General features: G+C 36.7%; 62 protein-coding genes (1 of these 62 running past the window's edge). 25 read left to right on the forward strand and 37 right to left on the reverse strand.

Annotated features, from left to right (window positions below):
- The 7 genes from LS66_RS07740 to LS66_RS07765 form a co-directional block, all read right to left on the reverse strand.
- A partial coding sequence (locus LS66_RS07740) for a hypothetical protein (protein WP_236097003.1) occupies positions 1-475 on the reverse strand: 475 nt, incomplete at its 3' end.
- A gap of 9 nt (positions 476-484) precedes the next feature.
- Positions 485-1,126, reverse strand: coding sequence for a hypothetical protein (locus tag LS66_RS07745; protein WP_052057537.1), 642 nt, complete (start codon positions 1,124-1,126; stop codon positions 485-487).
- Between the two features lie 12 nt (positions 1,127-1,138).
- Positions 1,139-1,708, reverse strand: a complete 570-nt coding sequence (locus tag LS66_RS07750; protein WP_138092013.1) for a hypothetical protein — start codon at positions 1,706-1,708, stop codon at positions 1,139-1,141.
- Positions 1,709-1,763: 55 nt separating this feature from the next.
- A complete protein-coding gene (locus LS66_RS10405; RefSeq protein ID WP_268903663.1) occupies positions 1,764-1,895 on the reverse strand; it encodes a hypothetical protein in 132 nt (43 codons plus the stop codon).
- A 94-nt stretch (positions 1,896-1,989) separates the two neighbouring features.
- The gene (locus LS66_RS07755; RefSeq protein WP_236097004.1) at positions 1,990-2,709 is read right to left on the reverse strand and encodes a lysozyme inhibitor LprI family protein; all 720 of its coding nucleotides are present in this window, start codon (positions 2,707-2,709) and stop codon (positions 1,990-1,992) included.
- Positions 2,710-2,759: 50 nt separating this feature from the next.
- On the reverse strand, positions 2,760-3,341 hold the full coding sequence (locus LS66_RS07760; protein WP_034367933.1) for an aminodeoxychorismate/anthranilate synthase component II: 582 nt from the start codon (positions 3,339-3,341) through the stop codon (positions 2,760-2,762).
- The gene (locus LS66_RS07765) at positions 3,338-5,188 is read right to left on the reverse strand and encodes a bifunctional chorismate-binding protein/class IV aminotransferase (protein ID WP_034367931.1); all 1,851 of its coding nucleotides are present in this window, start codon (positions 5,186-5,188) and stop codon (positions 3,338-3,340) included. The genes LS66_RS07760 and LS66_RS07765 overlap by 4 nt, the downstream gene beginning before the upstream one ends.
- A 130-nt stretch (positions 5,189-5,318) precedes the next feature.
- Between LS66_RS07765 and LS66_RS07770 the strand changes: the two genes are divergently transcribed.
- On the forward strand, positions 5,319-7,583 hold the full coding sequence (locus tag LS66_RS07770; protein WP_052057501.1) for a BspA family leucine-rich repeat surface protein: 2,265 nt from the start codon (positions 5,319-5,321) through the stop codon (positions 7,581-7,583).
- Positions 7,584-7,598: 15 nt separating this feature from the next.
- On the opposite strand, the gene LS66_RS07775 is transcribed toward LS66_RS07770, so the two are convergent.
- Genes LS66_RS07775 through rplI form a run of 6 tightly spaced genes read right to left on the reverse strand, consistent with a single transcriptional unit; the run spans position 7,599 to position 15,464 of the window.
- Positions 7,599-11,090, reverse strand: coding sequence for an acyl-[ACP]--phospholipid O-acyltransferase (locus LS66_RS07775; protein ID WP_034367929.1), 3,492 nt, complete (start codon positions 11,088-11,090; stop codon positions 7,599-7,601).
- A 56-nt stretch (positions 11,091-11,146) separates the two neighbouring features.
- Positions 11,147-12,157, reverse strand: coding sequence for a L,D-transpeptidase family protein (locus LS66_RS07780; RefSeq protein WP_236097005.1), 1,011 nt, complete (start codon positions 12,155-12,157; stop codon positions 11,147-11,149).
- Between the two features lie 20 nt (positions 12,158-12,177).
- Positions 12,178-13,098: a GTPase Era gene (era, locus tag LS66_RS07785; RefSeq protein WP_011115151.1), complete on the reverse strand. Its 921-nt coding sequence runs from the start codon at positions 13,096-13,098 to the stop codon at positions 12,178-12,180.
- Between the two features lie 17 nt (positions 13,099-13,115).
- Positions 13,116-14,438 (reverse strand): HslU--HslV peptidase ATPase subunit, encoded by a 1,323-nt coding sequence (hslU, locus tag LS66_RS07790; RefSeq protein WP_371414337.1) that lies wholly within the window; start codon positions 14,436-14,438, stop codon positions 13,116-13,118.
- A gap of 25 nt (positions 14,439-14,463) precedes the next feature.
- A complete protein-coding gene (gene hslV, locus LS66_RS07795; RefSeq protein WP_011115153.1) occupies positions 14,464-15,006 on the reverse strand; it encodes an ATP-dependent protease subunit HslV in 543 nt (180 codons plus the stop codon).
- 14 nt (positions 15,007-15,020) lie between these two features.
- Positions 15,021-15,464, reverse strand: coding sequence for a 50S ribosomal protein L9 (gene rplI, locus LS66_RS07800; protein ID WP_034367076.1), 444 nt, complete (start codon positions 15,462-15,464; stop codon positions 15,021-15,023).
- 57 nt (positions 15,465-15,521) lie between these two features.
- Here rplI and LS66_RS07805 point away from each other — a divergent pair, with 57 nt between their 5' ends.
- Positions 15,522-16,214: a SprT family zinc-dependent metalloprotease gene (locus tag LS66_RS07805; RefSeq protein ID WP_034367073.1), complete on the forward strand. Its 693-nt coding sequence runs from the start codon at positions 15,522-15,524 to the stop codon at positions 16,212-16,214.
- Positions 16,215-16,221: 7 nt separating this feature from the next.
- Here LS66_RS07805 and LS66_RS07810 read toward each other — a convergent pair whose 3' ends face one another.
- From LS66_RS07810 to lolA, 4 genes are read right to left on the reverse strand one after another with little or no spacing between them, the layout of a single operon-like run.
- Positions 16,222-17,175, reverse strand: a complete 954-nt coding sequence (locus tag LS66_RS07810) for a hypothetical protein (RefSeq protein WP_011115156.1) — start codon at positions 17,173-17,175, stop codon at positions 16,222-16,224.
- Between the two features lie 9 nt (positions 17,176-17,184).
- Entirely contained in the window at positions 17,185-18,789 is a 1,605-nt protein-coding gene (locus tag LS66_RS07815; protein ID WP_034367070.1) for a bifunctional anthranilate synthase component II/anthranilate phosphoribosyltransferase, read from the reverse strand.
- Between the two features lie 3 nt (positions 18,790-18,792).
- Positions 18,793-20,292: an anthranilate synthase component I family protein gene (locus LS66_RS07820; RefSeq protein WP_236097006.1), complete on the reverse strand. Its 1,500-nt coding sequence runs from the start codon at positions 20,290-20,292 to the stop codon at positions 18,793-18,795.
- 27 nt (positions 20,293-20,319) lie between these two features.
- Positions 20,320-20,859, reverse strand: coding sequence for a LolA-like outer membrane lipoprotein chaperone (gene lolA / locus LS66_RS07825; protein ID WP_034367064.1), 540 nt, complete (start codon positions 20,857-20,859; stop codon positions 20,320-20,322).
- Between the two features lie 117 nt (positions 20,860-20,976).
- Here lolA and secA point away from each other — a divergent pair, with 117 nt between their 5' ends.
- The 3 genes from secA (at position 20,977) to LS66_RS07840 (ending at position 25,134) form a co-directional block, all read left to right on the forward strand.
- Positions 20,977-23,532: a preprotein translocase subunit SecA gene (secA, locus tag LS66_RS07830; RefSeq protein WP_034367061.1), complete on the forward strand. Its 2,556-nt coding sequence runs from the start codon at positions 20,977-20,979 to the stop codon at positions 23,530-23,532.
- Positions 23,533-24,786: an ABC transporter permease gene (locus LS66_RS07835; protein WP_011115161.1), complete on the forward strand. Its 1,254-nt coding sequence runs from the start codon at positions 23,533-23,535 to the stop codon at positions 24,784-24,786.
- 96 nt (positions 24,787-24,882) lie between these two features.
- The gene (locus LS66_RS07840; RefSeq protein ID WP_011115162.1) at positions 24,883-25,134 is read left to right on the forward strand and encodes an RNA-binding protein; all 252 of its coding nucleotides are present in this window, start codon (positions 24,883-24,885) and stop codon (positions 25,132-25,134) included.
- A 3-nt stretch (positions 25,135-25,137) separates the two neighbouring features.
- On the opposite strand, the gene hypE is transcribed toward LS66_RS07840, so the two are convergent.
- From hypE to hypF, 7 genes are read right to left on the reverse strand one after another with little or no spacing between them, the layout of a single operon-like run.
- Complete coding sequence (gene hypE / locus LS66_RS07845) at positions 25,138-26,145, reverse strand: hydrogenase expression/formation protein HypE (protein WP_034367058.1); 1,008 nt, start codon at positions 26,143-26,145, stop codon at positions 25,138-25,140.
- An 18-nt stretch (positions 26,146-26,163) separates the two neighbouring features.
- Positions 26,164-27,846, reverse strand: a complete 1,683-nt coding sequence (locus LS66_RS07850; RefSeq protein ID WP_034367055.1) for an AAA domain-containing protein — start codon at positions 27,844-27,846, stop codon at positions 26,164-26,166.
- A gap of 3 nt (positions 27,847-27,849) precedes the next feature.
- Positions 27,850-28,965 (reverse strand): hydrogenase formation protein HypD, encoded by a 1,116-nt coding sequence (gene hypD / locus LS66_RS07855; protein ID WP_034367087.1) that lies wholly within the window; start codon positions 28,963-28,965, stop codon positions 27,850-27,852.
- A gap of 2 nt (positions 28,966-28,967) precedes the next feature.
- A complete protein-coding gene (locus LS66_RS07860; RefSeq protein ID WP_081947957.1) occupies positions 28,968-29,756 on the reverse strand; it encodes a glycosyltransferase family 25 protein in 789 nt (262 codons plus the stop codon).
- On the reverse strand, positions 29,753-30,013 hold the full coding sequence (locus LS66_RS07865; RefSeq protein WP_034367053.1) for a HypC/HybG/HupF family hydrogenase formation chaperone: 261 nt from the start codon (positions 30,011-30,013) through the stop codon (positions 29,753-29,755). The genes LS66_RS07860 and LS66_RS07865 overlap by 4 nt, the downstream gene beginning before the upstream one ends.
- 9 nt (positions 30,014-30,022) lie before the next feature.
- The gene (hypB, locus tag LS66_RS07870) at positions 30,023-30,751 is read right to left on the reverse strand and encodes a hydrogenase nickel incorporation protein HypB (protein WP_034367050.1); all 729 of its coding nucleotides are present in this window, start codon (positions 30,749-30,751) and stop codon (positions 30,023-30,025) included.
- Positions 30,732-33,155 (reverse strand): carbamoyltransferase HypF, encoded by a 2,424-nt coding sequence (gene hypF / locus LS66_RS07875; protein WP_236097007.1) that lies wholly within the window; start codon positions 33,153-33,155, stop codon positions 30,732-30,734. The genes hypB and hypF overlap by 20 nt, the downstream gene beginning before the upstream one ends.
- A gap of 120 nt (positions 33,156-33,275) precedes the next feature.
- On the opposite strand from hypF, the gene LS66_RS07880 reads away from it, so the two are divergent.
- From LS66_RS07880 to LS66_RS07940, 14 genes are all read left to right on the forward strand, one after another.
- On the forward strand, positions 33,276-34,484 hold the full coding sequence (locus LS66_RS07880; RefSeq protein ID WP_011115170.1) for a phosphoglycerate kinase: 1,209 nt from the start codon (positions 33,276-33,278) through the stop codon (positions 34,482-34,484).
- Positions 34,484-35,287, forward strand: coding sequence for a ferritin-like domain-containing protein (locus tag LS66_RS07885; protein ID WP_011115171.1), 804 nt, complete (start codon positions 34,484-34,486; stop codon positions 35,285-35,287). Before LS66_RS07880 ends, LS66_RS07885 begins: the two co-directional genes overlap by 1 nt.
- A gap of 63 nt (positions 35,288-35,350) precedes the next feature.
- Complete coding sequence (locus LS66_RS07890; RefSeq protein ID WP_138092016.1) at positions 35,351-35,668, forward strand: hypothetical protein; 318 nt, start codon at positions 35,351-35,353, stop codon at positions 35,666-35,668.
- Positions 35,619-36,197: a putative sugar O-methyltransferase gene (locus LS66_RS07895; RefSeq protein WP_236097008.1), complete on the forward strand. Its 579-nt coding sequence runs from the start codon at positions 35,619-35,621 to the stop codon at positions 36,195-36,197. Before LS66_RS07890 ends, LS66_RS07895 begins: the two co-directional genes overlap by 50 nt.
- A 115-nt stretch (positions 36,198-36,312) precedes the next feature.
- Entirely contained in the window at positions 36,313-36,675 is a 363-nt protein-coding gene (gene panD / locus LS66_RS07900; RefSeq protein ID WP_034368323.1) for an aspartate 1-decarboxylase, read from the forward strand.
- A 2-nt stretch (positions 36,676-36,677) separates the two neighbouring features.
- Positions 36,678-37,004: a YbaB/EbfC family nucleoid-associated protein gene (locus LS66_RS07905; RefSeq protein WP_034368320.1), complete on the forward strand. Its 327-nt coding sequence runs from the start codon at positions 36,678-36,680 to the stop codon at positions 37,002-37,004.
- Positions 36,997-38,064 carry a PDZ domain-containing protein gene (locus tag LS66_RS07910; protein WP_011115176.1) on the forward strand — a complete coding sequence of 356 codons (1,068 nt, stop codon included), beginning with the start codon at positions 36,997-36,999 and terminating at the stop codon, positions 38,062-38,064. The genes LS66_RS07905 and LS66_RS07910 overlap by 8 nt, the downstream gene beginning before the upstream one ends.
- Before the next feature lie 8 nt (positions 38,065-38,072).
- A complete protein-coding gene (locus LS66_RS07915; RefSeq protein WP_034368319.1) occupies positions 38,073-38,939 on the forward strand; it encodes a polyprenyl synthetase family protein in 867 nt (288 codons plus the stop codon).
- Positions 38,936-39,730 (forward strand): 5'/3'-nucleotidase SurE, encoded by a 795-nt coding sequence (gene surE / locus LS66_RS07920; RefSeq protein ID WP_034368316.1) that lies wholly within the window; start codon positions 38,936-38,938, stop codon positions 39,728-39,730. The genes LS66_RS07915 and surE overlap by 4 nt, the downstream gene beginning before the upstream one ends.
- Positions 39,727-40,410 (forward strand): ThiF family adenylyltransferase, encoded by a 684-nt coding sequence (locus LS66_RS07925; protein ID WP_138092019.1) that lies wholly within the window; start codon positions 39,727-39,729, stop codon positions 40,408-40,410. The genes surE and LS66_RS07925 overlap by 4 nt, the downstream gene beginning before the upstream one ends.
- Positions 40,411-40,545 carry a hypothetical protein gene (locus LS66_RS10410; RefSeq protein WP_011115180.1) on the forward strand — a complete coding sequence of 45 codons (135 nt, stop codon included), beginning with the start codon at positions 40,411-40,413 and terminating at the stop codon, positions 40,543-40,545.
- Positions 40,546-40,554: 9 nt separating this feature from the next.
- Entirely contained in the window at positions 40,555-41,445 is an 891-nt protein-coding gene (locus LS66_RS07930; RefSeq protein ID WP_011115181.1) for a carbon-nitrogen hydrolase, read from the forward strand.
- Positions 41,446-41,552: 107 nt separating this feature from the next.
- Entirely contained in the window at positions 41,553-41,990 is a 438-nt protein-coding gene (locus LS66_RS07935; protein ID WP_011115182.1) for a DUF3015 family protein, read from the forward strand.
- A gap of 246 nt (positions 41,991-42,236) precedes the next feature.
- A complete protein-coding gene (locus LS66_RS07940; protein ID WP_034366611.1) occupies positions 42,237-44,054 on the forward strand; it encodes a DUF4105 domain-containing protein in 1,818 nt (605 codons plus the stop codon).
- Between the two features lie 3 nt (positions 44,055-44,057).
- Here LS66_RS07940 and LS66_RS07945 read toward each other — a convergent pair whose 3' ends face one another.
- Positions 44,058-44,624 carry a DNA-deoxyinosine glycosylase gene (locus LS66_RS07945; protein ID WP_052057368.1) on the reverse strand — a complete coding sequence of 189 codons (567 nt, stop codon included), beginning with the start codon at positions 44,622-44,624 and terminating at the stop codon, positions 44,058-44,060.
- Positions 44,608-45,147: a hypothetical protein gene (locus LS66_RS07950; RefSeq protein WP_138092022.1), complete on the reverse strand. Its 540-nt coding sequence runs from the start codon at positions 45,145-45,147 to the stop codon at positions 44,608-44,610. Before LS66_RS07950 ends, LS66_RS07945 begins: the two co-directional genes overlap by 17 nt.
- A 138-nt stretch (positions 45,148-45,285) precedes the next feature.
- Here LS66_RS07950 and LS66_RS07955 point away from each other — a divergent pair, with 138 nt between their 5' ends.
- Genes LS66_RS07955 through LS66_RS07965 form a run of 3 tightly spaced genes read left to right on the forward strand, consistent with a single transcriptional unit; the run spans position 45,286 to position 47,350 of the window.
- Complete coding sequence (locus tag LS66_RS07955) at positions 45,286-45,945, forward strand: amino acid ABC transporter permease (protein ID WP_034366615.1); 660 nt, start codon at positions 45,286-45,288, stop codon at positions 45,943-45,945.
- Positions 45,945-46,601, forward strand: coding sequence for an amino acid ABC transporter permease (locus tag LS66_RS07960; protein WP_034366617.1), 657 nt, complete (start codon positions 45,945-45,947; stop codon positions 46,599-46,601). Before LS66_RS07955 ends, LS66_RS07960 begins: the two co-directional genes overlap by 1 nt.
- Positions 46,598-47,350 carry an amino acid ABC transporter ATP-binding protein gene (locus LS66_RS07965; protein WP_034366618.1) on the forward strand — a complete coding sequence of 251 codons (753 nt, stop codon included), beginning with the start codon at positions 46,598-46,600 and terminating at the stop codon, positions 47,348-47,350. Before LS66_RS07960 ends, LS66_RS07965 begins: the two co-directional genes overlap by 4 nt.
- Here LS66_RS07965 and LS66_RS07970 read toward each other — a convergent pair.
- The 5 genes from LS66_RS07970 to nikR form a co-directional block, all read right to left on the reverse strand.
- Positions 47,347-47,868, reverse strand: a complete 522-nt coding sequence (locus tag LS66_RS07970; protein ID WP_034366619.1) for a DinB family protein — start codon at positions 47,866-47,868, stop codon at positions 47,347-47,349. The genes LS66_RS07965 and LS66_RS07970 overlap by 4 nt on opposite strands.
- A 113-nt stretch (positions 47,869-47,981) precedes the next feature.
- Entirely contained in the window at positions 47,982-48,962 is a 981-nt protein-coding gene (locus tag LS66_RS07975; RefSeq protein WP_034366621.1) for a hypothetical protein, read from the reverse strand.
- A gap of 2 nt (positions 48,963-48,964) precedes the next feature.
- Positions 48,965-49,306, reverse strand: a complete 342-nt coding sequence (gene rsfS, locus LS66_RS07980; protein ID WP_236097009.1) for a ribosome silencing factor — start codon at positions 49,304-49,306, stop codon at positions 48,965-48,967.
- Positions 49,307-49,335: 29 nt separating this feature from the next.
- A complete protein-coding gene (locus LS66_RS07985) occupies positions 49,336-49,980 on the reverse strand; it encodes a nicotinate-nicotinamide nucleotide adenylyltransferase (RefSeq protein ID WP_052057370.1) in 645 nt (214 codons plus the stop codon).
- The gene (gene nikR / locus LS66_RS07990) at positions 49,973-50,404 is read right to left on the reverse strand and encodes a nickel-responsive transcriptional regulator NikR (RefSeq protein WP_011115195.1); all 432 of its coding nucleotides are present in this window, start codon (positions 50,402-50,404) and stop codon (positions 49,973-49,975) included. Before nikR ends, LS66_RS07985 begins: the two co-directional genes overlap by 8 nt.
- A gap of 151 nt (positions 50,405-50,555) precedes the next feature.
- Here nikR and exbB point away from each other — a divergent pair, with 151 nt between their 5' ends.
- From exbB to LS66_RS08005, 3 genes are read left to right on the forward strand one after another with little or no spacing between them, the layout of a single operon-like run.
- Positions 50,556-50,993: a TonB-system energizer ExbB gene (gene exbB, locus LS66_RS07995; protein ID WP_011115196.1), complete on the forward strand. Its 438-nt coding sequence runs from the start codon at positions 50,556-50,558 to the stop codon at positions 50,991-50,993.
- A gap of 2 nt (positions 50,994-50,995) precedes the next feature.
- The gene (gene exbD, locus LS66_RS08000) at positions 50,996-51,376 is read left to right on the forward strand and encodes a TonB system transport protein ExbD (RefSeq protein WP_034366626.1); all 381 of its coding nucleotides are present in this window, start codon (positions 50,996-50,998) and stop codon (positions 51,374-51,376) included.
- Complete coding sequence (locus LS66_RS08005; RefSeq protein WP_236097010.1) at positions 51,342-52,070, forward strand: energy transducer TonB; 729 nt, start codon at positions 51,342-51,344, stop codon at positions 52,068-52,070. The genes exbD and LS66_RS08005 overlap by 35 nt, the downstream gene beginning before the upstream one ends.
- 21 nt (positions 52,071-52,091) lie before the next feature.
- Here LS66_RS08005 and LS66_RS08010 read toward each other — a convergent pair whose 3' ends face one another.
- The 6 genes from LS66_RS08010 to LS66_RS08035 all read right to left on the reverse strand — a co-directional run.
- The gene (locus tag LS66_RS08010; protein ID WP_081947948.1) at positions 52,092-52,502 is read right to left on the reverse strand and encodes a c-type cytochrome; all 411 of its coding nucleotides are present in this window, start codon (positions 52,500-52,502) and stop codon (positions 52,092-52,094) included.
- Between the two features lie 55 nt (positions 52,503-52,557).
- Positions 52,558-52,845: a hypothetical protein gene (locus LS66_RS08015; protein WP_034366627.1), complete on the reverse strand. Its 288-nt coding sequence runs from the start codon at positions 52,843-52,845 to the stop codon at positions 52,558-52,560.
- Between the two features lie 3 nt (positions 52,846-52,848).
- Positions 52,849-54,927, reverse strand: a complete 2,079-nt coding sequence (gene fusA / locus LS66_RS08020; RefSeq protein ID WP_034366629.1) for an elongation factor G — start codon at positions 54,925-54,927, stop codon at positions 52,849-52,851.
- A gap of 15 nt (positions 54,928-54,942) precedes the next feature.
- Entirely contained in the window at positions 54,943-55,410 is a 468-nt protein-coding gene (gene rpsG / locus LS66_RS08025) for a 30S ribosomal protein S7 (protein ID WP_011115202.1), read from the reverse strand.
- A gap of 15 nt (positions 55,411-55,425) precedes the next feature.
- Entirely contained in the window at positions 55,426-55,815 is a 390-nt protein-coding gene (gene rpsL, locus LS66_RS08030) for a 30S ribosomal protein S12 (protein WP_011115203.1), read from the reverse strand.
- 91 nt (positions 55,816-55,906) lie between these two features.
- Positions 55,907-57,671: the 3' portion of a DNA-directed RNA polymerase subunit beta/beta' gene (locus LS66_RS08035; RefSeq protein ID WP_034366632.1), read on the reverse strand. The gene runs 6,920 nt beyond the window's last position; the window shows 1,765 of its 8,685 coding nt (coding positions 6,921-8,685); the start codon falls outside the window, past its right edge; it ends in the stop codon at positions 55,907-55,909.

Below are 57,671 nucleotides of genomic sequence, written 5' to 3' on the forward strand. Positions count from 1 at the left end.
CAAACACTCCACTTAATCCACTCATTAAAGTATCTGCTGTGTTACCTTGATATTCTAGCAAATTTGTATTAGATTCTATGACTAAAGTTGAAGTATTATCCTTATTGATAATTTCTTTAGCTGTAATGTTGGAATCTTCATAGGTAAAGGGTTGGATACTATTGCTTTGTGAAGTAGTAATGCTTATTGGAGATTTTGTATTTTCTTGAGTAGTAATATTAAAATCATCTTGCTTCATTGGTATTGAAGTATTCTTTAAAAACTCTTGACAATCAATATTACACATTATAACTTCTGCGAAAGGAATACGATTATATGTATCTTTAGAATCATAAAGTTTAATATTATTATTTGGATTATAGGGAGCATTGGGGTTAGAATCTATCATACCAAAATCTACATTTGTTCCTTGTTGATTCCCAAATTTTAGAGTGAAACCTAATTTGCCATTTTCATTATTATTATCTTGATTCACTTTTTGTCCTTACGACATATGAAATTGTTTTTCTAAATCATAGGGCAAAGAATTTGTATCTATACCTTGAGATTCTAAAGCTTCTTTGGTCTTTTTGATAAGAAAATCGTGCAAATAACATTGTTCGGTTATTTCGTTGTAGAGTTTGGGTGATACATAACCGTTCCAAAATGTTAAAAAAATATGACAATATGACTTTAATTGCCAAAAAGGCGCATATTTACTTTTAATGTTTCCTAAAGGAAATATTGTAATCATACTAGGAGGACTCACAGGACATAATCCCGTAGATAGCAAAACAAGCCTAAATCCCACTTCCCCAAACTTAAAGAATCCCTTTTGCATTCTAAACCAATTCCTTCTCTCAAAGCCTATGCCTTGATTGGTAATGTAGATTCTGTTTTTGCGTGCGTAAAGAAGTTGAAAAAGACTTAAAAATACGAAGGGAATACCAAAAAGCATTAATGTTATAAAAAACACAATATCTATTCTCTCTAATACAAAATCCTCAATACCTGCATATACTATTATAATTCCAAACAAAAACATTGTTCCAAATACCAAAGAATCCCACCAACTTAAATTATGCCTTATCTCATACAGAATCTCCTCTCCAAACTCATCATATCTTATATCTTGTTTTTCATTCATATTCTTGCTCCATTAACACTTCGTGCTTGAAATAATAGCTAAGATTCTGCCTTTAGTTGATTCTTTGAGTGATTTATCTACCCCATATTTCTCTGCTAATTCTGCCATTGAAGCAAACACTCCACTTAATCCACTCATTAAAGTATCTGCTGTGTTACCTTGATATTCTAGCAAATTTGTATTAGATTCTATGACTAAAGTTGAAGTATTATCCTTATTGATAATTTCTTTAGCTGTAATGTTGGAATCTTCATAGGTAAAGGGTTGGTTTGTAGATTCTGTATCTCTTTGAGATTCTATGTTTGTGTTAGATTCTGTAATGTTTATAGAATCCTTTGTGGTTTCTGCAGTTTGTTTGCTAAAATTAAGTATATTATTTTCATTTTGCTGTTCTTTATTTGCCATATCAAAAGGACAATCTACAATACAAGCAATAGTCACTCTTTTTGTATTATCTTTAGAATCATAAAGTTTAATATTATTATTTGGAGCAAATAGAGTCCTATAATCTACCCCTCCCTTCTTATATGGCAATCCTTGCAGAAGCAATGGGTCAAAGTTGCTCTTAGCATCTTCCCTCACTCCGCCTTTACCTCCCCACCTTTAACGACTAATCCTTTAGAATCTATCACTACTTCTACTCCACCAGCTTTAATAATAACACAATCTCCCCTTGATATATTTTTGTAGAATATTTATTAAATTCTTCTAAAAGTTCATTGGCATTTATAAGCGACAAACAAAACAAACACACAATTATTTTTTTCATATTATTCCTTTATTATTTAAAGTAGTCTATCACTTTATTACCTCTATAAAGATAAAGTTCTTTTCCATTAAAATAACATTAATGTCATACAACATTATTGCACCTCCTTTTTATACACATCTCCCCACTCAAATATCGTTTGGTTACCACACATTGTGCTACAAAAAGAATCAGGTGAATCAAAGGCTTTCTCATCTCTTGTAAATACGATGCCTTGCGGATTTTTCTTGATATAAATTTTACAATTTACAAAATCCTCGTCATCATAATAAGCTATGGCTTCTTGTCGTGATTTTATCTGCAACTTCAAACTTATATCACATTGGTGCATATCATTAAACTCGCTTTTATGTAACAAAGCAAAATATAAGGCTTCACAAGTATTATTTTTACATTTTTGTATCTCAAAGCTCCCCATATAAAGATTTTTTTGTAACTCATAAGTCCCAAGCCACGCATTGCTTATATACATTGTGTAGGTTTGTAGCTCTTTGATTCTACTTTGCAAAAGCTCTTTTAGGCATTCTTTAGATTCGCACCTCTCTCGTGTTTTAAGCCAAGATTTTTGAGAATCTAAGAATGCTTTTTTGCCATTCTTATCAAGCTTTGCCTTTGTCTCTTGATAACTTTTAAAGATTTGTCTATCCAAATTCTGCAAATTCCCACTCTCATCATTACATATCATCTTTTCTACTTTTGTGGTAGCCTTAGCACAATCAAAGCTAGGTTTTGCTATTTCGCTTGATTGGGCATTAACTAAACTTATCAATGCTGTGATAAAAAAGAGGATTTTAAATATATTTTTATATAGCATAATGGATTCCTTTCATTTCCCAATCACTCCGCCTTTACCTCCCCACCAAACTATAATGCAAGAAAATTTTGCATTATGCGTTTGCCATGCTCTTGCAAAATAGACTCTGGGTGAAATTGCACTCCATAGCTTTGGTAACCCTTTGCTTTAAGAGCCATAAGCACCCCATTTTCACTATATCCTAATGCCTCACATTGCCCTAATTGACTTACATAGAGTGAATGATATAGAGCAATTTTTATTCCTTGCTTTACCCCCTTAAATAAAGAGTTTGGCGTGAAATTAAAATGCGCTGTCTTGCCGTGTGTAGGATTTGCAAGAGAAACAACCTCGCCTCCAAATGCTTGAGCGATACACTGATGTCCCAAACAGATTCCTAGAATCTTCTTATATGGGGCAAAATGCCTAATTGCCTCCAAACACACACCAGATTCTAAAGGGTGGCTTGGACCGGGAGAGATGATAAGATGAGTGATAGAATGCTTTTTGCAAAGCTGTTTTAGCTCCAATAAAGATGTATCATTTGGCACAACAAATGACTTTGTGCCACATTCTTTAAGCAAATAAAGCACATTATATGTAAAAGAATCATAATTATCAATGAGGAGCACTTTTGATACTTTTTGCTTCATTTTACCCCTCTTTCAAGCTGCACTTCTACCACTCCGCGCACAGAGTTTATGCAGTAGATTCTCTGTGCTTTTGCAAGATGTTTGCGTTTTAAAGTTTTTTCCTTTATCGCACCACTTTGGAGCAATGCTTGAGCCAAAGTGCCACCAAGCAATCCGCTTTTGCGCTTTGGTGTATAGAATCTCCCCTCTATCTCAAGCACAATATTACTTCGCGAACCCTCGCATAGCTCACCTTTTTGGTTAAAATACAGCACATCAAACACCGCGCTACATTCTATGAGTTTTATAGAATCTGCAAAATGGTTGCGTTGCGTGGATTTATGGTATAAAAATATATTATGTGAATTAAGCGTGTGTTTAGACAATATAACACGAGTGCAAGCACAAGGCACAAAAGGCTTTATCTCAAGAGCATACGCGCCATTTGGCATAAGACTTAAGCGCAATATTGTTCGCTCTTTTGGCATTTGTTGTTTGCAAAGTTGAAAAAATGCCTGTGTTTGCTTGATACAATCTCGCTTGTGTAATGCTTGAATGTGTGGGAATTCAATCTTTGGATATAAATGCGAGTGTGCAAAGGAAGCAGTAAATGCACTAAATTTGCTGCAAAGGAAGCCAAATTTACGCGCAGAGTGCAAAAGTCGCTCTAAATGCTCTTGGAGTAAAAAAATGCGTCCATTTTCAAAAAGCATTGTTTCAAAGAGCGCAAAAGATTCTAAAGGGGTGGGTTGCAAAAAACTTGCTTTAAGCTTTAATTCGGCAAACTCACTCTCACATACAGAATCCCACACTACCCCACTTCCCACACCATAGCGATAAAAGTCCTCATCTGCACCTTTAAAAAGTGTGCGAATAGGCACACAAAAGGAAGTATATTGATTAGAAATCACACCTAATGCGCCACAATATACGCCTCTTTGGCGAGATTCTAAACTATGGATAATTTCCATTGTTTTAAGCTTTGGCGCACCTGTGATAGACCCACAAGGAAAAAGAGCGCGCACAATCTCATGCAATGAAGTCTGTTTAGATAATCTCCCCTGCAAAGTAGAGACCATTTGATGAAGTGTGGGATAAGTCTTTATGGTGCAAAGATTCTTTATATGCAAGGAGCTAGGCTTGATAATTTTGCTCAAATCATTACGCAATAAATCTACAATCATCATATTTTCGCTACGATTTTTGCTATCTTGCTGCAATGTGCGCTTTTGTATAACATCTAGCTTATGTGTTTTGGCTCTTTTTATTGTGCCTTTCATTGGTTGAGTGGTAATTGTGCGATTTTTTACCTCAAAGAAAAGCTCGGGTGAAAAACATAGAATCTCACCAAATGCGTTTTTAATGTAGGCTTTGTATGCGGTGTTTTGATAAGAAAGAATCTGCTTAAAAAGCTGCTTGGGCTGCACTTGAGAACAAAGCTTTAGCTCGTGAGTATAGTTGATTTGATAACTCTCACCTTTTAAAATATGCGTTTTTATGCGTGTAAATCCGCTCTTGTAACCCTCATAGTCAAGCCCTTGCAAAAGAAATAGCGGTAATTGAGTGTGATGTGTCTTGTTAAAAAGATTTTTAAGCTTACGTCTTTTGGCAAAAAATACAAAATAAAGCAAGGGTTGCCTATGTAAAGACATTGTAGCGCATATACGCTCATAGAGATGATGATATGCTTTTGCTTGATGAGCTTGGAGAGCCACGCCTGCTTCATAAGTCATATACCCGACAAAATAGCCTTTTTGCTTTGATTTAAGAGTAGATTCTATGCACTCTAGCGCATTCAAAACGCCTTGCACATCAAAAGCAGTGAGTTTTCTTAAAGGATTGCTATAATAAAAGTTACCATAAATCATTGCATAATGCTATCTTAAAGCATTAAATATTTAAACCTATTCATACTCTTTCCCACGCTCTCTAAATATTCTTTTAGCTGTGGTTATTTTTTTATATAATTCTACTTTTTCAAATCATAAAGGAGACAAAATGCAAAAAGAGGGAAAACCAAATAAAGCAGCAAAAGCGCAAACTCTTCTATCTCTCATACTAGAAAATGATAATATGAGTGAGGAAGCCATAATTGCATATCTTAAAGCCAATGTCAAAAATGCCAAAAAAGAAATCAAAGCTGCACTCAAGCATATAGAAGATTGTGCTTATGAAATGACAATAAATAATGATTACGAAGAGTATGAGCTAGAATATGAAGATGAGACAGGCATTCCCGCATCTGAATGCGATAGCAATGACTTTCAAAGGTGGTTTGAAGATAAATTGCTTGACGAAGATTTAGCCAAAATCCGCACACTTTTAGAAGAGCTAATGAATGAAAAAGATTTGCAGCTAAGGCTAGATTCTCAAGTCAATGCAAATAGCGCACAAAGCCCAAAAGAGCTTATAGAGGCAATACAAAACTATGAAGTGCTAAAGGCTTTAAATATCTTGCAAAGTGGGCAGATAGAGAGAAAACACATTAGCAAAGATCTTTTAAAAGTGTGTGATAAAGCCATAGACTCTCTTATTGATGTTGTCGTAGAAGATTCAAAAGGTGGCGAAGAAATTGGGAAAGACATTAAAGGCGCATTTTCAGAATTTATTGAGGTAGATTACAATAGACAAGGATTTAAAGATTATAGCGGCGAAGCACGAAAGCAACTCAAAAAAGGAAGTGTCTATAAGCTAAGGGAAATTTTAGAATCTATCACAAAAGGTAAGAGTATAGAATCTGCCCTCCACAACTCTGTCTTTTATGACAAAAAAGGCAACTTTAAGCCAAAGCATAAGGAGTTATCATTTATCCCACTTAACACTTTTGAGCTAAAAGTTCTTGTAGAGATTGAGGAAGTAAATCTTGGGCAAATTGATTTAAGCTATATCAAAAGCCTTGCTGCGCTCTTTGCTGATTATGCTTGGTGGCGCACAAATAGAAAAGATTTTAGCGGTATAGAGCAATGGGATACGAGTAAAATCAATGATATGTGCAAGCTTTTTACAGGGTTGAAAGACTTTAGGGCAGATTTAAGCAAATGGAATGTCTCAAGTGTGAAAAACTTTGAGAGTATGTTTGAAGATTGTGAATCTTTTGAGAGTGATTTAAGCAAATGGAAGCCCAAAAAAGCAGAGGATATTGCCTTTATGTTTAGCGAGGCAAAGTCTTTCACAAGTAATTTAGATGCTTGGAATCTAAGTAAGGAATTGGTAGAAAAAGCAAAATATCTTTTTAAAAACTGCCCGTTATCACAAAATCCGCCATCGTGGTATAAAGCCGTCTTTGATATGGATAATCCAAGTGTGGCATTGCTCTATAAACTCGTAAAGATAAGAGACTACGCCCGCGCAAAAGAATGCTTTTCAAAGCTACAAACTCTAAGCAAAGAGGAATACACAGAATGTGCAAGGCTTTGCTTTTATACAGAGCCGGGAGTAATAAGCACAGCACTCCCTGATAAAGATTTTTTCACTGCCCTTGTCAATCAAGCAAAATCACAAAATATACACATTCCTATCAGCAATGAGGTAATGCAAAAATGTCTGCGATTTGGGAAATTAGAATATGCGAAGTATTTAGTAACGCTTGGCTATAAGGTTACTATTGATAAACAGAATAATTTTGGCGTATATGTAGCACTTAAATCAAACCCAAAACAAGAAGTGCAGGATATTCTGCGCTTCTTTGTGCAAAACTTAGGCAATGAAATCAATGAGAAGTTTTTTGAAGCACTTGGCTTTAATCCTGAAACTAGGGGTTCTAGAGATAACTTTAATGAAAAAACACTTGATATATTTTTTAAGGAGCTTTTAGCACACTACCCTAAAGAAATTTTCACTGATAAAAAAATGTTGGGTTTTTTTATTAATACGGATTTAATTTACATACTTTTTAATAATGGCATAGAGGTGGATTTACAAGGGGTGGAAATTAACCCTAGAGCTATTGATTATTACCTTGATAAATACTTGCCAAAATTTTTAAAATTTTTAGAGCTTCATCTTTTACAAGCAGATACTATAGTTGAACATTATATTTATTATCCAAGAGATACTTTCGTGAAAGTGAGTGTTTTGCTTTTGTTTCTTGATGAGTTCAAAAATAAACTTACAAACAATAATATCCAAAAAATCTTAAAGCAGTTTGCAAAAAATGGCTTTGATGTGGAGAAACTTGGCACTTATGAGGGGAAAAACCTTTATGAAATATTAGAGGATAGCAAGTATAAAGAGGAGATTTTATCCTTACTAAAGATAAAATGATGTAATCCTTTACATTCACACATTGAGGAGCTTTTGTGCTAAATCTTTCGCACCTTTGAAATCCACCTTACCCGAGCCAAGCACGGGGATAGATTCCACTCTTAGAATCTTAGATGGCTTAAAAAGTGCTGGGATTTGCGCTTCTTTGATAATTTTTTCTATTTTTTCATATTCTGTCTTTTCACCGCTCACAAGAAGAATGACACTCTCGCCCTTTTTGCTATCATCTATCGCTGTGGCAACATATTTAAGCCCATCATCAATCTCATATTTTTTGATAAGCTTTGCAATCTCTTCCTCAATCCCACCAAGACTTACCATTTCCCCACCAATTTTTGCAAAACGCGAATATCTATCCACAATATGAATGAATCCATCGGCATCTAAATGCCCCTTATCGCCACTTTTATACCACCTAATCCCATCAATTTCTACAATCACTTCTTTGGTTTTTTCCTCATCATTGAGATACCCTACCATTACTTGATGTCCGCCGATAAGTATCAACCCGTCCTCGCCTACAGGCATTTCCTGCATAGTATTTGGCTCAACAATTCTAATGGCACTTCCGGGCAAAGGCATACCCACGCTTCCCTCCTTACTTGCTTTATGCAATTCCCAATTATCCACATCAAATTCACTCGGTAGATTCACACTTGCCACAGGTGTAGTCTCTGTCGCACCATAGCCCTCATAGATTTCTTTATTAAACTTCATCACAAAGGCTTCTTTTACATCTTTTTTGAGTTTTTCCGCTCCTGCTACCACAAGTCGCAAAGAATCAAACATAAGCTTATCTACCTTATTACTACGCGCATAAATACCCAAAAACGTAGAAGTGCCGCACATCACACTCACTTTGTTTTTTGCTATTGCCTTAGCAACGCCCACCGCATCAGTTGGGTCTGCGTGTGTAACAGAGAGCATACCCTCAAGCAAAGGCATAAGTGTAGTAACGGTTAAACCAAAGGCGTGAAATGGTGGCAAAGACGAAAGCATAGAATCCCCATCGCGCGCGTGAATGACATCAGAAATTTGCAAAATATTGCTCATAATATTTAAATGTGAAAGCATTACACCTTTTGGCTTACCCTCACTCCCACTACTAAAAAGAATTGCGGCTATATCTGTGTTTTTCTGCGCTTTTATATAAAACCATTTAAGCATAAAAGAGGGCAATAAAATCGCTTGAGCCATTTTACACACAAAATCAAGCTTATTTGCTTTAACCTTATCAACTAAATCCTCCATATATAACACTCTCACATTTTGCGAGAAATTTAAACTCACGCCCTTGCCTTCAAGTTTATCCATAAATTTTTGTGAAGTATAAATTGTCTGAATTTGTGCGGATTTAATAGCAGTATCAATCGCCTTTTGTCCAGCCGTGAAATTAAGATTCACAATGGTTTTTGTCGCCATAAGCAAAGAAAGATTACATAATGCACTTGCAAGTGAGGCAGGAAGTATAATTCCCACATTTTGCTGCTCCTTTGTCTGCTCTGCAAAAAGCTTAGAGAGAATAAGTGTAAGGCTAAGCATTCGCGTATAACTCATAGAACCACTTAGGCTATCTATAATAGCCACTTCACTTCCCCACTTCTTTGCAGAATCTACCCACGCCTTGCCAAGTGTAGGCAAGACTTCGCATTGAGATTTCCACGCACTAAAAGATAACTCAAACACTTTAGCCTTAACCTGCTGTGCGTTAGAGTGAATATCTAAAGATTCTCCAAAAGCAATCGTGATATTGCGTTTAGCAAAGCTTTTGCGTCTTTCTTGGAATCCTTGATGAGAGTGTGAAAATGCACTCCCCCATAAACCGCGTATATAAAAGGGCAATATTACAGCTTGATTTTCATTTACATTTTTAGCAGCAAGTTCAAAGCCATTTTTAAAGGTATTTAAATGCCCGTGTCGCGATATTGCACCTTCGGGAAAAATACATACCATATGCCCTTGTATGAGTTTTTGTGCAATAGATTCTAAAGCTTTTCTGCTTCCGGCATTTGAGACAGGAATCACACCAAAAAAATCAAGAAAAATGCGTATATACCACCTATCATAATAACTCCGCTCCATTACAAAATACACCTTACGCGGTAGTGCCAACTGCACCATAGCCCAATCTATGAAAGATATATGATTGCCAAGTAATAATACGCCGCCTCGTTCAGGGACATTTTCAAAACCCTCTACATTTAAGCGGTATCTTTGAAAAAATGCAAGAGTAACGAGCATTCTTACAAGCGAAAAGGGCAAAAGCTTCACAACATAAATTGCCCCACACAATGCGACAATCATACAAAAATAAAAAAGATACACTACATCAATATTACCTAAAGATACAAGAGTGCCTATAAGCAAAAATAAAAGCATAGCAATATTTTGCACGAAATTATTACCTGCTAGAATCTTACCCAACTCACCCTCTTTGGCGTGGAATTGTATTAAAGCATTAAGCGGAACTATAAAAAGTGCGCCACCCACACCAAAAAAGAAAAAGAGCACAGCATAAGATGTAAGAGAAGAAAAACTTAAAATCAGCATAGTAGTTATACAAATAAATCCTGCCCCAATAGGGATAAGCCCTGTTTCAATATATTGCTTTGAAAATCGCCCCGCAATAATAGAGCCTATAATAATTCCAAAGCCCGAACAAGCAATAATCATCTGCACCTTAAAGGTATTTAACTCCGCAAAAGTCATCTTTACATAAGTCGGAAAAGTCGCTAAAAGTAATTGAGAGATAGACCAAAATACAGCTATGCCTATTACAGATAACCAAATATTACGATGAGAAGTGAGTAATTTAAAATTTGCTTTTAATAAAGAACCTCTCAAATATGCTTCCTTATCAAAAACCTCTTGTGTGCGTTGCGTAAGTGTGGGAAGGGTATAGCATAAATATAATTCTATTAGAGCACACGCAATAAGCACAAAACCAAGCGGAGCAACACTTTGCAAAATCTCACCTTTTTGTGCTAGGAATCCTAAATCACTCAAAGCATACAAAGATTCAAATAGAAGTGAGAAAACGCTCATACCTGCTAAAATAGCTACAATCGCTACTGCCTGCATCACACCATTTCCCCACGCAAGTAAATCCTTACCTACCAAATCTTTGATAAAGCCATATTTTGCAGGAGAATAAATCGCCGATTGAGCTGCCATAAACAAAGTAGCTATAAAAGCAAACCAAAAATAACCAAAAAAATAACACAACGCAATAATGATACTAAGCAACAAGCCAAACCACGCACATATACGCATAACAACATTTTTAGGATATTTATCAGCCAAGAAACCAGAAGGAGAAAAAAGAAATATAAAAGGAAGTAAGATAAGTGCGTTAATAACGCTTGTTAAGAGTGTAAGTTCGCTTCCATCATAGACTTTATAAATTGTATTTTGAATAGTGATTTTATGCCCTAAATCCATAAAGGCATTGATAAATGCTATAAGAATAAAAAATGTAAAACCTTTAATCTTCCATATTTTATTCATTAGTGTCTCCTATTTTTACATCTTTAGAAGAAGTTATTTATTTTAGCTTTTATCAACTATCGCTCACTTAGTATCTTGATTTTCCCATTTTCTACGAGTACATACATATCTTTTTGCCCCGCAGAGCTAAAACTTGGCTTACCATTAAGAAAAGCTTTATAGTCTTGGAAAAAACTTATACGATACATATTGCGATGTGATTCATTTGGATAAATAGATACATTGATATGAGAAATGCGTATATTTTTGCTTTCATTTTTAGCAAAAATATTTTTCTTATGCTCTCTGAAAGATTTAAAACTCATACCATCTGGGCGAAAAAAATTTTTTTCATCATAAAAATTTAAATAAGTTTGCAAATCATTTTTTTGCCACGCATTTTTCCATTGATAGAGTTGAGAAAGCACTATTGAGAGCTCATCTACACTTGTGGGTTTAAATATTCCCTCATAGGTAATGAGCATAGTTTTTTTCCAATCAATAATTTTGTCATACTTTTTCAAAAGCTCATTATCAATAGCAATGCACCCGCGCGTATTAATATCCTCTCTATTACCATTTAAAGGCAATCCGTGAATCCAAATCCCACCACCTGTTTTTTTTAGAGACTGGTCATACACATTAGGATAATTTGTAGAAAATGCCAAAGGTCCATAATATTGGTCTAATCCTGTAAGACGAGCATTTAAATCATAAGAGCCAATGGGCGTTGTCAAATCACCCTCTTTTTTCTTATTACCCTTACCTTTTGCAACAAGTGCTGGTGAGTTGCCAATCTCTTGGAGCTTAGAATCTTTAAACTGATAGAGTTGAAGCGATGGGGTAGATTTATTTGATACAAACAAAAATTTCAAATCTTCAAAGTATCCATACTCTGTGGCGTTTTCTTTGAGATATTCTGCCCAATACTCTTTATCTGACAAATAACTCTCAAGCTTAGATTCTATCGCACCTATACCATTTTTTTTATATTCATTAACTAAACCTACAAGCTGCATATCTAAAGCATAAATATGCTCCATAAAGCTTAGTGCCAATATACACCAAAGCACCCTGCATAATTTCATTATCTTGCTCCTTTAACTCATTATAAGGTGAAATCATATCCTATTTTTTTCAATGTATCCCTTTGTTTGCTCCAACCTTTATATACCTCAACATCAAGCTTTAAAAAAATCGCTTTAGAGCTAAGAGATTCTATCTTTTGACGCGCGCACTTACTAATGCGTTTGATACTGCTGCCTCCTTTGCCGATGACAACGCCTTTTTGACTTGATTTTTCCACAATAATATGAGCAAAGATTCTATCTTGCTCTGCACTTTCTTCAAATTTTTTAATCACCACATCAGCCTCGTATGGAATCTCATCACTTAGATTCTCAAATAAACTCTGACGAATCATTTCTTTATAAATCTCTTTGAGCGAAGCATTAGAGAGTATCTCTTCATCATACAAAAATGGCGAAAAAGGTAGATGTGAAGCAATGGTATGCAATATTTTTTCTCTATCAAATCCCTTTTTCACGCTTACAGGTAATAATTCTAAAAAAGTATCGCTAAAGCGTTGATATTGAGCAATTTTATGTAAAATCTCTTCATTTGTGCAAGTATCAATTTTACTTAAAAGTAAAATATGTTTTTTGCCTTGAGAAAGCTCTAAAAAATGCTCATAATGCCCTATATCATCGCTTACAGGAGCAAGATATAATGCCATATCATAATCACTTAGAGCCCTAAGAGCTTGAGAGAGCATATATTGATTGAGCAATTTTTCTTGATGATGAATACCCGGCGTATCCACAAAGATAATCTGTGCATTGAGTGGTGCATAAGGCACGATGAGTTGGAGTTGCTTGCGCGTAGCATTTGCCTTATGCGAAACAAGTGCGAGATTCTCTCCCAAAAGATGATTAAGCAAAGTAGATTTTCCAGCATTTGGTCTGCCAAGTGTCGCTACAAATCCCGCACGAGTTGGCAAGGTTTGATTACTTATGGATTCTATTTGCATTTACTTGTTGCTTTAAACTAAAGAATATAACGTGCTAAATCAATATTTTCCACCAAATCCCCAAGACGCTCTCTTACCATATCGCCCGTGATTTCTACTTCTTTGCCTTTGTAAGTATCCACATCAAAGCTAATATCCTCTAACACGCGCTCAATAGTCGTATGCAATCGCCTTGCGCCAATATCCTCTGTGCGTTGGTTAGCATTATGTGAGAGACGTGCAAGCTCCCTAATTGCTTCATCACTAAATTCAAGCCGAATATCCTCTGTATCAAGCAAAAGCTGATATTGACGCAAAAGAGAACTTTTAGTTTGAGTGAGAATCTGATACAAACTCTCCTCATCAAGCATACTTAACTCCACGCGCAAAGGAAATCGCCCCTGCAATTCTGGAATCAAATCACTAGGCTTACTCAAATGAAATGCCCCTGCAGCAATAAATAAAATATAATCTGTCTTAATTTGCCCATATTTAGTATTGACTACACTCCCCTCAACAATAGGGAGTAAATCTCTTTGCACTCCCTCTTTACTCGGGTCTTGCCTTGAGCCATCTTTGCTCCCCACAGCAACTTTATCAATCTCATCAATGAAAATTACGCCATTTTCTTGCGCGCGCCTTAATCCTTCTGCCCTTATACTCTCTGCATCAAGCACAGATTCTATAGCTTCATAAGCAAGTGCCTCTTTGGCTTCTTTGACGCTCATTTCTTTTTTTATCTTATCTTGGCTGACATTAAGCACCTTAAAAATAGATTCTTGGACTTTTATCATATCTGGAGGCATATTTTCATCATTAAACTGCGAAATAGGTTTCTTACTTATCTCAATCTCAATCATCAAATCATCAACCTCACCCTTTATTACACGTTGCTTCATTTTGGTAAAGCTCATATCATATTCGCTTTTTTTTGCTTCACTTACGCCGCTTGGTAAAGGTGGGAGAAGCTTTTGAGTAATTTTTTCAATAATATAATCATTAATTTGCGCTTGAGCCCTCTGCCGATGCTCATTTTCTACAAGATTCACACTCGCAAGCACCAAATCCCGCACCATAGATTCTACATCACGCCCCACAAAGCCTACTTCAGTGTATTTACTTGCCTCAACCTTAACAAAAGGCAATCCCATCATTTTTGCCATACGGCGAGCAATTTCCGTTTTTCCCACACCAGTAGAACCTATCATAAGAATATTTTTAGGCGTAATTTCATCTTGCACTTCTTTATCAAGCTTTATTCGACGATAACGATTTCTTAACGCAATAGCTACTGCCTTTTTAGCATCATTTTGTCCTATAATATATCCATCAAGATATTCTACAATTTGTTTTGGTGTCATATTTTCTTTCATCTGCGCTCCAATGTTATAATTCTAAAATTTTGATGTTTGTATTTGTGTAGATACATAACTCTCCTGCAATAGCTAAAGAATGCTCTACAATCTCTCTCGGAGGTAAAGAAGCATAATTATGTAAGGCGCGCGCCGCACTCAGAGCATAATTCCCACCACTACCGATAGCGGCAATTGTGCCATCTTCTGGCTCTACTACATCGCCTGTGCCACTTAAAATATAAATATGCTCAGTATTAAGCACTATCATCATTGCTTCAAGTTTGCGCAAATATTTATCCTTGCGCCATTCTTTGCTAAATTCTAATACACTCCGCACCAAATCGCCCTTACGCCCCTCCAAAATGCGCTCAAACATATCAAAAAGGCTAAAAGCATCAGCGGTAGAACCTGCAAATCCACTTAGAATCTCTCCATTATAAAGTGTGCGGATTTTTGTTGCATTATTTTTTAGCACACAATTTCCAAAAGTTACTTGTCCATCTCCACCGATAATAGCACATTTTTTGCCATTATACTCGCCTTTATAACCAAGTATAGTTGTTGCTTCAAACATTTTGTATCCTTTTATTATTGTGCTTTAATCTCAAGTTTAAGTGTAGCGTTAATGCCCTGCCCAAGCTTGACTTGCACTTCAAAATTACCTGTATGTTTAATCGCTTGAGCAATCTCAATATGCTTCTTATCAAGGCTTACTTTGTGCTCCTCTAAAGCAAGAGCAACCTCTTCTTTTGTAATAGAACCAAAAAGCGTATCATTCGCACCTACCTTTTTATGCAGTGTGAGCGTGAGAGATTCTATTGTTTTTTTCATTTGCTGCATTTCAGCCTTTTCAAGCGCAGCAAGCTCCTCTGCTTTGCGTTGCTGGGCTTTATATTTATTGATTACCTCATTTGTAGCGCGTTGAGCCTTGCCCTTAGCGATAAGAAAATTTTGCCCATAACCATCTTTTACCTCAACAATCTCGCCCTTTTTACCAAGCCCTTGCACATTTTCCAAAAGTAGAACTTTCATATTTTCTCCATTGCGTTATAATTGCGATGTGAAATTATAACTAAAAGTGGCAATATTATGTTAAAAGCTTTGAAAGATTCTTATCCATTTGCCCGCGCAATTCATATTCAGCACAAAGCCATTAAGTATCCTCGCTTGATTATCAAAGCCGATTTATCCTTATTTGTGCGTGTGCCACTTAGATTCCCTATGCAAGAATTACAAGCCTTTATCCGCAAACACCACAAATGGATAGAATCCACTCTTTTAAAACTCCACGATTGCAACGCACACACACAAAGCATTTTACAAGCCCATAGCGATGAGATTCTTATCTTTGGCTCTTGGCAAAGATTATCCTCCTTAACCTCATTCTATTCACACGCTCAATCTCTCCTCACCTTATCACCACAGAATCTAAAAGCACCACTTAAATCCATACTTTTGGATTATATCTGCTCTCGTGCGCCTCAAATCGCTGCGACTATGGGAGTGCAATATCAAAGTATCAAAATTACAAATGCTCTTACTCGCTTTGGGAGCTGCACCTATGATAATCGTTTGTTTTTCTCTTTTATGCTTATTTTTGCGCCAAAAGAGCTCATTGATTATGTCATTATCCACGAGCTCGCACATATTCGTTACAAAAACCATTCACAGGATTTTTGGGATTTTGTGCAAAGATATTGTCCAAATGCTAAAACTCATCGTGCACAACTACGCAAACACGCTAAATTCTACCCTGCTTTATTACAAAGACTTTCTTTATAAATCTTTTTTATTTTCCTAGTCTCCGCAACCTCTTTTCCGCTCCATCAAAGAACATAAGTTTTATTTGTGAAGTATGAATATAACCTATGATTGCTTTATGCACATCTTTTATACGAGGTGGAAAATACAACACTTTTATCCATTTATCATTTGCATTATTAAAAGAAAATTTCTTATCAATGAAATACTGCCAAGATTTGCGTGTATTATAAATACCAATAATCAATACATCTTCTTTATCTTTCGTATAAATGCGCTCTAAAATCTTACCATTTGGAGTTTCTCGCAGATTCACAAACTCATCTGTTACGCTTATCTCATAACCTGTTAGTCCTAGCATCAATACATTTTCATACGCGTCTCTATTACTTGGTTTTTCAGAGATTTTTTTGATAGTGAGATTTGACACATTGATTTTATCATAACTGCCACCACTACAAACGTGACGCTCATATTTAAGTGCTACTAAATCGCTATGTGGCACAATATTTCCTGCACTATCACCATCAAATATAACACGTTCCTTTCTATTTTCTATTTCAAAACTCACTTGAAATCTCACCTCGCCAAGCAATCCATCTAAAAACCATTTGGGCAAAAGATTCTCTATTTGTTTTATATCCTTATCTGCCACACTTAAACGCGCGGTTTGTAAAAATGAAAAACCACTTCTTTTTGGATAAAAGATTGAGGACATCGTTTCATTGTCACTACACTCACTAGGTTCTATGTTTGCAAAAACAATTTCACCGCTTAAGCTCAAAGGCTTTATAAGCTTGTAATATGCATAGGAATCTCCTGCTGCGTCATTATTACCCTTGCAAAGTTGTGTCTTGCCATTGAGCTGCCCCCAATTACAACCCTCCAAAAGCTTAAAATATGTAGAATCTACCTCATCGTTTGCCACCAAAAAACTAAAAGCAAAACAAAAACCCACAATAACCTTAAGCAAACCCTTCATTAATTCCTCCTATTGATTTGATAATCTCACAAATTCCTCTAGTATAGCAAAAACGCGTTTAGATTCTATAATGTCTCTTGCTAAAAAATATCCCTCTTTGATACTCTGCGCTTTATCTGCAAGGTATAACGCTGCACCGGTATTAAGTGCAACAAGCTGCGTTTTAGGAGAGCATAATGACTGGGGTGAAGCAGAAAAAATATCAAGGCTAATGCGCTTATTTTCCTGCACATCTCCTCCACAAAGCTCTGTATAAGGGACAAAATCAAGCCCTATCTCACTTGGATTAAATACATAGCTTTTAATCACACCATTATTGAGCTCTGTAATTTGTGTGGGTGCGCAAAGCGAAATTTCATCATAATAATCAAATCCGCTTACAACCATTGCCCTTTTTATACCCAAAATATCAAGTGCGCGCGCCATAATCTCGGTATATGCCTTATCAAATACACCAATAAATTGATGTGTAACATTGGCAGGATTTGCTAGAGGACCGATAAGATTAAAAGCTGTCTTAAAGCCTAGTGTTGCCCTTGCAGGAGCAGCAAATCGCATAGCAGCGTGAAACTTTTGAGCAAACAAAAATGTAATACCAATATTTTTATAAACATCAATACAAGTTTGCACCTCCATATTGATATTTACGCCAAGTGCGCTTAGCAAATCTGCCGAACCAGACTTTGAAGTAATCGCCCTGTTGCCGTGTTTGATAATCTTTACTCCAGCAGCTGCAAGAAGCAATGCACTTGTGGTAGATACATTAAAGGTTTTATGAGGAGAGCCTCCTGTGCCTACCATATCAAGACGCACCTCATTGCTTAGTGGTAAAGGAAAGGCAATGGCTTTTTTCTTCAATACACTTGCAAATCCCGCTAACTCCTCCGCATTCACGCCTTTAATCTCAAGGCTTGTCAAAATACTGCCAATTTGCGCATCACTCATATTGCCTTCTGTAATTTCGTCCATTACATCATAGGCTTGTTTAAAGCTAAGATTTTCACCCTTTAGAGTGCTTTTGAGATATTGCTTGATAGGAATAATCTCACGCGTATAGTGCAAGAAATTTAAAAGCATTTTCTCACCCTCTGTTGTGCCAATAGATTCAGGGTGGAATTGCACGCCCACAAGATGATGAATCTTATGTTCAATCGCCATAATTTCTCCATCTTCACTCCACGCACTCACTTCAAAGCAATCAGGTAACTCATTTGCCTTGCCTACAAGTGAATGATAACGCACAATAGGCGTAAGTGGTGTGATATGCCTAAAAAGCCCTTTTTGGTTATGATGAAGCGGTTCAACTTTGCCGTGTGCAATATTTTTGGCATTGACAATATCCATACCAAAAGCTGCCATAATCGCTTGATGTCCTAGACAGATTCCTAAAATGGGATACACACCTTGAAACTCCTGCACGATTTGGATAGAAATACCCGCTTCTTTTGGTGTTTTTGGACCAGGACCAATAATGATATATTGAGGATTTAACTCTCTTATTTCTTCAATACTTATCTTATCACTGCGCACTACCTTTATAGGAAAGCCAAAGCGATAAAATGCCTGATAAATATTATAAGTAAAAGAATCATAATTATCAATGAGCAAAATCATCATTTATTCCTTGTCTATATTAAACATATCAAGCTGTGATCGGACTTTATTTTGTGTCTCCATATACTCCGCACTTGGAATAGAATCTTGCACCACACCCGCACCAGAGCGCATATAATACATACCATTTTGATATACTGCGGTGCGAATAGCAATAGCAAAATCCATATCTTCATCATAAGTAAAATATCCTATTGCCCCACCATATATACCTCTGGCGTGAGATTCTAAAGATTCAATAGTTTTAATTGCTTGTATTTTTGGCGCACCACTAAGTGTCCCTGCAGGGAAAACAGATTTAAACACATCATTTTTAGTAAAATGTTTAGAATCTAGCTCACCTTGCACTTCAGATACAATGTGCATAACGCGCGAATATCGCTCAATTTTATTACGTGCTAAAACTTTCACTCCTCCACCCACACTCACTTTACCCGCATCATTACGCGCCAAATCAAGCAACATTAAATGTTCTGCATTTTCTTTTTCATCATTTAAAAGCTCTGTTTCAAGCTCCAAATCTTGTGCTACACTCTCACCCCTAGGGCGTGTGCCTGCGATTGGGCGAAGTGTAAAAAATGATTTACCTTGTTTGGTTTTAAGCCTTAACATAATCTCCGGACTCGCTCCAAGTATCACAAAATCATCAAAATTATAATAAAACATATAAGGACTAGGGTTTTGATGGCGTAAATTCCGATAGGCTTGAAGCGGAGAAAGTGAAGAGCGAATCTGCATATATTGACTTGGCACACATTGGAGTAAATTTCCCGCATAAATTGCCTTTTTGATTGCCTCTACCATAGATTCATATTCTTGCTGCGAAGTAGCACTCACACACTCAAAATCTGATTTTTGCATAGAATCTAATCCATTTTGTGGCACTAAAGTGGTAAGACTATGTGCAATATGCTCTATTCGCTGCTTAGTTGAGTGCTCTTCTCTCTCGTGTGCATATCCAACACTCACAATATGTAGCCTATCAAAAAGATGATCAAAGATTAAAAAATCTCGTCCAAAGATAAATGCACATTCAGGCGCATTATAGAGGGGGGGATTCTTAAATGTTACCTCTTCAATCTCTGCAAAAAATTCATAACCGATATATCCTGCTCCGCCAAGAGGTAAAGGTAAATGAGCAGGAATACTATCAGTAGGATTTGGTGCAAGAGTGCGCACAAGAGCGAGAGATTCTAAAAAACCAGCTTTATGTGTGGGAGGTAGAGAAATAGAATCTAGTGGCGTATAGTCTGCTAAAGCCTCATATAAAGGGATTTTTTGCCCTTGCGTATAAAGAAAATGTGCACCACATTCTTTGTAGATTCTAAAAGCTTCGTTTAAAATCACAATGGAAAATCTATCTTTGCCTGTTTCGTTATAAGCAGATTCTAAAAGCACTTTTGCATTCAGTGAGCCAAGCACTGCCAAAGGGGTAAGATTATCGCACAATATTTCTTTATGAGCTATTGAGGCTATGCGTGAATTGCTAAAATCAAACATCATTTTTCCTTAAAACCATCGCATCATACTTTAACGCGAATGCAACTCAACTATCTCCACGCCTTGAGGCGGCACAAAAACAAATTTTTTATCACTGATAACCCCATTGAGCTTGACATTTTTTAGTTTGAGCGTTGTTTTTACGCCCATAGAATCTACAAATTCAATGCGTTCTGGCTTTTGTGCTTTATCTATAAAAAGCACATATTCTATACCATCAACTTTCGTATGATATGTGCCATCATTATGCTTTTTAGCGGATTTAAGGATAGAGAGAAAATCTGCTTTATCCTTTAAGCGTGAATGGCTTACTTGCTCTAAACGCGGTTCATACATAATAACTTCATTTTTATTCATATAAATTTCTTTTTGCAAAGGCGCTTTATAATCCCATTTAACCTTACTTGGCATTTTTCCTATGATATGTCCCTCATAACGAGTAGGCACACCATCTTCGTTCACAGCAATCTGTTCAAAATCCGCTTCTATGCTCTGTAAATTCTCGCCCCACGCAAAAAGTGTCATACATAAGCTAGTAAATACAAGCACATAACGCCTTAAAACTTCCATTATCTTATCCTTAAGTCTAAAATTTAAGAGCAAGATTTTACCGAAAGTATGCTAAAATTATGCCCAATTTTTCAAGGTTTATTCCGCTAAACCCAATTTTGCTAAAAAGGCTTATCTATGTTGCAAACTCTTATTTCAAAATTTCTTGGCTCACGCAACAATAAACTCATTAAACATTATCTTAAAGAAGTCCAAGCCATTAATGCTTTAGAATCTACTTACAATACTCTAAGTGATGCACAACTGCAAGAGGCTTTTATGCAATTAAGAAAACTTATCCAAAATGGGGAAACCTCACTTCAATCAATTCTGCATAAAAGCTTTGCAATCACACGCGAAGCAAGCAAAAGAGTGCTAGGTATGCGGCATTTTGATGTGCAACTTATCGGTGGTATGGCACTTAATGATGGACGTATCGCTGAAATGAAAACAGGAGAGGGCAAAACGCTTGTGGCAACTCTTGCAGTATGTCTTAATGCACTCTGTGGCAGGGGTGTGCACGTTGTAACAGTTAATGATTATCTTGCCAATAGAGATGCCAAAGAATTAGAACCACTTTATAATTTTCTGGGCTTTGAAGTAGGTATTATTACAAGTGAAGTCCGCGATGATAATGAACGTTTGCAAGCATATGCGTGTGATATTGTTTATGGCACAAATAATGAATTTGGCTTTGATTATTTGCGAGACAATATGAAATATGACCTTTCTCAAAAAGTGCAAGGAGAGCACTATTTTGCGATTATTGACGAGGTAGATTCTATCCTTATTGATGAAGCACGCACACCTCTTATCATCTCTGGACCTGTTAATCGCACACTTGAACACTACCAACTCGCCAATAGCGTAGCTCAAAGGCTCAAAAACGAAGAAGATTTTAGCATTGATGAAAAAAATCGCGTTATTCTCCTCAATGAAGAAGGCATTAAAAAGGCTGAGAGTCTTTTTAAAGTAGATAATCTTTATAGTATTGAAAATGCTGCACTCTCTCATCATCTTGACCAAGCACTCAAGGCAAATTATCTTTTTATTAAAGACAAAGACTATGTTGTGCAAAATGATGAAGTAGTCATTGTTGATGAATTCACAGGGCGTTTAAGTGAAGGCAGACGATTTAGTGAGGGATTACATCAAGCAATTGAGGCAAAAGAAAAGGTTGATATTAAAGAGGAAAGTCAAACACTTGCAGATATTACTTTCCAAAATTATTTTCGTCTTTATGAAAAGCTCTCTGGTATGACAGGTACAGCGCAAACAGAAGCAAGTGAATTTTTGCAAATTTACAACCTTGAAGTAGTGAGTATTCCTACAAATGTCCCTGTGCAGCGCAAAGACCTCAATGACCTTATTTATAAAAGTGAGAAAGAGAAATTTAATGCTGTTATTGACAAGATTCAAGAGCTTTACAAAAAAGGGCAGCCTGTCCTTGTAGGAACTGCAAGTATTGAAAAAAGTGAGATTCTCCACGAACTTCTTAAAAAACATAGAATCCCTCACACTGTCTTAAATGCCAAACAGCACACCAAAGAAGCCGAAATTATTAAAGACGCTGGAGTAAAAGGCGCAGTAACAATCGCTACAAATATGGCAGGACGCGGTGTAGATATTAAAATCAACGACGAAATACGCGAACTTGGCGGATTATATATTATTGGGACAGAGCGACACGAAAGCCGCCGCATTGATAACCAATTACGCGGAAGAGCTGGGCGACAAGGCGACCCGGGCATTAGTCAATTCTATTTGAGCCTTGAAGATTCGCTACTTAGAATCTTTGGGAGCGATAAGATTAAGGGCATTATGGAGCGTCTTGGGCTTAAAGAGGGCGAACATATAGAATCTGGACTTGTTACGCGTTCAGTAGAAAGTGCGCAAAAAAAGGTAGAAAATCTCCATTTTGAATCACGCAAGCATTTGCTTGAATATGATGATGTTGCTAATGAGCAACGCAAAGCTGTATATAAACTACGTAACGAATTGCTTGATGAAAATTGCTCATTGCAAGAGCGAATTAGCACTAATCGCGAACTCACTGCGCAATCTATGCTTTATAAAGCCCAAATTTTACCCGGCGATGAAAGCAGTAATTTCAATATAGATTCACTCAAAGCACAAGTCAATGAAGAGCTTGGGCTTGAGATTGGAAATTGTGAGAATCTTGATTATGATGAATTACTTGAAAAACTCATTACGCAAATGAATACAGCCTACGAGGAAAAAATGTCAAAACTTGAAGAATCTCAACGCGCCCAAATTGAACGTATTATTTACTTACAAGTGCTTGATAGCTCGTGGCGGGAACATCTTTACACAATGGATAATCTTAAAACAGGCATAGGGCTTCGCGGGTATAATCAAAAAGACCCGCTCGTTGAATACAAAAAAGAAAGTTATAATCTTTTCTTAGAATTTGTAGAGAATCTTAAATTTGAAACAACTAAAATGCTACAAATTATCCAATTAAGAGACAAAGAAGAGGAAGTAGCAAATAAAATGATAAAAAATTTGCAAGATGAACTTGAAGAAAACTTGCAAGATTTAAATACCAATATGGATTCTACACCTGTGCGAAAGAACAAAATTGCACGCAATGACCCTTGTCCTTGCGGTAGTGGCAAAAAATACAAAGTATGCCACGGCAAAAGCGGACCTAAAAGTGGATTGCTTGCATAAATGAAAACACTTATTTTTTATCTCTTGCCCCGTTATTTACGTTTTGACAAAACACAACCTTTCATTTCTATCACGGCGCTCTTAGCATTTTTTGGTGTGGGTATTGGCGTTATGGTGCTTTGTGTGGCAATGGCTATTATGAATGGTATGACAAAAGAATTTGAACGCAAACTCTCTATTATGAACTATCCTCTAAGCATATATTCTACTACCTATGAGGGTGTAGATGCAAATATACTTCAGGCACTCAAAGCGCATTTTCCTCAATTTCTTTTTAGTCCTTATTTGCGTTATCAAGCTGTGGGCAAAATAGGCAATACAATGAGTGCAGCTATGGTTTTTGGTGTAGATATGCAAGCAGAATCCCAAATCAATGCTGTTGTCAAAAAAGCTTTTAAAACTTCTCAAAATTCCGATACGGAATTTAAAAAAAATATTGAATCTTTTATGCAAAAAGAGTTTTCTATTCTTATAGGAAAAAGTATGGAGGAAAATTTCGGATTAGAATCTGGCGATAAACTTGATTTATTTTTTACCCAACTTGAACCATCAGGATTTAGCTACACACCTATTAATAAACGTTTTAGTATTGCAGGATTCTTTGAATCTGGTTTGAGAGCGTATGATGAAGCTTATGTATATACAAATTTAAGCGCATTACAAAAGATTCGCCATCTTAATGAGGGCATATATGATGGGATTCACATATACACACCAAATCCTATGCAAGATATTCATAGCATTAGCGATTTTCTTAACACACAATTTCCCTATCGCGCTGGAGTTGAGGGCTGGTGGCAACAAAATGGCAATTTTTTCTCGGCGTTAGAGCTTGAAAAACGCGCACTTTTTATTGTGCTTATGCTTATCATTGTAATGGCTGCTCTTAATATCATTAGCTCTTTACTTATGGTTGTAATGAATCGCCGCAAAGAAATTGCTCTGCTCCTCTCGCTTGGAGCAAGTAGGCAAGAGATTAAAAGTATATTTTTTTGGGTGGGAAATACTATCGGTTTAAGTGGTATAGCGCTTGGGATTATTCTCACAGGTATAGCAATGTATGTGCTTGATACTTTCCCCATTATCTCGCTTCCCGCAGATGTATATGGTAGCTCTAAGTTACCGCTAGACTTATCTTTGATTGACTTCTTGCTTACAATTATAGGGGCAATTTTTATCGTATGCCTTTCCTCTTATTATCCTGCGAGAAAAGCTTCCTTAGTAGATACCTTGCAAGTTTTACGCAATGAATAATGCAATAGTATCTTTTTAAGAAACTTATAAGTAAATAAATCGTAGCATACAAGGACGTCCTTAAAGTTGGGGGTTAGTTATTTTTTAGGAGTTGCTTTGAAAACACTTTATGTAGGAAACTTGGTTTATGCAGTTACACGTGATGAGGTTCAGGATCTTTTCTCCCAATTCGGTGAAGTTTTTTCTGTTAAACTTATTAATGATAGGGAGAGTGGTAAGCCAAAAGGCTTTGGTTTTGTAGAAATGGACGATGAAGCTGCACCTAAAGCTATTGACGCGCTCAATGAAAAAGATTTTCGTGGTCGCAACCTTCGTGTAAATGAAGCAAGACCACGTGAGCAATTCTAAAGCCTAGCAGATTCTAGGGAGTAACTCGCCTTGTGGATATTCCACATATCGTTTTCCACCCCACGCATTGCATAAAATAACATGTGCTTGATTTATATCCTGCACCTTGCGTGATATATGTCCGATGACACAAGCGTGTGTGCCAAGTGGGTGAGATTTGAGCAGTGATAACACTTTTTTGCTTTCATTTGGTGGCACAGCCATTACACATACTCCCTCATTTGCTAAACTTAATGCTTCAAGCCCTAAAATCTCACATACACCCCGAACTTGTTGTAACACAGGAATACTCTCCTCTGTAAGTATTATTTCCACACTCGCTGCCCTACTCCATTCATTGAGCACCGCAGCCAATCCTCCTCTTGTCGCATCACGCATTGTGTGTATATGACAATCTCTCACAGATTCTATCATCGGATAAAGTTGCGCGCAATCACTTTGTAAATCACTTTGCAGTGCAACCTCATTCCGTGTGCAAAATATTACTGCTCCGTGTGCTCCGATAGGTGCACTCACAATAATCTCATCACCCTCTTGTATATTTCTCACACGCCAATCCGCATACAGCTCTCCTATAGCAGTTGTATTGATGTAGATTCTATCTGCTACACCCTTTGGCACGACCTTTGTATCTCCAGAGAGAATCTTCAAATTCGTCTTTTGAGCCTCTGATTTGATAGAATGTAAGATTTGCTCTAATTGCGCTTTTTTCATACCTTCTTCCAAAATCAATCCAAGTGAGATATAGCGCGGTTTTGCACCTCTCATTGTTATATCGTTACTTGAGCCACATACACAAAGTTTGCCAATATCGCCTCCAGGAAAAAATATCGGGCTTACTACATAGCTATCCGTGCTTAGGGCTATTTTTCCTTTTAAATCACACACTCCAGCATCTTCCCCACCATCTACGATTATTTCTCCTAAAATCTTATATATAACTTCCTCAATGAGTGCGTTAGATTCTACCCCTCCGCTGCCTTGTGAGAGGGTAATATACTGCTCTTTCATTGCTACTCCTTTTTACATTCAAAGATTATTGATTTTTTTAGCACGTTGCAAAATCGCCCAAATCAGTTGCCCTTGCTGTGCATTCCAAAAAGCATAATCACATACAATAAAAAGCCGCTTTTTAGTGCGCGAAATCGCCACATTTAATGCATAGAGTGCGTGAGTTTGACGAGAATCTGTGAGATGATAATGCAAACTCACAGGAGAGAAAATCACATTATCAAATTCCTGTCCTTGAGAACTATGAATAGTGAAGATTCTCTCTCTTGACATTTGGCGTATAAGCCGCTGTCTCTGCTTGATAAATGGTGTAATCACTGCAAAATCTTCACCCTTGAGCTTTGCACAAAGCTGCTCACACGCACGCGCTTCGCTCTCACTCAAACGCCTATCCTGCTCGCTTTTACTTCCACTATCAAACACAAGAATCTCCATTTGTTCATCATTGCCCTTTAAACCCATACGATAAATATATTCATCAAGAATGTGAGCAAGATTGTTACCATAACGATGTGTCTTACTTAGCTTACTCATACGCATAAAGGCAAATGGAGGTATATCACAGGTTTGCTGATATTGCTTTATAATCTCCTTTATAGGTGTGCCTTGACAAAGAGATTCTAAAAAAAGTGCAGAGAGATTCCATATATACGCATTCTCATTTTCTGCTCTCATAAGTTCATTAGGAGGCATTTCACATACAGGAGAGAGTTGTTTATGATCACCAAAAAACGAAAGAGGTGTGCTATCAATGCACAATGCACAAGTCTTAATTAGCGGTGCATAGGCACATTCATCTAAAAAAATATGATGAAATTTAAGCTCTAAATTCTCATAGCGTTTAATAAATCCATCAAGTGTTACGCCCACGACAAAGGCATTTTTAAGACGAGTTTTAAGCGTATCTTGGAAATTAAACAAATTTGTTGCGTTTTTTTGCTGCAATATGCTCGGGTCGCAAGTTTGTGGAAATTCATTCATATAGCGCAATGTAGGTGTGCCTAATCGCAAAATATTCTTACGCTCTAATCCTAAAGCATCAAATTGCTTAATGAGCGTGCGCAAAACCTGCTCTAACGCATTATTTGTAGTAGCGACAACTGCCACTCTTTTACCTTGTTGGATATAATACAAAAGTGCCTCAAAAAGCACTGCTTGAGTTTTACCTGTGCCAGGAGGTCCCCATACATAACTTAGGGGATTTGTGAGCACCATAGATAAAGCTTGATTTTGCTCATCGCTTAAATGTGCAATATGGGGTATTTCATTAGATGTAATAGATTTGGGCAGGGTAACCCTATGTCCATATTTACTAAAAAAATCCTCTACATTTTTAACTAAAAATTTCAAATCACTAAAAAGTGAAAATGCAATATTATCTTTTTTCGCCTTTGTGAAAATTGCCACAATATGAGGCAATAAAGAAAGATAAAGCACCTTTTGTTTTTCATCATAAAAACGAGATTCTATCTCTTCTCCCTCCGCAATACTATAAAACTCCTTATCCACACGCAAGAGCAAAGCGCCGCCAAGCTTTAAATCCATATCTATCACATTACCCTTAAGCCAAAGCACTAATTCATCATTGCTTAATTCATAGCGCGTAATAGCAATTTCACTTAAACCCAAATCATTATTATCCAAATACTCATAATACCGCTGTGCAGATTCTACAAGGATTTCTCGCAAAGATGTATTCATTGGCTACATCACACCACCATATTTATAATACGCTGCACACGCTCCCTCACTACTTACCATACAGCTTCCCAATGGATTACTTGGTGTGCAAGCTTTGCCAAATACTTTGCAATCAAGCGGTTTTGCTACGCCTCGCAAAATATCTCCACAGCGACACGCCTTATTATCAGGGATTGATTCTTTACTTAAAATGCTTTCAAAGAGGATTTCAGCATCTAAAAATGCGTATTCCTCTCTTAATTTCAATGCAGAATGTGCTATGTGTCCAAGCCCTCGCCATTCAAAGCTCTCTCTTGTTTGAAAATACTTTTCCACCATTGCTTGAGCCTTAAGATTGCCCTCCATACTTACAACGCGCTTATATTGAATCTCAAGTTCACTCCTATTGCCTACCCTTTGCTTTAAAATCTCATAAATACTTTCCATCATATCCACAGGTTCAAATCCACTTACTACGATAGGCATATTAAATGAGTGCATAATATCTACATAAATTTTTGCCCCACTTATCACACTTACGTGAGAGGGAGCAATAAGTGTATTTACACGACAATGCTTAGAATCTAAAATTGCCTTTACAGGCGGGGGCACAAGCACGTGATTAATATGAAAAAACACATTTGTAAGCTTTGATTGCACTACCCTTTCTATCAATGCAGCACTCATAGGAGTAGTCGTCTCAAAGCCAATGGCAAAAAATACGATGCGCTTAAGCGGATTCTCTTTTGCAATACTGAGCACCTCAAAAGGTGAATACAAAAAGCGTACATCAGCTCCTTTAGCCCTTGCATCTGCTAGGCTTCCATTGCTACCGGGAATCTTTATCATATCTCCAAGTGTGAGTAAAATCACATCTTTTTGCATAGCAATTTCATAGGCTTGATTAATGCGATTTTTAGGCATTACGCATACAGGACAACCTGGTCCGTGTATAAACTCAATATTTTTTGGAAGCAAATGTTGCAATCCATAGCGCATAATCGTATGCGTATGTCCTCCGCACACCTCCATAATATAAAGTGGCTCACTCAATGATTGTGCAAGATTTTTAATGCGTTTGGCATAAGCAAGAATCACATCTTTATCACGGAAATTTTCAATGAGGTTAAATGGTTTTATATCTAATGATTTTTTGCACTTAAGCACTTATATACCCCCCCCCCCGAAGAATCTAAAGCCTCTTTTGGCATAAGAAGGCTTTTTCTGTTAAATGTCAAAAATATTAATCGCTTTAACTGAAAATATAATCTTGTGCATTCTCGCACTATTTTTAAATATAATGGTGGCTTACTCCATCGCCCTGCAATTGTAGTCTCTGTCTCCATTGTTCCTAAAACTGGCTTTATGCAAATAATAGGAATATGATGAATATAAAACATATCCATATAGTCATCTACTGGGCGATACCAAGTTTTTGCAGATGTTATAAAACCTTGAGCACCAATGGGTGTAAGATAATAACCTTGCGTTCCTGTTACTTGGGAAAAAGTAATATAAAACTCATTAGGCAAGACAAAAGCCTTTACCTTATCCTCCAAAAATGTTAATCGCACATACACATATTCACTTTTGCTTATACGCGTGAGTTCTGTCCAAAAATGCTCTAAAATCATAACATCATCTTCAAGCACTATAATAGGTTCATTAAGATCTACGCATTTTTGCCACAGGCTATAATGACTTGCAAAACACGCCCTCTCTCCATCGCTCATCTCTTTTCCGCGAAAGGCAATACTTGCACCTTTGGAGTATTGACTAAAGGCGAGGTGCTCCCCTTTTTGTCCATCAATAGCATCAAAAAATATAATCTCAAATTGCGCTCTTTGCTGCTCGCTCATTTGTGCAAATTGCTGCTGCATAAACTCTTTACGCTCACTTGCGCGTTTAAGATTAATGATAAAAATTTTCATTTATTTGCCTCTATGCGCTCATTCTCTTCTTCTTGCATTGATTGCAAAATCTGCTCATATAGTCTCAAACTCTCTCTGGCACTCTCCTCATCAATTTTACTCATCACATAACCAATATGCAAAAGCACCCAATCTCCTATATTTATGCTCTCATTTAATAAATCCAAACTCGCCTCACGGCTCACGCCTAATGTATCTACAACTGCCATATTATTGTCTTTTATCTCTACGACTTTAGAGGGAATAGCCAAACACATTCTTACTCCTTAAAATTGATGATGTGATTGATAATTTTGTGCTCTTTTTTGCTCTATAAAATCACGCACTTTTGAGATACTCTCACGCTCTTTATTGCTTGTCAAAAAAAGTGGCACATTTGCCTTAAGCTGCCCTAAATCCTCTTTTACTCGCGTTAAGCTAAAGCCAAAATATTCCATCATATCTGCCTTGCTTACAATCACCGCATCAGCGCACATAAACATCGTAGGGTATTTTAAAATCTTATCATCGCCCTCTGGTGTTGAAAGCAGCACGATATTAAGACTTGCCCCGACATCATAGCTTGCAGGACATACTAAATTGCCTACATTTTCAATAAATAAATAATCCATTTGCTGCATATCACATTGCTTTTGTAGCTCGCAAAGTGCGGTTTCTATCATTGAGGCTTCTAAATGACAAGCTTCTCCTGTGGTAATCTGATACGCATTCACACCTTTTGCCTCTAATCGCTGTGCATCGCGATTTGTTTGCAAATCTCCTTCAAGCACACAAAATGTAAAGTCTTTAAAAGCACTCAAAGATTCTAAAAGTGTCGTTTTGCCACTGCCGGGCGAACTCATAAGATTTATCACATATACACCTAATTGCTTATATTTTTCACGCAACTCCTGTGCCTTGAGGTCATTTTGTGAGAGAATTTTACTGACTATTTGTATAGATTTTTTATTTAAATTTGGATTATTTTCTAATCGCTCATTGCGGCTTAGATTCATTATTTTCTCCTTGTTTTTCTTGAATTAATGCACAAAATACAGCTTGGGCGAAACTAATACTCGCGTCATTGCACGGCATTTTCTCGTGCATATAAAAAGGAATATGATTTTTTGCAAATAAAGTGTGGATTCTATCACAAAGAAACTTATTTTGGAACACGCCGCCACTAAAATATACTTTTAATGGTATATTTTTGTGTTGCGAACATTTTTGAGCAAGAGCAAGAGCAATATGTGCGAGTGTGTGCAAAAAGCGATGGGCTGCCCTCTCAACTCCTTGCTTTTCTCTCTCATCAATCACTCCTTGAATAATCCCCCTAAGGCTAATTACGCCCTTTGCAAGTTCAAAGCTATAAGGCTCAATGTCCACTCCCTCTGTGTATTTTGCATAATCGCGTAACGCACAAGATTCTATAATTGCTCCGCTTTGTCCCTCATAAGTTTGTACCTCTAAAAGCCCAAGTAAATAAGCAACAGCATCAAAAATCCTGCCTACTGAACTTGTCTGTGGATAAATCCCACTTTTAAAACTATTTTGTAAAAGTGCCAACTCTGCAAGGCTAAAATGCACTCTATTTTGCACATTTTCCAAACCATAGTGCCACATAAGGCTTAAAGCAAGTTTGCCAATATCCTTTATTGCACTCTCCCCTCCTAAAAGAGTAAATTCCTCAAAATGCCATACACGCTCCATTGTCCCCACACACATATCTGGCTGGTATATAAAACACTCTCCTCCCCAAATATGCTTGTCCTCACCAAGCCCTGTGCCGTCCCATATAATGCCAATCCCGGATTCTTCTAAAGCATTAGATTCTGCAAGGATTGCATAAAAATGTGCTTTATGATGAGAAAGTAAATATTTTTGCGCACCTTGTGCCTCAAGCTCTGTGGCGAAATGCGTAGAAGCATAGCTTGGGTGTAAGTCACAACCTACTGCCTTTATTTCCTGCATATAAAGCCTAGCAAAAAAATCATAATGCAATTTATAGCGTATTAGTGAATCTACACTATGTAAATCCCCGATATATGGGCTTATCACAGCTTGATAATCCGCATTTGAAGATATATTTATAAAGCTTAGAGTGGATTTTTGCTGCGCACCCACACCCACAATAATACCATTTTGCACTTCCTCTTGTGCAAGCAAAGATGTATCTTTTAGAGGAGCTTTAAAGCCTAAAGATGCAGGTGCATAACCTCTTGCCAAACGCAAAATACGCATTTTTCCTGCCATAAAACGCACAATGCTATCATCAATAGGATTACAAATATCGCGATTATAATCAAGCATAACATCATACACTGCATTTGCTCCACCGAGTTTTTGCCTTAACTCTTGTGCGTGAGTGATGATTGGCTCACCAGAGAGATTAGCACTTGTAAAAATAAGAGGCATATCAAGCAATGTAAAAAGCAGGTGCATAATGCCATTATAAGGCAAAATCGCTCCCACACTTTGAATCTGTGGTGCAATGAGATTAAAACATTCTTCATTGATAATACCCTCGCTCTTAAAATGCCTTTCTAAAAGCACTATGGGTGCTTGTGGGGATAATAATGCCCTTTTCTCCTCCTCATTTATATGAGCAACAGAACTTATATCTTGCAGATTCTTAAACATCACTGCAAAGGGCTTATGTGGGCGATTCTTACGCTTACGCAGAGTTTTAATCACTTGAGCATTACTTGCATTTGCAACTAAGTTAAACCCACCCACACCTTTTATAGCAACAATCTTACCTGCTTTAATTTTTTGCACTATAAGTTTTAAAAGCTTTATATCATCTTGAGATTGGCTAAAAGAATGTAGTATGCCACACTCATCAATCACACGCATTTGTATAGCACACTGATGGCACGAATTAGGTTGAGCGTGAAATCGCCGATTGAGGGGATTATCATACTCACTTTGACAATCTTTACACAAAGCAAAATCACTCATAGAAGTGTGGATTCTATCATAAGGTAGGGCTTTAATAATAGAATATCGCGCACCACATTCCGTGCAAGTAGTAAAGGCATAATTCAAAAATCGCTCTTTGCCTTTCATATCATCTAAACACTGCTCACATATACGCGTATCAAGCGGCAAAGATGTAGGCAAAGATGTAGAATAAGAAATAGATTCTCTAATTTCAAAATAATCACTTAAAATATGCGGAGTGCTTATAGGAGTAACAGAATGTTGCACAATATGTGCATTTGGAGGTGGAGATGAAAGAATATGCGTGATAAATTCATCAAGTATTGCTCTTGTGGGCACTTCAAGACAGATAAAAAGAGTATTATAACGATTTTGCACATAGCCTTTTAATCCCATTTTATGTGCAAGACGATATACAAATGGGCGAAATCCCACGCCCTGTATAATGCCAAAAAGTTCAATATAATAGATTTTCATCGTTTTTCCCATTTTGAAGTATAACATTGTTTATTAAGGATAATACAAAGCACTCATAACGCATATATAAAAATATGATAAAATACCGCATTTATTTACAGAATCTAATAAGGAGCGTAGATGAAGGAAACTGGAATCGAATTAATGAAAAATACAAAAAGTGTGCGTGATATTGACGTCAAAGACAAAAGAGTGCTTATTCGCGTGGATTTTAATGTGCCAATGGACGAGGATTTTGATATTTCAGATGATACGCGTATCCGCGAAGCACTACCCACTATTAATTATTGCATTGATAATCACGCACAAAATATAGTGCTTGTCAGCCATTTAGGGCGTCCCAAAGGACGCAATGCAGAGTTTTCACTCAAACACGTGCTTAAACGTGTAGAGCGACTTTTAGGACGCGATATAGCTTTCGCAGAGACAATAGAAAATGTAGAAAATCTTCAACAACAAAGCAAGAGTGGAAGTGTGATTTTACTTGAAAATATTAGATTCTATGAGGGAGAGGAAAAAAATGATGAGGAACTCTCTACTAAACTCGCCTCTATTTGTGATGTGTATATCAATGATGCCTTTGGCACAAGCCATCGCGCACATTCAAGCACCTGTGGCATTGCTAAATATGCCAAAGAGTGTGTAGCAGGATTATTGCTCAAAAAAGAAATTGATTCATTTGCTAAAGCAATGGCAAATCCACTTAAACCGGTGTTACTTATCGTTGGCGGAAGCAAGGTAAGCTCTAAACTCGCACTCTTATATAATATCCTTGATGTGGTAGATAAAATCATCATTGGTGGTGCAATGAGCAATACTTTCCTTAAAGCACGAGGTTTTGATATGCAAAAATCCCTTGTGGAAGACGATTTAGTGAGTGAAGCACGTAAGATTTTAGATAAAGCAAAAGAAAAAAAAGTCAAAATCTACCTGCCTGTAGATGTTGTAAGCACTGATGATATTAAAGAACATCGCCATATCAAAATCACGCCTGCACAAGATATACCAGAGGGCTTTATGGCAGTAGATATGGGACCTGCAACAAGTAAGCTCTTTAGTGAAGTGGTAAGGGATTCTCAAACAATTATTTGGAATGGACCGCTTGGCATTTATGAAATACAAGCTTTTTCACGCGGCACTTTTAACCTTGCCCACGCTGTGAGCGATACTTATGCCTTTAGTCTTATTGGTGGTGGCGATACTGCTGATGCAATAGACAAGGCAGGAGAGCGAGACAATATGAGCTTTATTTCCACGGGTGGTGGAGCAAGTTTGGAGCTACTTGAAGGGAAAATTCTTCCTGCATTTGAGGTGCTTGAGCGCAAATAATGAATCTCTTTGCTCTTAGTCTTGAAGCTCTCCACGCTCCAAGCATAGAATCTAAACTTGCTCTCCTTGAAGTAGTTGCATCTCAAAAACATCTGCTCTGCGAGCAAATACTACATTCATCACATCATACACCATTTGCGTTGCAATCCCCCTCTTATGCGAGATTCTGTGAGATTATCCACCCAACTAAAATTCGCCGCCCAAAGCACATTAAAAGTAAAGAATCTTTCGCCAAAGTGCTACATTCTATTGTGCATATTGAATATAGTGCAATTGATTTAGCTCTTGATGCGCTCACGCGTTTTAAGAATCTGCCTCTATTATATTATGAAGATTGGCTTGAAGTGGCATTACAAGAAGGATTACACTTTCGCCTTTTGCGAGAATGTCTCAATAAACTTGGCTATGAGTATGGAGATTTTCCTGTGCATTCGCAGCTCTTTGATGCACAAGTAGCAACTCCTGATTTTAGCAATAGAATGGCATTACTTCATAGAGGACTAGAAGCAAATGGGCTTGATGCAAATCCTTTTGTAGCGAGCAAAATAAAAGAGTTTGAGCATTCTATCACGCCTCAAGTGCTTGAAATTCTTGAAATCATTTTACACGATGAGATAGAACACGTTAAAAAAGGGGATAAATGGTGGAAATTCGCAAATAATAAAGTAAGTGCGTGCGATTTTGTTGCAATCCTCAAACGTTTTGAGGCTTTTAAAGCAATTCCTAGAAATCTTCATTATGAGGCGAGACTAAAAGCAGGATTTTCACTTGAAGAGCTAGAAATAATCAAAGCAAATAGCTAGTCTTATCCTAAATTTAAGTTTTAACACCCTATAATGCCTTTACGCAAAATTAAAGGGGTAAGAATGGAACTTTATATAAGATTAAAGCTTATTTTAAAAAATTTTGGGATTAAAAAACATTTAGGATTATTGGATTCTGAAAGAAATTCAAGCATCTCTTCATCAATGGATTATCCCCATTTTTGTGCCTTAGCAGCACAAAATACGAAAGTATTTGAACATTTTAGGACAAATCCTATCTATACTGCTATCTTAGAACATGTAAGCCAAGATATAGGGCAGCAATACCTCAATGTGATTTTGCAAAGAAAATGCTTTAGTATGCAAGATTTTGAAAGCTTTAAAAGAAATGATTTATACGGGGGGGGGGGTAATATATGATTATAGCCCCATTGGTAAAATAAGCCCAAGCACACTGCGATACATTAAGGTCTTATCAGATTTAATACTTTATTTTGGCAATTTGGACAATTTAAGAATCTGTGAAGTAGGCGTAGGATATGGCGGACAAGCACGAATTATTAATAGTATATTTACACCCCACTCTTATGATTTTGTAGATTTAAATGCTGTACTTTTACTCGCACAAAAATATTTAAGCAATTATACTGATATAAAAGCCACACTCAATTTTCTCACACTTGAAAATATCGCCCTTAAAGAATATGATTTATTTATAAGCAACTATGCTTTTAGCGAATTACACAGAGACATACAAGATATATATACAAAATATCTTGTTACTCATGCACATAATGGCTATATTACTTATAATAATATCTCTCCAAAAAGTCTACGAAGCTATAAACTTGAAGAATACTCAACACAATTCCATAAAGATATACACATTTTAGAAGAAATCCCAAATACGCATATTGATAATAAGATTCTTATATGGAATAATCAATAAGAAAGCTTACTCCAAGCCTTATCTGATTAATTTATTTACTCATCATATAATGATATTACATATTTTTATGATAAAATTACACTATTTTTATATCCCAAATCAAATAAGGCATAAAATGCAATTTGAAATGCTTTACTCAAAGATTCATCGTGCTAAAGTCAGTGATGCTAATCTTAATTATGTCGGCTCAATTACGATTGATAAAACACTTGCCCAAAGTGCAAATCTTTTAGCAGGTATGAAAGTAGAGATTGTGAATATCAATAATGGCGAGCGTTTTAGCACTTATGTCATTTATGGCGATAAAAAGGGTGAAATTTGTCTCAATGGAGCTGCTGCACGCAAAGTTCAAATAGGCGATATTATTATAATAATTGCTTATGCCACATATACCCACAATGAGCTTGAACACTATAAACCTACTATTGTGCAAGTCAATGAATCTAATCAGATTCTATCTATTACAAATGAGGTGTAACAATGTTTGATGCAAAACAACTTGGAGCAATGCTTGGCTCTATGCAAGATACTATCAAAGATTTGCAAGAACGCAATGAACAAACAATTCTTAGTGCTAAAAGTGGCGGTGGGCTTGTGAGTGTAAGCTGTAATGGGAATGGCGAAGTCATCGATATTAGCATTGATGATAGCTTACTTGAAGATAAAGAATCTTTACAGATTCTCCTAATGAGCGCGCTCAATGATGTCCGTAAAAGCGTAGAAGATAATCGCCAATCAAGCGCTATGAATCTTTTTAATGGTTTAAGCACGGATTTAAATATCTTTGGTGGGAAACCAAATGGTTAAAAACTTTCCATTAAAGCTCATTTTTGGCTTTATATTTTGCTTTTTTTCTCCCTTGCTTTGGGGATATGACTACTCCCATTGTATAAAATACTTTAAAGCAGCAAGCACACCTTTGGGCTCAAGTAATGCTATTAGCCTTAAAAATGGCTCAAAACAAGTGCATATTCTCTACTCCCTTACTCCACCCAAAAATGTGAAGATTCTAAAAGCTGATCCGTTTATTGGGCTTTATCTTGTTGATGTGCCACGCACTAAGCAAAGCTATGATATTCTCGCTCTTGATAAACGCACACTTAATGATAAAAAACTCGCCTTTATTTCCTCATCTACCAAAGTGCAAATAGGGCATATCACGAAACGTCAAAGCGGATTTTTAAACTATGCACGATTTTCTACGACTACACCGATAAATGGTGTTTTGGGGAATATTTGCTATCAAATCTATGGCGTGGGTGTGGGGAATGGAGGATTTATTGAAAAAAAATATATTGATAGATTCCTTTCTCAAAAATCTCCATATTATGGTGATTTGGGTATTCGTTTTGAAAATAGTAAAGCCATTGTTAAAAGTATTGACCCTTTTGTCCCTCAAAATCCTTTCAAACCCCAAGATAAAATTCTCTCTATTAATGGCGCTAAAGTGCAAACGAGCGATGAAGCAGAATGGGTAATGAGCAATCTCAAAAAAGATTCTCTTGCTCAAGTTACTCTCTTGCGCAATGGCAAAACTCTAAATCTTAAAGTCAAAGTCAATCAACGTTATGGTGGATTTTTGCTTAAAGAGACTTTTCTTGAACGTTTTGGTATTGATATAGACAATCAAATGGTTATCCAATCAATCAATCTCTCTAGGGCTGGGAGATTCAATGAATTACGTGCGGGAGATAAAATCTTATGGATTAATAAAGAACCTATCATTACACAATCCACCGATACAGCGAGCAAACGCTTTGAACGATTGAGATTTCTCCTCTCTCAAACACAATTTGATGAAAGATTTGAAGGCAAAATGCAACTCCTTATTGTGCGTGATAATCTTGAGATATTCGTTAAAGTCTAGGAGCGAGTATGAGTATTTCACAGATTCTTAATGATTTTGAATCCTTTCTTATCAATCAAGCGCCTCGGATTCCAAGTTTTCACCCACATTATGAACAAGCTGTGTGGGAAATGATGAAAAATGGTGGCAAAAGATTCCGCCCTGCACTTGTATTTTGTGTAGTTAATGCTCTTGCTCCTCAACTGATTAAAAATGCTTTTTTACCTGCTCTAAGCATTGAATGTATCCATACTTATTCGCTTATACACGATGATTTGCCTTGTATGGATAATGCACCTTTAAGGCGTGGACACGCTACATTGCACACAAAATATGACGAAACACTTGCGCTTTTAGTAGGTGATGGACTAAACACCTATGCTTTTGCTTTGCTTTCTCAAGCACGACTTGACGCGCAAGTGCGCTTAGAGCTTATCCATTCTCTTGCACTCAATGCTGGTATTGGTGGTATGGTGCTTGGACAAATGCTTGATTGTGCTTTTGAGGATAAAAAACTTTCATTACAAGAACTTCAAATTATACACACAAACAAAACTGCTAAACTCATTGCTACTTCTTTGCAATTTGGTGCTATTATTTCAAATGCAAAAGCACATTTTGCTTCATCAATTTATGAGTTTGGGCTAAAGCTTGGCATATATTTTCAGCTGCGTGATGACCTTATTGATGCCTGTTTTGATGCACAACAAGCAGGTAAAACGACACACAATGATATACATAAAAATAGTTATGTGAATCTACTTGGCTTAGAAGGTGCAAAAGTGGAATTTACTCGTATGAAAGAGCAGATTCAAAAAGAACTCCAAACATTTGATGAAGCCATTTATGTTCATTTGACTACTCTTTTGCAAGATTATTTCAAGGATATTGAATGAAGCGCATTCTCCTTACCAATGATGATGGCTTTGACTCAAGCGGTCTTCTTGCACTCAAAGATGCCCTCAAAGATATAGCACACGTGATGGTTGTCGCTCCAGCAAGTGAAAAATCAGCGTGTGGGCACGGACTAACACTCACGCGCCCACTTAGTTTTGTGCAGCTTGATGATGATTTTTATAAACTTGAAGATGGCACGCCCAGTGATTGTGTGTATCTTGCACTCAATACGCTTTATAAAGCATCGTGCAAACCCGATTTAGTTATTTCGGGCATTAATCTTGGCTCAAATATGGGAGAAGATATTACTTATTCAGGAACAGCTGCAGGCGCTATGGAAGGGTGCATACAAGGTGTGCCTTCTATTGCTATTTCACAGCTTATGCCAGATAAAAATTGCTCAAAACATTTTGACTTTTCCCTTGCCAAAGAATGTATTTATAAAATCACTCAACTTATTTTTGCCAAAGGATTCCCTTTGGGAGAGCGCAAATTTCTTAATATCAATATCCCTCACATTAAGCCTAAAGAATGCAAAGGTTACAAAATCACGCAAATGGGTTATAGAATCTACGCTGATAATGCACATTTACACCGCAATCCACGAGGACAAGAATATTATTGGCTGGGGCTACACCCTTTAGAATGGGAAGAACGTAGTGATATGTCTCATAGTTATGGTTCTGACTTTAAAGCAACGCACGAACATTATGTCTCTATCACACCTATTAAGCTTGATATGACAAGCTATGAGGATAGTTCATCTCTTTGCGAATGGATACAATTATGAATGAACTTGTTGATGAAAATACAATAATTGATAGATACACGCGTTCGCGCATTATTTTTGGCGAAAACTTTGAGCGCATACAAAACACAAAAGTAGTTGTCTTTGGTGTAGGTGGTGTGGGGGGTTTTGTAGTGGATTGTTTATATAGAAGTGGATTGCAAAATATCACAATTGTAGATAAAGATTGCTTTGATATTACAAATCAAAACCGCCAAATCGGTTCAGAGCATATAAATGAGCCAAAAGTGGAAGTATTTGCGCGCCTTTATCAAGGCATCACCCCCATTCAAGAACGTGTAGATGCAGCATTTTTAGAGCGATTTGATATAATGGAATTTGATTATATTGTTGATGCTATTGATGAGATTATTGCAAAAGTAGAAATTGCTAAAATTGCCTCAAATAAGCCTTATGGAAAATATATCATTGCCACAGGAAGTGCAAAAAGAGTTAATCCTCTTTTTATAAGAGTAAATAATGTATGGAAAAGTCACGGCGATAAATTTGCGCGAAAATTGCGCACTCACTTAAGAAAAGCAAATATTCAAAAGGCTATTAAGGTAATATTTAGCTCAGAGGGTGCAAAATGCTGTCCATTAGGTAGCTTCAGTGGAGTTACGGCTAGCTTTGGACTCATTATTGCAAGTGAAATTATCCAAGATATAATTAAGGAGCATTAAATGAACGAATACGATGAATACAATGACTATGAAAACATTGATAGTGAGGATTTTGAAGATTATGATGATGATTATTCATACAATGCGTATGATGATGACGATTATCAAAGCCCCGATAGCGAATATGATGAATAGGGATTTTTAATGAAAATGCCCTCTATGATCCGTGTAGCACTTGTGCAGCAAGCCTACAAAGGAAATAAAGAGGCAATGATAGAATCAAGTGCTGCAATGATTGCTAAAGCGGCACATTCTAACGCACAACTTGTAGCATTACAAGAGCTTCATACACACGAATATTTTTGTCAAAGTGAGAATCCACAATTTTTTGATTATGCAATGGATTTTGATAAAGATGTGGCATATTTTAGCGCATTAGCTAAAAAGCATAAAATCGTGCTTATTACTTCACTTTTTGAAAAACGTGCTGCAGGGCTATATCATAATACCGCTGTTGTTTTTGATATTGATGGCTCTATAGCTGGAAAATACCGCAAAATGCACATTCCTGATGACCCACAATTTTATGAGAAATTCTACTTCACACCCGGTGATTTAGGATTTGAGCCCATATCTACAAGTTTAGGGAAACTTGGTGTGCTTATTTGCTGGGACCAATGGTATCCCGAAGCAGCACGTATTATGGCACTAAAGGGAGCGCAAATGCTTATTTATCCTACTGCTATTGGGTGGTTTGATGAGGATACTTTAGAGGAGAAAACACGCCAAAAAGAAGCGTGGATAGCCGTGCAAAGAGGACATAGTGTTGCGAATGGATTACCTACAATGGCAATTAACCGCGTGGGTTTTGAATCTGATAGCAGTAAGGTAGGGAATGGCATACGATTTTGGGGTTCAAGCTTTGTATTTGGTGCACAAGGTGAGCTTTTGGCACAAGGAAGTGAGAATAAAGAAGAAATTATTTTAGTAGAAATTGATTTACAAAGAAGTGAAGAGGTGCGCCGTATGTGGCCATTTTTACGCGATAGACGCATAGAATCTTATAGTGAAATTCTTAAACGATTTTGTGATTAAAACTATTTTAATACCCTATTAAATATGCTTGTTATTCAACATAATTTAATGTTTATAGGTATAGAATAACTCGTTTCAATGAAACAATCTTTACAAAAGGACAAACAATGAAAAAAGTTTTTATGAGCGTAGCTCTTAGTGCAAGTTTAGTAAGCGGTGCTTTTGCTGCAGCGAACAGCAATACAGGGTGCGGACTTGGTTCATATCTTATTGACAAACAAGGTCTTATTTGGAATTTATTTCAAATAACAACAAATGGCTCAACAGGAACTCAAACTTTTGGTATTACTTCTGGAACTTCAGGTTGTAAATCTGGCAAAATCGCTATGGATAGCCGCACACAAGAATTTGTAGCTGCAAATATGGACGCTCTTTCTCAAGAGATTGCTCAAGGCAGAGGTGAACACCTTGATACGCTTGTAGAACTATTAAATGTAGCCGATAAAGATGCTTTTAAAATAGCGCTCCAAGATAATTATAACAAACTCTACGCAAGCAAAGATGCTCAAAGTGCAGACGTGCTTGATGGAGCTGCTACTCTTTAAAAATATTCCCCATAGCACAAAAAGTGTGCGGGGAATTATGAGTGATGCATAAGGATTCATATTTTTAGGCGGTTTTTTATTCTCATCTCTTATGCTTGTATATGCTCTATACATACGCTTATAGCAGATACTCTTTCATCTACTCACGTAATATCTACATTAGAATCTCAAAATGTTTATATTGATAATCTTATTGAAAAAGCCAAATCCCTCAACCTTGCACATTCTAAGGAATGGAAAGACCTTTTGCATATTGATAAAAAAACAAGTGAAATTATCTCACCTTATTTTTTTATTACACCCCTACCCTCAAAGAATCTCGCTCAAGATGAGCTTGAAGCCACTATTCGTGCATTTTATCAACCCATAGAATCTGTGCAGATTCCACAAGAAATTTTACAAAAACGAGAAAAGGAGATTCGTTTTTTTAAAGAAAATAGCATCAAGCTTCCCACGCGCTCAATCGCAGCTCAAGATTATCACGCCCTGTGTCGATTCCCTGCACGATTTGCTTTTTTACAAAAACATCTTTCTTTTACATCACTTCCTCAAGTGAATTGTGCTGAATTTCAAACAATGCGTGATTACATCGCACCTACAAAGGCAAGTATTATCTTCCCTTCAGCTCATATTAACTCTCCTGCCTCAATGTTTGGGCATACATTTTTACTCTTAGATTCTACTTTTCAATCCCGACTTCTTGCATTTGCGATTAACTATCAAGCCGATGCTGACCCAAGCCAAACCAATGCCATAAGCTTTGCCTTCAATGGACTTTTTGGATTATATACAGGGAGCTATTCTATTTTGCCCTATTATGATAAAATTAAAGAATACTCCAATACAGAATCTCGCGATATGTGGGAGTATGAACTAAATCTCACACAAGAGGAAATCACACAGCTTTATAATCACATTTGGGAGCTAACTGACGCATATAGCTGGTATTATTTTTTTCATCGTAATTGCTCGTATAATATCTTATGGTTGCTTGAAGTGGCGCGTCCAAGTCTTGCTTTGCGTCATAAATTCATCTATCAAGTCAATCCCCCTGAAACGCTCTTTGCCTTGCAAGAAGCCAATCTCATTACTCATATTGCTTATCGCCCAAGCAAACGAGCTAAACTTCTTTCTTATGAAAAAGTAATGAACAATGCACAAGTCTCACTTGCTAAATCACTTGCCAAAGGCACAAAAGAGCCAAAAGATATTTTAGATAACCCCAAATTAAACATTCAAAATAAACAATATATTTTAGAATCTGCCCTTGAACTAAGTGAATATCGCTTTCTTAAGGGCAAACTTGATAAAGAGCAATACACGCAAATTGCTCATAATCTCGCCTCCACGCGCTCCACTCTTGGTGCAAGCAAACCACCTCTTTTACCCACACCCTCTAATCCGCTTGAAGGAAATCAAAGCCTTAGAATCACTCCTTTGCTTTTTGGCAATAAACAAGGGTTGCACCCCGCACTTGATTTTAGAATCGCTTATCACGACCTAACTGATAATGACAAAGGCTACCTTAAAGGTGCACAAATTGAATTTATGCGCACTCTTGCATATTATGACACAAATATAAAAGAATCTAGAGTAAAACTCTATGAACTTAATATCCTTTCAGTTGCTTCAATCGCTCCGATAAGTAAGTTTTTCAAGCCCTTTTCTTATCGGCTTGAAACCGGATTCAATCGGAGTTTTTATGATAACTCTTTGCATTATTTTGCAGCACTTGGAGGAGGTTTGTCTCTTAATTTTTGGAATCTTGGATACGGATATTATTTGCTTGAGCCGACTTTTTTTCTTGATAAATTTAATCGCTCTGATTTTACCCTCAATCAAGTGCTTGGAATTATCTTATCAGATAATAATCGCCTCAAAGTCACATTTGAATATAAATTCAAATCCTACACACTCACTCATTTTAGTCAATCCCTTGATAGCACTTTAAGCATTAATCTCAAACAAAATCTTGCCTTACTTGCAAGAGCACAGATTCTCAAAAATGATATGTCCCATTCCTTGCAACCCACTTCAATGCTAGGCGTAAGGCTATATTTTTAGATTCTATACATAATTGAGCACAACACGCCACGAATCTACAAGTTTTTCAAGACTATATCGTGCATTTGCTGGACTTGATGAAGGAAGTAAAAATACTTTTATTTCCTGTGTTTCACACATTTGTGAGCCAAAAAATCGTATAAAAAGCTCATACGCCTTGCGTCCATTGCAAAAAATAGCATTGATTTTCGCACTTGAGAGTATCACTGATATATCATTAGGCTTAGCATTACTCAAAGTGCTATCACTAGAATTACAAATATCACACTCGCACACAATATCCCACAGGGCAATATGATGTGTGAGTAAAAATTGTTTTTTGGCATCTCTATCTTGCGCTCTTATGTCAATTTCAGGAGCAAAAAGTGTAGCAAGAATGCGCCAAAAACGATTGTGCGAATGCGCATAATAAAATTGCTCATCGCGTGAAATCACAGAGGGAAATGAACCCAAAATCAATACACGCGAATAGGTATCAAACACAGGAGCAAATGGGTGAGTGAGGTGTATTTTTTGTATTTGAGGTTTAGGCACTTTTTTGTATTGTGCATTTTCATTTGTATTTTTCATTCTTTGATATTTTCCCTGCTTTATATTCCTCCATAGGCTCTCCCCAATTTATAAATCCATACATCAAAAAAAATATTAAACAAAAATGCAACATTGCACTTGCAAAACATAGAGTAGCGATTTTTTTATATTTGGCAAAAAGAGCATAAATGCCTAAAACTGACAGAGAACAAAAAATAGCATTGATACAATAATGAAAAACCAGCCAATCAAATGTTCTAACTTCAGCTTTGGGGTGTGCTTTATCAAAGCCCAGCATTTGGGAAGTAATGCCAAGAAAGAACCAACAAGAAAGTCCAAAAAAGCAAAACATAAAATATTCAATATGGATATTTCTATAAAATCGTGCTAAAAATAAACTGAACGCTCCTAAAAAACCAACAAGTGATAAGAATTGAAAGAGAAAATCTTTTAAGAACCAATACAAAAATCCTTTGCTTGAATCTATTGCAGCAGCAAATAAGATTCCAAGAGAGCTTATCCAAAATAAAGCAATACATATAAAAACTAGGACTGTTCGCACATTTTTACCCATACCCCTCTTAAACATTATTGGATTGAATAGCCGAGTATATCACCTTGAAGCTTTGTTTGTAATAAACTCGTCTGCGAATTTAATAATTATCTATATAATGTCGCTTTAAAATATCAAAGGGAGAATATGCTAGATTTTGACTTTATGCGCCAATGTGTGCCGATGTTTGCCAAAGCCCTCTCTTTGACTTTATATATCTCCTTTTTTGGCATTTTACTTTCACTTATCATTGGTTTCATAAGTGCGTGGATTTTGTTTTTAAAAGTCCGCTTTCTAAGCCCTATTGTAGCAATCTATGTAGAATTAGCGCGTAACACACCCTTACTTATCCAACTCTTTTTTCTCTACTATGGGCTACATAGCATTATAGGCATAAATCTCAATGAATATGTCTGTGCTATCACAGGCTTAGCATTTTTAGGTGGTGGATATATGTGTGAGAGCTTCCGCACAGGATTAGAATCTATCTCTAGCTCACAGATTGAAAGCGCACAAAGCATAGGATTACAATCTCATCAAATGATGTTTTATATTATCCTCCCTCAATCTCTTAGTGTTGCTTTACCCTCTGTGGGAGCAAATGTCATTTTTCTTTTGAAAGAAACTTCTGTTGTAAGCGTCATCGCTTTAGCAGATATTATGTTTGTAACCAAAGATATTATCACGCATTATTATAAAACAAATGAAGCCTTAACTCTTCTTGTCTTAAGCTACCTCATCGTGCTTCTCCCTCTCTCTTTGGTCTTTTCACTCCTTGAGCGATTCTATAAAAAGCGAGTGTTGTAATGGAAATATTTTTTATTGGCTCAAATTTTGCTCGGCTCTTACAAGGGGTGCTTCTCACGCTTGAGATTGCCTTTATTTCCATTGTCCTTGCCACATTTGGCGGACTTATTTTGGGTTTTGTAATGACTTTAAAAAGCCTCATTATACGCGGAATATGCAGATTCTATCTTGAATGTGTGCGCATTATTCCCATTCTTGCTTGGCTTTTTATCGTATTTTTTGGTATTTCGCAGCAATTTGATATTAATCTTAGTGCGATAACAAGCGCGATTATCGTCTTTAGCCTATGGGGTGTAGCTGAAGTGGGAGATTTGGTGCGTGGAGCAATTACCTCACTCCCCAAACATCAAAGTGAAAGTGGTAAGGCACTTGGATTACAACAATGGCAAATTATGTGCTATATTATCTTGCCTCAAGCACTCCGTCGCCTTTTGCCCTCAATCATTTCCCTTTCTACTCGTATGATTAAGACAACTTCGCTTGTAGCATTGCTTGGAGCTGTAGATTTGCTTAAAGTCGGGCAGCAAATTATAGAACTCAACAAATCCAATCCAAATGCGAGTTTTTGGGTATATGGAGGGATTTTCTGCACATATTTTATCCTGTGCTATCCTCTTTCATATTTAAGTAAAATTTTGGAGAAAAAATATCAATGAAATCAACACTAGACACGCCACTTTTGAGCATATCTCATCTCAAAAAAACTTATGATGGCACACATTTTGTGCTTAATGATATTTCTATGCAAGTGCAAAAGGGTGAAGTCATTGTAATTTTAGGACCTAGTGGCTGTGGCAAAAGCACATTTTTACGCTGTATCAATGGATTAGAATCCACACAAGGCGGAGAAATCAGTTTGAGCAATGAAATAATTAATCACCCAAAGGCAAAATGGAGTAAAATCCGCCAACGCATTGGTATGGTGTTCCAAAGTTATGATTTATTCCCCCATATGAGTGTAATGGAGAATGTTTTGCTCGGTCCCACAAAAGTGCAAAAACGCAATAAAAACGAAGTAATAGCGCAAGCACAAACCCTTTTAGAACGCGTAGGGCTTGGACACAAAATACAAGCCTCACCCAAAGAGCTAAGCGGAGGACAAAAACAACGTGTAGCAATCGTGCGCGCACTCTGTATGAATCCAGAAATTATGCTTTTTGATGAAGTAACTGCTTCACTTGACCCTGAAATGGTAAAAGAAGTGCTAGAAGTGATACTAGAGCTTGCAAATGAAGGTATGACGATGCTTATCGTAACACACGAAATGCGCTTTGCTCAAAAAGTTGCAGATAGAATCTGCTTTTTTGATGAGGGTAAACTTATTGAGGAATCTACACCACAAGAGTTTTTTAGCGCACCCAAAAGTCAAAGAGCGCAAAAATTCCTTAATGTATTTGAACTTTAAGATAAATCTAGCATACCACCAAAGTCATTACTCACTCCAAGTATATCAAGTGCGCCTGCAATCTGTCCTCTGTGGTGTAAAGCGTGATTTAATAAAGCTAAGATTAAGTGCGCTCTGCTCTTTACAATTGTAAAGTTTTCACCCAATGTCAAAGTTTCGCTTTTATCAAAATTACTCATATTATTAATAAGCTCAATCATCGCTTCATCTACACGCTCTTGGAGTGCAGAAAAGCTTTGAATATCTTGAAATATTTTTTCATCAAGACTAAAATCTGCTTTCAAATATCCAAGAATTTCTTGTAAATGAGTGGGTTTGCTTTCCACAAAAGCACTCAGTTTGCCCAAAAATAATCCCATACTTCCACACAAGCTATGTGCAGCAGTCTGCATAATGCTCCCATAATATAAACCACAATCCTTATACAAATCCTCTGTTGCCATATTTTTTAACACTGCAAACATCTGCGTATCAGCCATTTTGTTGTATCTTGCTTGGAGTAATAGAACATCTTTCATACTTGTCTCCTTAGTAAATAAATTCTAAGATTCTATATTAACTTCTTATAGAAGTCAATGAGTTTTTATCTGCATTTGCTCATTCATTTTTTAACTCCCTCTTACCAATCAACTTAGAATCTAAACATTGCGCTTAGGCTATTTTGCCAATTTAGCTCATAATATGAAAGCATATAGGAAAAATTTGATTTTGCTAATAAATGAAAGTTCTTATGTTCTAAGATACCAATACTTATCTCGCTAAAGATACCATTGCTCATACCCAACCTATCATAGACTATCGCACCATTTGCCAACACACCAACACCAGAACTTGATAAATTTAAATCACTCAACGCACCAAAACTCAACGCAGCCTCAAAATAGCGCGTATCCCAAATATTTTTTATCCCTACAAGCATATTAAATCCCCCATCAATAAAATCACGATTTTTTGCCATTTCTTTGGTTGGGAAAAACGCATAACTCTCTAAGCGCAAAAAAGGCAGCAAGGCATACTTACCAAAGTTAAAACTATATCCATAATCAACATTTAAAAGCATACTTTGCTCATCAAACTCTATGCCCTCAACACCTCCTGCAAGATGTGCAGGTAAAGCAAAGGAGTATCCAAACTCAAAACCTAACCAATGATAGCCTCTTTCACTTTGTGCAAACAAAACATCAAGTTGTGCTAATATGCCAATTTGAAAACTTGCATCAGGTGCAATAGAGATAGAATCTTGTGTGTTATTAGAATAGAAAGATTCTGTCTTAAGTGAGGCTTTTGTAAAATTTGTCTGCACAGAAAAAAGTACATCACTTTGCTCATTATTAGCTAAGATTCTATGATACTCTACACCCACTCCATTTACACTTATTGCAAAGGAGTGATGACGCATATACGCGTTAAGATAATGTAATGAGAGGCTTTGAGTAATGGGACTTTGCTTATTTTGCATATATTCTAAGGCATTAGATGCTAAAGAAGAATCCTTTTGGAAGCTTTGAATCTTAAAATCATTTTTAAATACCTCATCTTGTAAGGGAATGAGAATATCCGCACCAAAGGCACAAACAAAAAACACGCTAGAAAGAGTCAATCTTAAAAACATTGTTATTTTTTGATAATAATTGAATGTAAAAATTCTTCTAAATTAAATTTTTTGCGATGATTAGGTGTGAAAATATGAATCATAATATCTCCCAAATCGGCAATTACCCAATCTTCACTCTCTTCTTCGGTAGCATAAAATACTTCCCCTTGAGGCTTTAGCTCACTTTTAAGATAATCAAGTAAAGCAAAAGAATGCTTCCCTATCATCGCACTCACAATGATGACTTTATCTACAATATAATCCTTATCACATAAATCAAATACTTCAATATCCTCACCTTTCTTATCTGCTAAAAGTGTGGTAATACGCTCAATCCTTTCATTTATATGTTTTTCTTGCAAGCAATCTCCTTGTATAAAATAAAGGCTTATTATAGCCTAAAGTTTGCCTTGATAAAAGTATGTAAGCATACAGGAACAAGGTTTAAAGCTTCATCTATTTGCCCTTTTTGAAGCAAAGAGCGCACAGAGCTTGAGGAAAAATGCGCTACACTAGGAGGTAAATCTAAACATTTAATAACGTGCGCATAAGGCACAATATGTGGTGATATTTGAGAATCTTTTTGGGAAATTTCGCGCTTTATAAGCACAAAATCTACCATTTTGCATAATTTTTCTACATCTTTCCACTGCTTAAGATTATTAAAACTATCTTCTCCTAACACAAAAACAAGTTGGGCATTGGTATCTTGCTTTGTTATTTGTTCTTTAATAAAAGCTGCGCTCTGCACGCTAAATACACTCCGATTTTGGCACACTTCATAATCACTGACTGATATATATGGAATCTTTTGATTGCAAGACTTAGCATTATTCATCTCATCAGCGAGGATTTTGCACATTTGCAATCGTTGCAATGGTGTAAAAAAAGAGGAGTTTTTGAGCGGATTACGATAATTTGGCATAAGGATAATCCGCTTATATAGAAGATTTTCACGCAAGAGGCGAATAATCTCCATATGAGCATAATGAAGTGGGTCAAAACTGCCACCATAAAGTGCTATAATATTACTCAAATCGGCTTGCACGCGTCAATTTAGAAAATTTTACACCTTTAAGTCCGCCAATTTCAATACTTAAATCCTCAATATGCACTCCATTACCACGTAAGATAATTGTTTCAAGGCAATTATGTTGGTCTAAATGCACGTGCGTATTGCAGAGAATCTCAACATTGCCCTTATGTGTGCTTGTATGCTGAATATCAATCATACGCTGATTAAGCTCACGCTGATGGTGATCATAAATAATCGTCAAAACTGCTACACCTTGCGTATTTTCAGCACCACTACTCCATATTTCCTCATTAAGCTTTTCGCGTATCATATCTCGCACAATTTCAGAACGTGAAGAATATCCCTTATGAGTAAGACGCTCATCAAGAGTTTCAAGGAGATTCTGCGGGAGAGATACACTAAATCGGATAATACTAGACTTCATTATGTCTCCTTTTAATAAACTTAAAAAATTGTAGCGTAAAAAGGCTGAAGTATGAATTTAAGTAAAATTAAAAGGAAGTATAATCTTATCTTAAGAATGATTTTTATAATATGCAGCAATTAAATACCTTAACCTCTTTTGGAGTATATTTATGGAATTTCTCAAAGATTATATTGATTATATTATTTTTGCAATTCTTGGTTTTATGAGTTTTTTAAGCGTGTGGTTTAGCTGTGAGAGGCTCATTTTTTATATGCGTATAAATCTTAATGATTATCAAAATGAGGAAATATTAGAAGAAGTATTAAGTAAAAATCTTACTGCTCTTTATATCATCTATTCTAATGCACCCTATGTGGGGCTTTTAGGCACAGTTATTGGGATTATGATTACCTTTTATGATATGGGTATGAGCGGTGGTATGGACGCCCAAAGCATTATGATTGGCTTATCTACTGCTCTTAAAGCTACTGCTCTTGGCTTGGTGGTAGCTATCCCTACTTTAATTGTATATAATTGCTTTGTGCGTAAAATGGACGTGCAACTTAATCGCTATAAACTCAGTAAAAAAGACATCAACGAGAGATAAATATGAGAATCCCAAAAAAAGATGGCTTGAATATTGTCCCTTTCATTGATGTAATGCTTGTCCTTTTGGCTATTGTACTAAGTGTATCTACTTTTATAGCTCAAGGGCAAATTAAAGTAGAACTTCCCTATGCGAGCCAAAATCAACAAGAAAAACACGAGAAACCAAGTATAATTACTATTGATGAGCAGAATATTATTTATTTCAATGATAAAGCTACCGATATGGAATCTCTTAAGGCTGAGATTGCCAATGTTGATAACAAAACACTTATTCAACTCAAAAGTGATAAAAATGCAAAATTTGAAACTTTTATTCAAATCATAGATATTTTAAAGGAGAAAGGGCATGAAAACTTCGGAATTTCAACAAAAACCAAGTAATCTATGTCATATGCAAAGGCTAAGCATAAATCACACAGCTCATCAAAAAAATAATCAGCATACTTTCTTTACACCCAGCAAAGTAGGATTTGTGCTCAGTTTTGTATTACATTTTGCATTTGCAATAAGCCTATACGAGCATTTTCACAATGTTGATTTTCAACAAAACGGAGACAATATCACAACCCTTACTCTAGCAACTTTTCAAACTCCTTCTCAAGAAGAAGTAGAAAATCCTAAGCCCAAACCTTTAGTACATAAAACAAAACATCAGCATAAAGAAATTATTAAAGAACAAGGCAAACTTGCAAAAAAAGAGGAAGAATCTCCCATAAATAAAGCCCCTAAAGCTAAGCCTAACGAAAAGACAGAAGAAGGCGAGATAATACAAACGCTTTCATATAAAAATGGGAGCGAGGATGATTTGTTCTCAAAAATTAAAAGTGCTATTGACCGAAAAAGTAAATATCCTACTATGGCAAGAAAAAGAGGATTGGAAGGAGAGGTAATCGTAGAATTTATTATTCATAAAGATGGCAAAGTATCAAATATACGCGTTATCAAAGCAAATCAATATGAATTATTTAATACAGCTGCAGTCAATGCCATAAAAAAAGCTCAAAGCGATTTTCCTACTCTAAGCTCAACTACCAAAATTGAATTACCGATTAAATATGAGCTTGATAGAATCTAATAAAATTCTATCATTTAGATTCTAAAACGCATCAATATAATTTGCTAATGCCTCAATATCTTCATCGCTTAGGTTCTTTGTCTGCATATACATAATAATAGAATTGCCACCCTTGCTCAATGTCTGCTCACGGAATCCTTTCAGAGATTCTCTTACCTGTGCCTTATTAAGTGAAGCAATAAGGACATTACCTACACTTCCCGGTGCAACACTCTTACCATCTTTGCCGTGGCACGCAGCACATTTACCATAAAGCACTTGAGCATCAGGTAAAGAAGCATTACTTTTTACATTTTCTAAAGCATTCTTATTTGGAGACATATCAGATTGTTTTACTTGAGATACAGGAGTGTGTTTAGAATCTCGTTTTTTATCATCAAAACAAGCGATAAATAACAAAGGGAATATACAAAAAAGAAGAAATCTATTCATAATTTTTCCTTATCTATTGCCTCTCTTAAGGAGAGGCTAGCGGAAGAGACTTCTTTTATTGAGCTGCACTCTCTTCTTTTGCAGCATCATCTTGAGGTTGCGAATCAGCAGATTCTGTAGTAATCTCAGATTCTGGAGCTACTTGTGTTTGAGAATCATCTTCATTTTTCATTTCATCTGCTTGAGATTCTACTGCTGGTGCAGTTTCATTTGCAGGAGATTCAATTGCTTCTGTTGTATCTGTTGTATGCGTAGGAGTTTCTGCGCTTTCATTATCTTTTACATTATCTCCACAAGCTACAAACACTAAACCTAAACCTAACACAAAAATTAACTTTTTCATGGATTACCCCTTTCGTTTTTCCATAATTTCTTTGGCAACATTACTTGGCACTTCACCATAGTGGTCAAATTCCATTGTATATGTGCCTCTACCCTGTGTAGCTGAGCGCAAGTCAGTAGAATAACCAAACATTTCAGCTAGAGGAACAAAAGCATTTACAATCTTTAATCCCATACGATCGTCCATTGAGTTGATTTGCCCTCGCCTTCTGTTTAAATCTCCTATGACATCACCCATATACTCTTCAGGGACCTCCACCTCAACCTTCATCATAGGTTCCAATAGCACTGCGTTTGCCTTGCGACAAGCGTCTTTAAATGCCATAGAACCGGCGATTTTAAACGCCATTTCAGATGAATCCACATCATGATAACTTCCATCATAAAGTGTTATTTTAAAATCTACTACGGGATATCCTGCAAGCACACCATTTTGCATTGCTTCTTGAATGCCCTTATCAACAGCTGGAATATATTCTTTTGGAATAACTCCACCACTAATGTTATTAACAAATTCATAACCTGTGCCTGCTTCTTTTGGTTCAAGTCTAATATGCACGTGTCCATACTGCCCACGCCCACCTGATTGTTTAGCATATTTACATTCTTGTTCAACCGCAGTTCGGATAGTTTCTCTAAAAGCAACTTGCGGCTCACCCACTTCTGCTTCTACCTTAAACTCACGTTTTAGTCTATCAACAATAATTTCTAAATGAAGTTCACCCATACCACCAATAAGAGTCTGCCCTGTCTCCTCGTGCGTACTCACTCTAAAGCTTGGATCTTCTTCAGCAAGCTTGCTAAGTGCAATAGACATTTTTTCTTGGTCGGCTTTTGTTTTTGGTTCTACTGCAATTTGAATCACAGGCTCTGGGAAATCCATACGTTCTAAAATCACAGGCACTTTTTCATCACAAAGCGTATCACCCGTAACCGTATCTTTCAAGCCCACAAATGCACAAATCTCGCCCGCATAAATTTCTTTAATATCCTCACGCTTATTGGAGTGCATTTTTAAAAGTCGTCCTACACGCTCTTTTTTACCTTTTGTTGAATTAAGTACATAGCTTCCAGATTCTAATTTACCACGATATGCACGCACAAAAGTAAGTTGCCCTACAAATGGGTCAGTCATAATCTTAAAAGCTAATCCTGCAAATGCACCATTATCGCTAGATTCTACACTTAATTCAGATTCATTTTTAGGATCAATACCTTTAATTTCAGCCACTTCTGTAGGAGCAGGGAGATAATCCACCACTGCATCAAGAAGTGTTTGCACTCCTTTATTTTTAAAGCTTGAACCACAAAGCATAGGGATAAGACTCATATTTAAACAACCAATTTTTATGCCTTTTTTAATATCCTCAATACTCAATTCTTCACCACCAAGATATTTCTCCATTAAGGCTTCATCTTGTTCTGCTGCAGCTTCAAGAAGCTTTTCTCGGTATTCATTAGCTTTCTCAACCAATTCTGATGGAATCTCCTCTACATCATATTTAGCGCCCATTGACTCATCATTCCAAACAATTGCTTTCATTTGCACTAAATCAATAACGCCTTTAAAATTTTCCTCTGCCCCAATAGGGATATTAATAGGCACAGGATTAGCTTTCAAACGCTGTTTAATTTGACTTTCAACACTATAAAAATTGGCACCGATTCTATCCATTTTATTGACAAAAACCATACGAGGCACACCATATTTATTGGCTTGTCTCCATACGGTTTCACTTTGGGGTTGCACGCCTCCTACAGAACAAAATACAGCAATAGCTCCATCAAGCACACGCATAGAACGCTCTACTTCAATGGTAAAATCAACGTGTCCGGGTGTGTCAATAAGATTGATTTGATAATCTCTCCAAAAACAAGTTGTAGTGGCAGAGGTAATCGTAATCCCACGCTCTTTTTCTTGCTCCATCCAATCCATAGTTGCTGCACCATCATGGACTTCACCAATCTTGTGGCTCACGCCCGTATAAAATAAAATTCTCTCTGAAGTTGTCGTTTTTCCTGCATCAATATGTGCAGCAATACCGATATTTCTAATCCTTACTAAAGGGGTCTTTCTTGCCATTATACTTCCTTTGTGCTACCAACGATAGTGTGCAAAAGCTTTATTTGCTTCAGCCATTTTATGCACATCTTCTTTTTTCTTAAAAGCTGCTCCTCTTTCATTTGCAGCATCTACAAGCTCACTTGCTAAACGTTCAATCATTGTACGCTCATTTCTCTTGCGCGTAGCCTCAAGTAACCAACGAATAGAGAGGGATTGCTGACGAGCTGGACGCACTTCAACAGGAACTTGATATGTTGCTCCACCTACACGGCGACTTCTTACTTCCACAAGAGGCTTAACACGTTCAAGTGCTTTCTCAAATACTTCTATACCTTTTTCACCACTTTTTTCTTCAATTTTATCAAATGCAGCATAAATTATCTTTTCACTCACACTTTTTTTACCATCAAGCATCATTTTATTAATGAATTTTGTTACTACCTTGTTATTATAAATCGGGTCGCCCAAAACTTCTCTTACAGGAGCTTTTCTTCTTCTCATTCTCTTATCCTTAAATTATTTTTTATCGCCACCGGCTTTGGCTTTTTTAGCACCATACTTACTGCGCGAAACATTTCTTTTTGCAACACCTGCAGTATCTAATGCACCACGGATAATATGATATTTCACCCCGGGCAAATCTTTTACACGTCCGCCTCTTACAAGCACAATGGAGTGCTCTTGGAGATTATGTCCTTCACCCGGAATATAGCTAATAACCTCTACCTTAGAAGTGAGTTTCACTTTGGCAACTTTTCTTAATGCCGAATTTGGTTTCTTAGGTGTCGTAGTATAAACACGTGTGCATACTCCTCTCCTTTGTGGGCATTCCAATAATGCAGGAGACTTTGTCTTGCGGATAACTTTCTTTCTTTCTTTTCTAATAAGCTGATTTATGGTTGGCACTGATGCTTCCTTTATGCAAAATTAAAAATAAAAAATGCAGGGATTTTACCCAACAAAAACTTTTATTTCTCTTAGAGATGAAGAAATTTATCTATTCTTCCTCATCTTCCTCGTATTCTTCTTGTTTTTCACACCTATAATGGAACTTCTTATTTTTGTATAAGCCCGTTCCCACAGGTATCATACGCCCAAGCACAACATTTTCCTTGAGATCATCAAGCGTATCTTTTTTAGCTGCAATACTTGCTTCGGTAAGCACTTTTGTAGTCTCTTGGAATGACGCAGCTGAAATAATAGAATCACTTCCAATAGCTGCACGAGTGATACCTAATAATACAGGCTCAGCCACTGCAGGCTCTCCACCGATACTTAAGATTCTTTCATTTTCTTCCTTAAAATGTCGCTTGCTTGCTAAATCACCTTCAATAAACTTCGTGTTACCACTATCAACAATTTTTACTTGACGCAACATCTGAGAAACAATGATTTCAATATGTTTATCGGCAATGCTCACACCTTGCCGTCGATATACTTGCTGCACTTCACTCACAATATATTTATGAAGCTCTTTTTCACCACTAATACGCAAAATATCGTGGCTTGATATTACACCATCAGTCATTGCCTCACCTGCGTGGATAAATTCTTGTTCATGCACGAGAATCTTCTTATTTTTATCTACTGCATATTCTGCAACCCTACCATCAGCTGCAGTAATAATAATGCGCTCTTTACCGCGTATAGGTTTACCAAAGCTTACTGTTCCATCAAGTTCTGAAAGAATAGCGGTGTCTTTTGGTTTTCTTGCTTCAAAAAGTTCTGTAACACGTGGGAGACCACCCGTAATATCCTTAGACTTTGCCAATGCTTTTGGCACTTTAGCGATAATATCAGCTATTTCAACTTTATCGCCATCATTTACAGCAATAGAAGTGCGGGATTCTAAGCGATAACTTATTTCCTTACCATCTTTAGTAGTAACAACAAGCATTGGTTTATAGCCTGCAGGAACATACTCATTAATGACAAAATTTTTCTGATGTGTATTTTCATCTTCTTGCTCACTCACAGTAAGCCCAGCAATAATATCCCTAAAAGATACAATTCCCGCTTGGTCAGCAATAATTGGTTCACTATAAGCGTCCCATTCTGCAACAACAATCTGTTCTGTGGAAGTTGGTTCAGAAATAAGTGTATTTATATCTACTTCACTATTATCATCAACAAGAATCTTAGATGTCCGAGCAATATAATGGCGGATAGCTTCTCTATCGTTTTGATCCGCAATCACTGCAAACATACCCTTTTCAGATACAACCATACCTGCTTTTACATTATGATTACGTTCTAATGTATCTGCACGAAGCGTATAAAACTTCACAATACCCTTTTCTTTGGCAGTAATTTTTTGAGAAATAGGCGCATTATCCTCAACCTTTAATTCACTTCCATATGGAATCCGCGTTGGTATATTCCAGCTATCCATAATTGTATCAACGATACTTCCACCAGCTTTCACTTTATAACCACTCTCGTGTGGCACAAGCAACTTACCTTCAATTTTGCCCGCTACACCTGCAAGTTCATTTTGTTTTGCTACGTCATCTTTTCTTAAGCGATATGTTTCAGAACGTTTCTTATCACCCACAATCGTAATATGCACTTCATCATGGACATTCTCTACTTCTAGTTCTCCATCAAACTCTGCTTTAATACGTGGTTCAACAACTAAAATTGCAGCGTTTCTACGATTTGCTACAATTTTTTGTCCCTTACTATTAGTGTAAGTGCGAATATTATAATAACGAATAAAGCCCTCTTTCTTTGCCACAATCTGCTTTTCTTCAGTGCTTCTA

Origin of the sequence: Helicobacter sp. MIT 03-1614, assembly GCF_000762925.2 — a bacterium.
Classification (GTDB): domain Bacteria; phylum Campylobacterota; class Campylobacteria; order Campylobacterales; family Helicobacteraceae; genus Helicobacter_C; species Helicobacter_C hepaticus.

Coding starts and splice junctions, on each gene's coding strand:
- LS66_RS07745 (WP_052057537.1), bottom strand. CDS start 1,126: ATGAATGAAAAACAAGATATAAGATATGATGAGTTTGGAGAGGAGATT.
- LS66_RS10405 (WP_268903663.1), bottom strand. CDS start 1,895: ATGAAAAAAATAATTGTGTGTTTGTTTTGTTTGTCGCTTATAAATGCC.
- LS66_RS07755 (WP_236097004.1), bottom strand. CDS start 2,709: ATGCTATATAAAAATATATTTAAAATCCTCTTTTTTATCACAGCATTG.
- LS66_RS07760 (WP_034367933.1), bottom strand. CDS start 3,341: ATGAAGCAAAAAGTATCAAAAGTGCTCCTCATTGATAATTATGATTCT.
- LS66_RS07765 (WP_034367931.1), bottom strand. CDS start 5,188: ATGATTTATGGTAACTTTTATTATAGCAATCCTTTAAGAAAACTCACT.
- LS66_RS07770 (WP_052057501.1), top strand. CDS start 5,319: ATGCAAAAAGAGGGAAAACCAAATAAAGCAGCAAAAGCGCAAACTCTT.
- LS66_RS07775 (WP_034367929.1), bottom strand. CDS start 11,090: ATGAATAAAATATGGAAGATTAAAGGTTTTACATTTTTTATTCTTATA.
- LS66_RS07780 (WP_236097005.1), bottom strand. CDS start 12,157: ATGAAATTATGCAGGGTGCTTTGGTGTATATTGGCACTAAGCTTTATG.
- era (WP_011115151.1), bottom strand. CDS start 13,098: ATGCAAATAGAATCCATAAGTAATCAAACCTTGCCAACTCGTGCGGGA.
- hslU (WP_371414337.1), bottom strand. CDS start 14,438: ATGACACCAAAACAAATTGTAGAATATCTTGATGGATATATTATAGGA.
- hslV (WP_011115153.1), bottom strand. CDS start 15,006: ATGTTTGAAGCAACAACTATACTTGGTTATAAAGGCGAGTATAATGGC.
- rplI (WP_034367076.1), bottom strand. CDS start 15,464: ATGAAAGTTCTACTTTTGGAAAATGTGCAAGGGCTTGGTAAAAAGGGC.
- LS66_RS07805 (WP_034367073.1), top strand. CDS start 15,522: ATGTTAAAAGCTTTGAAAGATTCTTATCCATTTGCCCGCGCAATTCAT.
- LS66_RS07810 (WP_011115156.1), bottom strand. CDS start 17,175: ATGAAGGGTTTGCTTAAGGTTATTGTGGGTTTTTGTTTTGCTTTTAGT.
- LS66_RS07815 (WP_034367070.1), bottom strand. CDS start 18,789: ATGATTTTGCTCATTGATAATTATGATTCTTTTACTTATAATATTTAT.
- LS66_RS07820 (WP_236097006.1), bottom strand. CDS start 20,292: ATGATGTTTGATTTTAGCAATTCACGCATAGCCTCAATAGCTCATAAA.
- lolA (WP_034367064.1), bottom strand. CDS start 20,859: ATGGAAGTTTTAAGGCGTTATGTGCTTGTATTTACTAGCTTATGTATG.
- secA (WP_034367061.1), top strand. CDS start 20,977: ATGTTGCAAACTCTTATTTCAAAATTTCTTGGCTCACGCAACAATAAA.
- LS66_RS07835 (WP_011115161.1), top strand. CDS start 23,533: ATGAAAACACTTATTTTTTATCTCTTGCCCCGTTATTTACGTTTTGAC.
- hypE (WP_034367058.1), bottom strand. CDS start 26,145: ATGAAAGAGCAGTATATTACCCTCTCACAAGGCAGCGGAGGGGTAGAA.
- LS66_RS07850 (WP_034367055.1), bottom strand. CDS start 27,846: ATGAATACATCTTTGCGAGAAATCCTTGTAGAATCTGCACAGCGGTAT.
- LS66_RS07860 (WP_081947957.1), bottom strand. CDS start 29,756: ATGAAAATTTTTATCATTAATCTTAAACGCGCAAGTGAGCGTAAAGAG.
- LS66_RS07865 (WP_034367053.1), bottom strand. CDS start 30,013: ATGTGTTTGGCTATTCCCTCTAAAGTCGTAGAGATAAAAGACAATAAT.
- hypB (WP_034367050.1), bottom strand. CDS start 30,751: ATGAATCTAAGCCGCAATGAGCGATTAGAAAATAATCCAAATTTAAAT.
- hypF (WP_236097007.1), bottom strand. CDS start 33,155: ATGAAAATCTATTATATTGAACTTTTTGGCATTATACAGGGCGTGGGA.
- LS66_RS07880 (WP_011115170.1), top strand. CDS start 33,276: ATGAAGGAAACTGGAATCGAATTAATGAAAAATACAAAAAGTGTGCGT.
- LS66_RS07885 (WP_011115171.1), top strand. CDS start 34,484: ATGAATCTCTTTGCTCTTAGTCTTGAAGCTCTCCACGCTCCAAGCATA.
- LS66_RS07890 (WP_138092016.1), top strand. CDS start 35,351: ATGGAACTTTATATAAGATTAAAGCTTATTTTAAAAAATTTTGGGATT.
- panD (WP_034368323.1), top strand. CDS start 36,313: ATGCAATTTGAAATGCTTTACTCAAAGATTCATCGTGCTAAAGTCAGT.
- LS66_RS07905 (WP_034368320.1), top strand. CDS start 36,678: ATGTTTGATGCAAAACAACTTGGAGCAATGCTTGGCTCTATGCAAGAT.
- LS66_RS07910 (WP_011115176.1), top strand. CDS start 36,997: ATGGTTAAAAACTTTCCATTAAAGCTCATTTTTGGCTTTATATTTTGC.
- LS66_RS07915 (WP_034368319.1), top strand. CDS start 38,073: ATGAGTATTTCACAGATTCTTAATGATTTTGAATCCTTTCTTATCAAT.
- surE (WP_034368316.1), top strand. CDS start 38,936: ATGAAGCGCATTCTCCTTACCAATGATGATGGCTTTGACTCAAGCGGT.
- LS66_RS07925 (WP_138092019.1), top strand. CDS start 39,727: ATGAATGAACTTGTTGATGAAAATACAATAATTGATAGATACACGCGT.
- LS66_RS10410 (WP_011115180.1), top strand. CDS start 40,411: ATGAACGAATACGATGAATACAATGACTATGAAAACATTGATAGTGAG.
- LS66_RS07930 (WP_011115181.1), top strand. CDS start 40,555: ATGAAAATGCCCTCTATGATCCGTGTAGCACTTGTGCAGCAAGCCTAC.
- LS66_RS07935 (WP_011115182.1), top strand. CDS start 41,553: ATGAAAAAAGTTTTTATGAGCGTAGCTCTTAGTGCAAGTTTAGTAAGC.
- LS66_RS07945 (WP_052057368.1), bottom strand. CDS start 44,624: ATGAAAAATACAAATGAAAATGCACAATACAAAAAAGTGCCTAAACCT.
- LS66_RS07955 (WP_034366615.1), top strand. CDS start 45,286: ATGCTAGATTTTGACTTTATGCGCCAATGTGTGCCGATGTTTGCCAAA.
- LS66_RS07960 (WP_034366617.1), top strand. CDS start 45,945: ATGGAAATATTTTTTATTGGCTCAAATTTTGCTCGGCTCTTACAAGGG.
- LS66_RS07965 (WP_034366618.1), top strand. CDS start 46,598: ATGAAATCAACACTAGACACGCCACTTTTGAGCATATCTCATCTCAAA.
- LS66_RS07970 (WP_034366619.1), bottom strand. CDS start 47,868: ATGAAAGATGTTCTATTACTCCAAGCAAGATACAACAAAATGGCTGAT.
- LS66_RS07975 (WP_034366621.1), bottom strand. CDS start 48,962: ATGTTTTTAAGATTGACTCTTTCTAGCGTGTTTTTTGTTTGTGCCTTT.
- nikR (WP_011115195.1), bottom strand. CDS start 50,404: ATGAAGTCTAGTATTATCCGATTTAGTGTATCTCTCCCGCAGAATCTC.
- exbB (WP_011115196.1), top strand. CDS start 50,556: ATGGAATTTCTCAAAGATTATATTGATTATATTATTTTTGCAATTCTT.
- exbD (WP_034366626.1), top strand. CDS start 50,996: ATGAGAATCCCAAAAAAAGATGGCTTGAATATTGTCCCTTTCATTGAT.
- LS66_RS08005 (WP_236097010.1), top strand. CDS start 51,342: ATGAAAACTTCGGAATTTCAACAAAAACCAAGTAATCTATGTCATATG.
- LS66_RS08010 (WP_081947948.1), bottom strand. CDS start 52,502: ATGAATAGATTTCTTCTTTTTTGTATATTCCCTTTGTTATTTATCGCT.
- LS66_RS08015 (WP_034366627.1), bottom strand. CDS start 52,845: ATGAAAAAGTTAATTTTTGTGTTAGGTTTAGGTTTAGTGTTTGTAGCT.
- fusA (WP_034366629.1), bottom strand. CDS start 54,927: ATGGCAAGAAAGACCCCTTTAGTAAGGATTAGAAATATCGGTATTGCT.
- rpsG (WP_011115202.1), bottom strand. CDS start 55,410: ATGAGAAGAAGAAAAGCTCCTGTAAGAGAAGTTTTGGGCGACCCGATT.